Origin of the sequence: Wolbachia endosymbiont (group B) of Pammene fasciana, assembly GCF_947251495.1 — a bacterium.
Lineage (GTDB): Bacteria > Pseudomonadota > Alphaproteobacteria > Rickettsiales > Anaplasmataceae > Wolbachia.
The window spans coordinates 922743-980413 of the sequence record NZ_OX366360.1; the positions used below are offsets into that span (position 1 = coordinate 922743).

Sequence of the window (57671 nt, forward strand, 5' to 3'; positions counted from 1 at the left end):
CCAAGAAAAAGAGAGCAAAAGGCATTGATGAATACTCGACGTTATACCCAGAGACGAGCTCTGCTTCAGCTTCTGGTAAGTCAAATGGGTGACGATTAGTTTCGGCAAGCAAAGAAATAAAAAATATTATTCCTATAGGCATTAGTAATAAATCAATCCAAAATGGCATATGATGTTTCGCTACCACCATCTCTCCAAGATTTAATGTGCCAGTTGTAATAACAACTGTAGCAACTATTAGACCTATTGAAACTTCATATGAAATCATTTGAGCAGCTGACCTTATAGCGCCAAGAAATGCATAATTAGAATTACTAGACCAGCCTGCAATAATAATGCCATATATTCCCAAAGAGGATATAGCTAGCACATAAAGCACTCCAACATTAATATTTGCTATTACCTTAGGGATTATTACCTGCTGTCCATTTTCTGTAATTATTTCAGCTCCAAATGGTATAACTGCCCAGGAAATTAATGCTAAAATAAAGGTGAGCATTGGAGCCATAATAAACAGTATGGTGTTTGCTCTAAATGGTATTATCGGCTCTTTAATTATCAATTTGATAGCATCTGCAAATGGCTGTAGTAGACCAAATGGCCCTACTACACTTGGACCATGCCTTAGTTGAATTGCACCAATAACTTTACGCTCAAAGTACACTAAATATGCTACTGAAAGCAAAAGTGGAATAAGAAGAAAAAGAATATCAAATATCAAGTACATGCAACCCTAAATCAAAAAAATAGTTCATAATTGTGGCAATAAAAAATACAGCAAATGCTCTAGACACAAAAGACAATGTCCCTATTGAAATCAATAGGACAACACTTTTCTGTACAGCATTTAGCTTAATAGAATAGTAAAATGATATGCATATGAATGACACTAGTGACATCATAATTAAGATCATTGTAAGAGGCAAATAATTCCCTCTTCCCTCGGTAACTATAATAAATGTTATTGCCATCCATACATATCCTTCCGTAAATAGTGCAATAATATCATTGATAAAATCAACTAGCTTATAAACGAACTGTTTTTCTAATGTATTTTGTTCTTTACACAAAAATATAGAGTTTAATTTTCGTTGAAAATATACCAGAGTTATTAGTAATAATGGTGTTAGAATAAATAAAATATTAAGTAGAGTGTTCATAAAAATCCTTAGTACAATCTGCCATTATTTTTGAAGCGCGACCTATTGAGTCTGTCATATAAAAATTACACTCCTTTAAAGTAAAAGGCGTATTACTTAAATTTATTTTACCATTGCTGATTGGTACCCATGTATTTTTTACCACTTGATCAACACTTCTAAACTGTGGACCGATAGTATCTAATTTTTTTCTCACATCAAATAAACTATCATATAACAAGGAAAGGCTCAAATATTGGGATAAATTTTTAATAATCAACCAATCTTCCTTTGCTTCACCAGGAGGAAAAACAGCTAAATTTGTTCTCTGTACTCGCCCTTCAGTATTTACATAAGTTGCATATTTTTCTGTGTATGCAGCTCCAGGTAGAATGACATCTGCTATATGCGCTCCCCTATCACCATGGTGGCCTTGATAAATTACAAATGTATTTTCTAATTTTGATGTATCAATTTCATCTGCACCAAGAAGATAAACAACTTCCACCTCGCCACTTTCTGCCTGTTTTAGCATCTGATTAATGTCTTTTCCACCTTTGCTAGGAACAAATCCAATATCGAGTCCACCAACCCTTGCTGCAGCCTTATGCAGTACGTTAAAGCCATTCCAGTTATCTCTGATCATGTTAAACTTTTCTGCAATTTTGCCAGTTAGCGCTAAAATTGATTCAGAATCATCTCTTACTAATGCATCTTGACCGATGATGAGCATCGGATTTGAGGCAACACTCAGCAGCTTGCAAAATTTATGATTTCCTTTTGCTATTTCGTCTAAGATATTTGGGTTATTGCCTAACCTCTCAACATGGTATAAATACTCAACGTTAGGGCCAATGCTTGCAATAGGAAAATTGCCTTGTAAATATCTCTTTCTCAATCTTGCATTAATGATTGGTGCTTCTATCCTTGGATTCGTATTGATTAGCAAGCATAAATCTGCACTTTCTATACCCTGAATAGTGGTATTGAACACATAAGATCCACGATTACTTGATATAAGATTTGCACCATCTTGCCTGCAGTCTATATTCCCCGAACCAAGCTTCTGCATCACTTCTTTGAGTAGAAGCATAGACTCACAATCTGCTAAATCACCTGCAATTGCAGCTATTTTGTTTGATTTCGTACTCTTTAATTTCTTTGCAGCAACAGTTAGTGCTTCATTCCAATCAACTGGGGCTAATTTACCATCTTTTTTTACATAAGGTTGATCAAGACGCTGAACTTTTAGTCCATCATAGGCAAAACGGGTTTTATCTGATATCCATTCTTCGTTCACTTCTTCATTGAGTCTTGGCAATATTCGCATAACTTCAGGACCACGACAATCAACTCTAATATTACTTCCCACAGCATCTAGCACATCTATAGTCTCACAATGTGATAGCTCCCATGGACGCGCTGTAAAGGAGTAAGGCTTTGAAGTTAAAGCCCCTACCGGGCAGAGATCTATGATATTTCCAGATAATTCAGAACTAATATGCCTTTTTATGTAAGTGCTAATCTCTACATTTTCTCCCCTTCCGATTCCTCCAAGTTCATTTGTACCTGCAACATCAGACAAAAATCTAACACATCGAGTACAATGAATGCATCTATTCATTGCAGTTCCAATCAGTGGACCAAAATGTTTTTTTGGCGCAGCTCTTTTATGCTCATCAAGTCTGCTGGTTCCTTTCCCATAAGCCATCGTGATATCTTGCAAATCGCATTCACCACCTTGATCGCAAATTGGGCAATCAAGCGGGTGGTTAATTAGCAAAAACTCAAGCACACCTTCACGTGCTTTTTTAACCTTAGGGGTATCAGTGTGAATAACCATCCCTTCTGCAACTGGCATTGCACAAGAGGCTACTGGTTTTGGAGGTCCACCCTCCACTTCAACCAAACACATTCTACAGTTACCAGCAATTGCTAAACGCTCATGATAACAAAAACGTGGAATTTCAACGCCCACAACTTCACAAGCTTGAATTATAGTGAGCCCATGCTCTACTTCACATTCCTTAGAATTAATAGTAACTTTAACCACAACCATTATACAGCTTCCCACTTTATAGGATTGCCGCTCACCTCATCTTCAACCAGATTGCCGTTGTCATATTGAGCAGACATATAATTCATGCGCGAATCACGATCTATATATCTAACAGGTTTTACCGGTTTATCTTTATACATTTTTTGCTCGGCTTTCTTACGCTGAGTAGGGTTATTTTTACTAGCTGTCTTTGCTTTCCCACCTGCTGCCATATAAACTCCTAAAAACTTCTTATTTTATTTTAACACTTAAGTATACACCGTCAATGCTAAATAGCTTTAAAGTTTTAATAGTCCATCATTACAATCATCATTTGAACAAAATACTTTCTCTTGATGCTGCTCAAGTGTGTAACTTTAGAATCCCCAAAAAAGAAAATGTAAGTTACTTTGATGATATCATTTTCTACGTCTTATAAATAGACATTCATGTAGCCGTAAATTAAGCTATAAACTCAATACAAAGATCCTTAATTATTAATCTCATAGTACTTCTCAACCAACTTATTTAGCAACCTTACACCGAAACCTACTGCCCCTCTTGGAGAAATATCAGTGCCTTTTTCGTGCCAAGCAGTGCCTGCAATGTCTAAATGTGCCCAACAAGTGTCGTTTACAAAACGCTGTAGAAACTGTGCAGCCATTATACTATCTCCACCAGAACCTGCAGGAGCTATATTTTGCACATCAGCAATCGGCGAATCAATAATTTTGTTATAAGTTTCATTCATAGGAAAGCGCCATAATTTTTCATTTACTTCATTTCCTGCATCAATCAGATGATTTGCTAATTCATCGTTATTTGAAAAAAGACCAGCATATTCATTATTTCCAAGCGCAACCACTATAGCACCAGTTAAAGTTGCAAGATCAACCATAAATTTAGGTGAGAATCTGTCTTGCGTATACCACAAAGCATCTGCAAGTATGAGCCTTCCTTCTGCATCAGTGTTCAACACTTCTATCGTCTGTCCAGACATCGAAGTTACTACATCACTTGGTCTTTGAGCATTACCGTCCACTGCATTTTCTGCAAGTGCAACTACACCAACTGCATTTACCTTTGCTTTTCGTCCAGCTAGAGTACGCATCACCCCAACCACAGTAGCAGAACCCGCCATGTCATATTTCATTGACTCCATGCCACGCGAAGGCTTGAGTGACACTCCACCAGTATCAAACGTTATGCCTTTACCCACAAAAGCTACAGGCTTTTGTTCCTTGGAAGCTCCATTCCATTTGATCACTACTAATTTTGGCTCTTTACTACTTCCCTGTGCTACCCCAAGCAATGCTCCCATTTTTTTCTCTTCCATCTGTTTCTTACCAAGCACTTCGATTTCAAGGCCAAGCTTAGTAAGCTCGGTTTTTATATAATCAGCATAGGATTCTGGATATAAAACATTAGGTGGTTCAATGGTAAGAGTACGTGCAAGAAATATGCCTTCACCTTCTTGTCTTAAACGCTCAAATGATTTTTCAGCACTACTGAATTGCTCATCTTTCGTTAGCACTGTGATCTCCTCTACTTCTGTAACTTTTTCATCCTTTTTGGTTTTATACTTATCAAATTTAAAACTGCGCAAAAATGCACCGTATGCAACATTTGCTGCATTGCCTTCGATTGAGATTGCCGCTCGCTTGATTCTTAATCTGCTTAGCTCACAATATATTTTACCACCAATATTTAATCCTTTGCTTTCATCCCATTCATCTCTCATTCCAAGACCAGCAACTATAATATTTTTTCCCTCTGATGAAGTAATGGAGGAAAATTCACCAAAACCTCCATTAAAACCACTAAATTTCTTGATGTTATCTATAGCTTGCTTATCTTGTAGAACATTAGTTATAAACTTATCACCCTCAAACAAACCTACCACTAGCGTCTCAAAATCGGGTAAAGCTTTAGAAATTGTTATCTTCATCGTTGACATCTCCGTTGCAAATAATTGTAAGCTGCACATAAAACATAGTAAAAACATTAGTAAGATATTTTTCATATACATTTTAAGTACAATAGCGCTTAAGACTACTATGAACTCCCCTGATATGCAAGGGCTTTATCTTTTATCAGAAAATTTGTTATGCCCACCTAGGGTTATATTAAATGTGTAGGTCTTCATGGCCTGATTGTTATAAGTAAATGGTGCTATCAGAAGGCTTGCAAGTCCACTCTCAATAAGATTACCAAGAAGAAGATCATCACAGTTATCGCAATTATGATTAGCAAAAAACATTTGTGTTGTGAATTCTGGAAAATCTGGATGTTGGACCAAAAAGTTGATGTGTGGAGCCCTATCACCAATTTTACCTGGTACTATTGTAATAAAATTATAATAGCCAAGGTTATTTACTACAAATCTTCCTGATCCAGCAAAATTTGGATCAAGCTCCACATTTTCATCATAATAGCTCATGCCAAGTGAGTCTGCGTGCCATATAGAAACCACAGCATTTTGTATCGGTAAGCAATTTACATCAGTAACTCTACCCACTACATTTATTAATTCTCCTGATGCATTATTTGGAGAGCCAGGTTTTCTTCTTAAATTATTTGAAGAGTTAAAGCTTTTTGGCCTTGTTTCAAGATCATAAATCCCTGGAGTTTCAATACAATTAAGCAAAATAGGATCAGCCGCAAATAATGACAAATCGAATATAAATTGTACTAAAAACGCTAATAAGATATTTTTTACATTCATTTTGTTTATAGTGCTTTTATCAGAATTATAGCAACCTTTTTCTTTTATTAAAGACAAGACTTTCTTTGAAACCTCCTTAGAATCACAACTATCCTTTCAGTGTATGAGTTTTAGGTTTTAGTACTGCATACACAACTGCACGGACTTCCAATTTAGAAATTGCAAATCAATCCAAACACGCAAGTGTAATGTTACCGCCACATGCTGTAGTGTTGACACTTACAACCTTTTCTATAGAAAAACGTTGCAGATAATTAGGACCACCAGCTTTTGGTCCGGTACCTGACAGTCCTCTACCGCCAAATGGTTGCATTCCAACTGCTGCACCTATTTGATTGCGATTGATGTATACATTTCCAACTGATATTTTCTTGCTTATTAAATCGATCTTACTTTGTACACGGCTTTGCAAAGAAAACGTAAGTCCATATCCTGTATTGTTTATATCACTTATAACTTCATTTAACTGCGACTTATTAAAACGTATGATATGTAAAATAGGCCCAAACACTTCTTGCTTTAATTGCGAAATTTTTTGTATCTCATAAATGTACGGAGGAAAGAAATAACCATTATAAGAATTTGTATCCATGGGTACCTTGGACAAAAGGTTTGAATCTTCATCCCTTGATATTTTTTCCGTATGTTTAGTGAGTATATCAATAGATGCTTTGTCAATTATTGGACCAATATCTGTGCTCAGTTGTATTGGGTCACCTATCTTTAGTTCTTGAGCTGCATTGCATATCATTTTTATCTGTTTTTCTGCTATATCTTCTTGAATAAATAGCACTCTGAGAGCAGAACAACGTTGACCGCCACTGCGAAATGCAGAAATTAAAACATCCTTAGTTACCTGCTCTAAAAGAGGAGAACTATCAACAATCATAGCATTTAATCCACCAGTTTCAGCGATAAGTGGCACAATAGGACCATCTCTGCTGGCAAGCATTCTATTAATTATTTGAGCAGTCTGTGTTGAGCCGGTAAAAGCTACACCGGAAATTCTATTATCTGGCACTAATATTTTACCTAAATATCGACCATCTCCTGGAACAAGATGTAATACATTTTTTGGTATTCCAGCTTCGTGTAGTATCTTAACGGCTTCATAGGCAATAATCGGCGTTTGCTCTGCCGGCTTTGCCAGCACTGCATTACCTGCTACAAGTGCAGCTGAAACCTGCCCAATGAAGATAGCAAGTGGAAAATTCCACGGTGATATGCATAAGAAAACTCCTCTGCCCTCAAAAAAGATGAAGTTATCTTCACCTGTTGGACCTGGCAATTTTTTCCAGTCATTCAGTTCGTTTTTTACTATCATTGCATAATAGCGCAAAAAGTCGATTGCCTCTCTTACTTCTGCTATTGCATCGGATAAAATTTTTCCTGCTTCCAAGATCAGAATGTAAACCAACTCTTTCATCCTTTCTTCAAGCAAATCTGCAGCTTTTTCAAGGCATTTAGCGCGCTCTTCTGCTGAAATATTCTGCCACTTAGTAAAAGCACTATGTGCTATTTCAAGAGCATTTAAAGCCTGAGCGCTTGTTGTACTTGACACTTCTCCAATTACATTTTCCAAATGTGCAGGATTCACTACTTCGATAAATTCAGCACTATCAAGTAGTGCCTTTCCATCAATTATTGGCCCAACTTGCCATTTCTTTTCACTAAATTTTTTTATATCATTTGCAAATTGCGAAACTGTAATTGAATCACTAATATCCATCCCCAAGGAGTTTTTTCTTTCCTCTCCAAAAATATCTTGTGGCAATGGAATGTTTTGATGAGGTTCATATTCTAAACTTTTAGCTTTTTCTAATGGATCCGAGACTAATTCTTCAATTTTAACGTTAGGATCATTTATTTGATTGACGAACGAACTATTAGCTCCATTTTCAAGAAGACGCTTAACAAGATATGGTAATAAATCACTACGTTTACCAACTGGTGCATATATACGACAGCTGATGCTTGTTGCAAGTTCTGACATTGCATAATCATATAAATCCTCACCCATTCCGTGTAAACGCTGAAACTCAAATCCAGGATGATCTTTGTCAGCAAGCTCTATTATAGTAGCAAAAGTATAGGCATTATGAGTTCCAAAGCATGGGTAAAAGTGATTTACTTTGCTTAAAAGCTTCTGTGCACACGCAAGGTAGCATACATCAGTATAGCTTTTTCTTGTAAATATCGAATAACCACTTAACCCTAGCTCTTGTGCACACTTGATTTCTGAGTCCCAATATGCACCTTTCACAAGCCTTACCATAATTTTATGCTTTGATCGGATAGCAACATCCTCAACAAAATCAAGCACAGATAAAGCACGTTTTTGATATGCTTGTACAGCCAAGCCCTCCCCACTGAGAAAGTGACTCATCAAGACGCAGTTGCTCGAATAAAACTAATGACATCTCAAGTCTTTCTGATTCTTCTGCATCTATGCATAGTGAAATGTTGTATTTTTTTGCTTCACGACAGAGCTCTAAAACCCTAGTAAATATCTCATCAGCAATTCGGTCAAATTGACCAAATTCATAACGTGGGTGCAAAGCAGAAAGTTTTATTGAAATTCCATGGGATTTAAAACAATCATTCACTTCAGTAGTTGCACCTATAGCTTTTATTGAGTGCATGTATGAATCAAAACACTCTTCTGCATCTTCAGCTGTGTGAGCAGCTTCGCCAAGCATATCAAAAGAGTATAAAAACTTACTATTGTCATCTAGTTTTGCATATCTTAAAGCTTCTTCTATGGTTTCTCCAACAACAAAATGATTACCAAGCATAGACATTGCTTGTTTTACTGCTTTGCGAATGATCGGTTCTCCTAAATTCTTAAGTAACTTAGAAATTGCGTAATAGAACTTCGAATCGCCTTCATTATCTCTCAATATACTGCTACCTATCATCAAGCTCCATGTGGAAGCATTAACAAACAATGAAGAGGAACGCCCCAAGTGTTTATTCCATTCTTGGTTGGTAATTTTATCTTTGATCAATTCGTCTATTGTGTAATCATCTGGTATTCTAAGTAGCGATTCAGCAAGGCACATCAATGCTATTCCTTCATCATTGGAAAGCGAATATTGCTGCATAAAGGAATCTACAATACTTAATTTATTGTGTTTGATTTTTTCAATAACTTGTTTTGCAATATTGTAAATTCTGTTTTTCGAATCAACCGAAAGTTCTACTTTTTCTACAAGATAACGTACACAGCTTTTTTCATCAGTACGATAAAATCCTTGTAAACGTTTTCTGAGTTCATTAGGTTCTTGTATAGAGCTAATCATAATTATCTATAAAACACCTTTACTATATGTAAGGTAAAATTATATCATAACTTCGCATAGAACAAATCATTATTTAAAAGGACCAGGGCTGGAGCTAAAAGAAGTCTAGTACTTACTTTTACTAAGTCGAAAGAAGTATGTAGCTTAACACCCCACCACTCATTAAGTATTTAATCTCAGTTGCGGTTTGTACACAGCATTTGAGTTGTATTGATTGCTTTGAATTATCCTGTCTTTTAATGATACATTCTAGATTTCCATTTGATACTATTTCACCTTTTATGCTTATTATCTCACTACCATCAAATATCTTTCTGGTTATTCCATTTTGGAATATAAGTGGAAGAACACCCATGCCGACCAAGTTGGACCTATGTATGCGTTCAAAACTTTCTGCAATCACAGCTTTAATTCCCAGTAATGCAGTACCCTTTGCTGCCCAATCCCTACTTGAACCTGTACCATATTCTTTTCCTGCAATGACAACTAATGGAACAGCTTCTCTTTTATATTGCATTGCTGCATCAAAAATTGACATAGTTTCTTGAGAAGGAATATGTTTTGTATAGCCACCCTCAGCGCTCACCATTTTATTTCTTATTCTGATATTAGCAAAGGTTCCACGCATCATTACGTTGTGGTTACCGCGGCGAGATCCATATGAATTGAAATCTTGCGGTTCAACTCCAAGACCTTTTAAATATATGCCTGCAGGACTATTTGAGGCAATATTTCCAGCAGGGGAAATGTGGTCGGTAGTGACGCTATCGCCAAACATCGCTAGTATTTGCGCATTCTTTATATCAACTATGTTGCTTCCATTGTTCTTAGTCGATAAATTATCAAAATAGGGAGGGTTTTGTATATAAGTGCTTTTCGTGTCCCAATCATAGATTTCACCTTTCTCACACTTTATCTTTTGCCAATGCTCATCACCAGAAAAAACATCCTTATACTTTTGTATGAACATTTCACGCGTCACAACACTTTTAACACAGCTCTCAACTTCATTATTTGTTGGCCATATATCTTTGAGATAGACATCATTTCCATTCTTATCTTTGCATATTGAATCTTTTGTCAAATCAATTTGCACAGTGCCTGCAAGTGCATATGCAACAATAAGTGGCGGAGATGCCAAGTAATTAGCTTTGACTAACGGATGAATTCTTCCTTCAAAGTTACGATTGCCAGACAAAACTGCAGCAACAGTTAAGTTTTTGTTTTTTATATCATCCTCTATATCCTTATTAAGTGGACCAGAATTTCCAATGCAAGTTGTGCAGCCATATCCAACTAGATTAAAACCCAAAGCATTTAGATCTACCTGCAATCCAGACTTTTCTAAATATTCTGTCACAACTTGTGACCCTGGAGCAAGAGAAGTTTTAACCCAAGGCTTTGATTTTAATCCAAGTTTAATTGCATTACGAGCTACAAGACCTGCAGCAATCATCACACTTGGATTTGAGGTGTTAGTGCAGCTTGTTATTGCTGCAATCACTACGCTGCCACTCTGGAGCTGATCGCCATAGATAGGTTCCAACGGAGGTCTGTTTGTCTCATTAATAGGAAAAGATGTAGAAAAAGATTCCGCTACTTCTGAAAGGAAAATCTTATCCTGTGGTCTTTTAGGACCAGCCATCACTGGCTTTACGCTTGATAAATCAAGCTTCAGTGTGTCAAAGAACGCCAATTCTTCATTACTACGCCACAGCCCTTGTTCTTTTGCATAGACTTCAGCTAATTTAACCAACTCTTTTGGCCTTCCGGTTAAGTTTAAATAATCTAGTGTCTTCTGATCAATTGGAAAGAATCCACAAGTTGCACCATACTCTGGAGCCATATTAGCTATGGTTGCTCTATCTGCCAAAGATAAACAATCTAAGCCATCACCATAAAATTCCACAAATCTGCCAACAACGCCTTTTGTTCTCAGGATATTAGTAATCGTTAGCACTAGATCAGTTGCTGTTACTCCCTCTGAAAGTCTTCCTATTAATTTAAATCCTACTACTTCTGGAATTACCATACTAATTGGTTGACCAAGCATCACAGACTCAGCTTCTATTCCACCAACACCCCAACCAAGAACCGATAAACCATTTACCATAGTAGTGTGACTATCTGTACCGACTAAGGTATCTGGATATAGAACTCCGCTATCGTTACATACAACTTGCGCTAAATATTCAAGATTCACTTGGTGGCAAATTCCAGTACCTGGTGGCACTACTCTAAAATTTGTGAAGGATGACTCTCCCCATTTTAAGAATTGATACCTCTCCAAATTTCTTTTTACTTCCAGTGCAACGTTTTTACCAAATGCAGAAGTGCTTCCGTAACTATCTACTTGAACAGAGTGATCGATCACAAGATCAACAGGTACAGATGGATTTATTTTGCTGGGGTTACCTCCGTTTTTCTTCACATAATTACGCATTGAAGCTAAGTCAACGACAGCAGGAACTCCTGTGAAATCCTGCATCAAAACCCTTGCTGGCTTGTAGCTAATTTCGTGATTAATGTGTTTCTTGACGCAATTTGCTAATATCTTTATGTCATCTAATTTAACGCTTACTCCATCTTCGTTGCGCAATAAATTTTCAAGCAATACCTTGAGTGAACAAGGCAATTTTGTTAAATTTACTCCTAAAAATTTACCAGCGTTACTTAGGTTAAAGTAGTTATATAACCTTCCATCAATATTTAAAGTCGTCTTTGCATTTAAAGAATTGTTCATCCTGTATTAGTTAAAATTGGAATTACTAGCGCTACTTTTTTGTTGTTGACTTTGCTGCTGATACATAGTTTCAAAATCTATAGGATCTAGCATAAGTGGAGGAAACCCACCACTACTTGTAGTTCTTGCAATTATTTCTCTTGCAAAAGGGAAAAGAAAAGTAGGTCCACCAATAAATAAAGCTTGTCTCACCTCTTCCTCACTTAGCTCTGTAAAATTTTCTATTGAAAAAATACCGCAATACTTTACCTCGCAAATGAAAGCTATATCATCTTTTACATCTTCATCTTTTACCGTTGCTTTGGCTTCTATATGCAAAGTAATTTCATGAAAAGGCTTTTCTTCACTTATTCCTTTTTTATTTTCTGTTCCTTCTAATTTTGCTGAATTAATATTAACCATTACATTAATATCAGGAGCTTTACTAGAAGGAAGGAATGGCGAATTTGGATTCTCAAACGAAAAATCTTTGACATACTGACCATGAATTTTCATTTTGTGTTGTGACATTTCTTACGTCTCCTTTAATTAAGTTGAGATGTTTAATACTTTCTTATATAATATATTCATTTACAAATGAATAGTAAACCTAACTATAGGTTAATATGAAAAACATATTTTTATCAATAATTAATAATATTTAGATACTTTATATATCAAGGAGTTAAGTTACCATGATAGAGCTTGTAATATATGCTTTACTAGCGGCGTTTATTTTTTCACGCTTATATAATTCTTTAGGAAGATCAGCCAGTCTCAACCTAAAAAAGCTAACAGGTGTATTGGATGTAAGTCAAAGTAAAGAAGATGTGGTAGAAAATATCGAAGATTATATTTATAGCAACGACAAAAGTTCAATAGAAACTACTTATGAACAAATATTACAAAAAAACAAAGAGTTTTCTATTTCCAATTTTATAGAAGGTTCAAGCATAGCTTTTGAATTAATAATAAAATATTTTAACCAAGGAAATTTACCTCAATTAAAATCCCTTCTGGACAAAGACTTATATAACAGTTTTGTGGATAAGATTAAACATCGTAAAGAGACACATGAGTCCATAATTGTTTCTATCGTTTCACAAAAGATCTTAGAAATAAAGTTAGTAAAAAACGTAATATTTATTGCAGTATATTTCCTTTCAGAGCAAATTAACTTCGTTAAGAATAACGAAGGAAACATCACATCAGGTAGCATGTCTACTATTAACAAAGTTGAAGATGTATGGCAATTCAAAAAAAATATTAATTCATCAGATCTAACTTGGTTACTTGTTTCTATTAACTATAAGAAGGCAAGTACTGATAAAAATTTAACAACAAATGACAACTGATGAAAAGTAGGCTACGAGAAATAGTACTTGATACTGAAACTACAGGTCTTGATACTAAATCTGGCCATCGAATTATTGAGATAGGATGTGTAGAACTAATTAATCGTATTCCAACAGGTAAAACATTTCATCGATATCTCAATCCAGAAAGAGATATACCTTACCACTCATTTAAGATTCATGGTATTAGTGAGGAATTTTTGGAAGATAAACCACTATTCTCAGATGTTGCACTTGAATTTCTTGACTTCATATCCAATGACATTTTGGTGATTCATAATGCTGAATTCGATGTTAAGTTCCTTAATATGGAGTTAGGCAAGTTAAATGCTGGGTTAATTTCCTCAAATAGAGTGCTAGATACATTACCACTTGCAAGAAAAAAGTTTGTAGGATCACCTGCTTCTTTAAATGCATTATGCAAGCGTTTTGATATATCGCTAGAAGGTAGAGAGTTACACGGAGCATTAGTTGATGCTCAATTGCTTGCAAAGGTCTATGTTGAGCTTACAGGAGGATTGCAAACCTTTTTATTTAATAATGAATGTGCTCAGGACAATAACTCTACGTTTATTCAACATAAAGTGCGTAATTTAGCTCGCAGAGAACATTCACCAAGTATTAAAGAAATTGATGAGCATAAGAAATTGTTAGATAAAATTAACAACCCACTTTGGAAGGAATATATTGAATCAATCAACTAATCAATATATGATTTAACTTTATTGGAAACGCTTTAATGATAAAGTTTATAAGGTTATTGTCTAGTTTGCTAATAACAGTAGCAGCTATCTTCTTAGGTTATTGTTATTTTACTAAGCAAGGCATATTTGTTTCACAAAATACAGAAATTAAAATAGGTGGGGATTTTTCTTTGATTAACCAAAACGGGCAAATAGTACGCAGTAGTGATTTCAAAGATAAGTATATGATGATTTTTTTTGGATTTTCCTCATGTAAAAGAATTTGCCCTATGAACCTTGGAATAATTTCAGAAACACTTGCAAAGTTAGACGAGAAAACTGACAACAAGCTACAAACATTTTTTATCACAGTTGATCCTGAGCGCGATAATACAGAAAGGCTTAAAGAATTTCAGCAGCAATTTGACCATAGAATACAAATGCTCACTGGTGAAAGACAAAAAATAGATGAAGTAGTTGCAAAGTATAAAGTATATGCAAGTAAAGTAGATGGAGAAGAGGAAATTAACCATTCTTCAATGATATACCTTATTAGCCCTGAAGGAAAATATGTCACACACTTTGTAGCTGATTTAAATTCAGATGAAAGTCAATCTGATAAGATTCTGGCTGAGATAAAAAAATATGTAAGCTGAACTAAAGAGCTTAGCTTACTTTAAATTTATGCTAACAGCTATTTTGATTAAACTAAGTCGTTTTTTTAATTTTTTCTAGGATCAACTCAGCAGCTTTTTGTTCAGCAATTTTCTTACTAGGAGCGCATGCAGAAACTTTGTCATAACTCTCTATGCAAACTGATATAGTAAATTCAGGATTGTGTGCTGGTCCAGTTTGTTTTACAAGCTCATACTTCGGTAAAGGTAATTTATTTCTCTGAGTCCATTCTTGCAGTGAAGTTTTAGGATCTTGAGGAGGATCGAGGATGTCCTTAGCTAGCTTTTCCCAATGTCGGATAATAAATTTCTCAACACTCTCAAGTCCGCCGTCAATATAAATTGCACCTATTAGTGCTTCAAGCGAATTTTCTAAATTTTTTAAGTTACATTTTCCTCCGTTACAACGTTCACTATTATTCATGATAATAAAGTTACCTAACTCTATTTCTTTAGCAACATTAGCAATGGTACTGCCACAAACTAAATCCGTTTTTCTTTTTGCCAATGCTCCTTCTTTTTCTTCAGGAAACATTTTAAACAGCATAACAGACACAACCATATTCAAAACACTATCGCCCAAAAACTCTAGCCTTTCGTAGCTTACAACCTGGTCTTCGCTATTTCTCTTATTTACGCTTGGGTGGGTTAATGCCTCTTCTAATATTGCATAATCTGTAAATTTATAATTAATAACTTTAGATATTGTATCGTTCAAAACTCTCATATTAATCATTCAATAGAAAAGCACTCTCTATCATACCTCTACACTAAAAAGTTAGCTCTACTTTACTAAAACAATATCAATAACTTCCAAAATTAATGTATACAACCCACTGCTTCAGTAATGTTACTAAATCCATCTCTTTTTACCAATTCTGCAAGCTCCAGATTGATTTTGTTCACAACTTGATGCCCCTGGTATACAAGAGCAGTGTACAGTTGTACTAAAGAGGCTCCTGCCTTTATTTTTTCATATGCATCAACACCACTTGAAATTCCTCCGCATCCTATCAATAGAATTCTGCTTTTAGTAAGCTTGTACATGTCACTCAATAACTCGGTTGAAAGTTGAAATAATGGCCTGCCGCTCAACCCACCACTCTCATTATAGTAAGAATCTCGACTTATCGTAGTGTTGCTTACTATTAAGCCGTCAATTTTATATTCTAGTGTAAGCTCAGCGATATTTTCTTTTGTTTGCTGATCTATATCTGGAGAAATTTTTAATATTATCGGTATGGATTCAGAGCTATCGATTGATTTCCGGGTTAGAGTGATAGATTTCAACAATTTGGATAATTCTTGTTTATTGTGCAAATCGCGCAAGTTAGGTGTGTTTGGGGATGAGATGTTCAGTACTATATAATTGCTCTTTCCATATACTATCTTTATTAAGTCAACATAATCGCTGATTTGGTCCTTTGATGTACTGTTTCTTCCTATATTTATACCAAAAATACAATTACCAAGTTTAGTTTCACTTATCTGTTTAAGAAAATAGTCTACTCCTTTATTATTAAATCCCAATCTATTAATTATTCCTTCATCTTTAATTAATCGAAAAATTCTCGGTTTTTTGTTTCCATATTGGGGATGTTTAGTTACAGTACCAGCCTCAATAAATCCAAAACCAAATGAGAGCATCGGCTTTACAACTTCCGCATTTTTATCAAAACCTGCAGCAAGACCTACAGGACTCCTAATTTTATTACCAAAAAAGTTTACATTTAAAGACTTAGGTAGTTCTATAGGTTTCCTACAGGGCATCTTTTTTAACGCCGTTATTACCAAGGAGTGAGCGATTTCAGGCGGCAGTAAAAACAATAAATTACGTAATATCATTTTGTAAAACACTTTGCTTATTTTTAGTTTATTTTTTACCATGCAACAAGAATAACTTAGAAAGCTTGAGGTTTATCAAAATAGTAAGTATATAGTTTCTATGGGTAGTAAAAACTAATTTTTCTGAAGGGAAACCAGAACTTGATCAGTATTTTCATCTACTAATTCGAGGTAGCCAAATTTGTTAATTTGAGATTTTATTAGTATAGGAATCTTATTTCGATTTAAATAAAATCCCTGTTTTGATTGTTTATTAATCCGCAACCTTACATCCCCATTTTTCCAAGCAAGCATCTTATTTATTCCAGATTTTTCTTTACAATTATCTTCATTTACAAATCCTAAGTATTCATCTTCTGAAGAAGATATTGCAATCTCGCATATTCTATACCCTACCCAATTCCCTAGATATGGATCAGTATCGTCTTTTTCGTGAAGCTTGAACTCTCCTTTGACATATTCCCATGGAGCTTTTGCATCACCTACCTTTTTTAGAAAGAGTACGTCCTGATCAAAGTTTATAATGGTCCTTGTATGAAATGTTGTTAAGCTTGTGTCCCATAATAGTTTTTCTGTGATGCTAAAATGCTCTTTATCCTTTTGCATATTTTGAAATGATACGATTATCACATCTGCTCCAACTTCTCTTCCATAGTTAACATATTGACTAGCACGCCCATGTTTGGCTGTGAATGATGACTTACCTATTAACAGAAAGTCATTAAATAACGCATTATATATAGTCTGTGCACTGTAAGCTGTACCGACGTAAACCGGCTGTTTGTTGGATGAAGGGTACTTTTCTGGTGCAAGATGAGTATACGAGCTCTTTAATAAATAGTGAAAAGTGCAACTGGTAAGCAAGAAGGGCAAACCAATCAATAATAAAACTTCTGTTAATCTCTTTGGCATTTTACTGCTTATATTTTGAATATAGTATCTTATTTTTTTAAATATTTCATTAAAAGCCACACTTCTTGTTAAAATTTCAGAAGAAAAAACGATCTAATTGGAGTAAGAGGCCGGGACCGGAATTGAACCGGTATAAAAGGATTTGCAGTCCTCCGCATAAGCCATTCTGCCACCCAGCCGTTTTTTATGCGTAGATATTAATTATATCTTTTAGCATAGATAAAGCATCCTCTTTTTTTCTTTGAAAAGTGTTGCGCCCGATAATTGAACCATTACCACCACCTTGCTTAATTTCTTTTGCCTCATTGTATATATCATCCACTGACTTTGACTCACCACCAGAGAAAACTACTATTCTTTTTCCTGCAAAGCAAGACTTTTTAATATATTCAATTCTTTTAGATAATGATTCAATATTTTCTATTTTTTCTCTTTCCAGATGATTGGTTGGAAGTTTTACTTTTATTATGTTGGCACCGAGCAAAGCCGCTATATGCGCAGCATAGGCAATCACATCAACTGCTGTTTCACCTTCTTTGGAAACCCCTTCACCACGTGGATAAGACCATAGCACTACAACAAGGCCACAAGATTTAGCCTCAGCTATAATTTTGCGAGCTTCTTCCATCATATCAAAACACTTAGCAGAACCAGGATATATAGTAAACCCAACAGCCATGCAGCCCAAACGCAGCGCATCTTTTACAGAGGCAGTTATTGCTTGATCTGAAGTTAAGCTTTTTGAGTGCAAAGAGTTAGCGCTATTAAGCTTCAAAATAAGTGGTAGCATTCCAGCATAAGTTGAAGCACCAGCTTCGATCATACCAAGCGGAGCAGCGTATGCACTTACTCCTGAATCAACTGCAAGCTGAAAATGATAATGTGGATCGTAAGCATTAGGGTTAACTTCAAAACTTTTTATTGGTCCGTGCTCAAATCCCTGGTCTACAGGGAGAATTACTAACTTGCCAGTTCCACCAAGTTTCCCATGCATAAGAATGCGAGTAAGATTCGCTTTTACTCCAGGGTTTTCACTTTCGTAGTAACTTAGGATTTGTTTTACTTCTTCACTCATTAATATCTTCAAATTTACTCAAAGTGTAGCAAAAACTATAGTTGAAGCAAAGACCTTTTTATGCTCTTGTTCCTACGCCTATATTTAAAGGTGTAACTTTAGGATCAGTAGTATGCTGTTGTGGTTTTTCTTGAACTAAATCTTCAAAATACATTTTAACAATAGGAAGAACGAGCGGCATAAGTACTAATTTGTAGTCATACCATGCAAATTTTTCTTTATAACTAAATTCCGCATCTTCTTCATATAAACACTGGATACAGTATTCACCATATAGTTCAAAAGCTTTCACAAAAGTCCTAAGTAAAGCAATAAGTAATAAATCTAATGCTAAATTAGCTATTAGCATCGTTCCATATTGAACAGGCCAGCCATTTTGTGCAACTTCCGACATTAAACTGCATACAGCAAACGCTGCTGATATACATATTACATAATTATCAGCAGCAATAAGTAGATTGTATCTTCTATTTAACCTATCTAGATTTCCTTCTTGTGAGCCTCTTTGTTTACTTGCTGCATAGATAATACTACAAAAGGATATAATAAATAACCATGGCCAAACTCCAATGCTGAATGCATAAAATTTATAAGCAATATTTTGCACTTTGCCACTGTTAGCAAGTTGTGATAAGCAATATTTGACTTGAGGCGACGGACCAAGTACCACATTTGCTAATATAAAAAATAAACATGCTCTATTCACAGCTTTCTCTCTACGCAATAGAATCTCATTGATTCTCCTTTGTTTTTCCTGCACTTCTCGCTGTAATGTTATAGATATGCCAGCTGCTTTTAAGTCGTTAAGATATTTCTCTAGCTTATCTTTATCTGCACTAAGTTTTTTAAACTTTTCTTCAGCTATTTTTTTCTCTTTCTCTCCTACTACTTTATCAGGGTGACATTTTAATGAAGCTCTTCTAAAGCGCCGCTCAACTAACTTAAGTACATCATCAAACTCCTGGCTTATTACTTCTTCCGCTTTTATTCCCAGCCTTGAAAATAAATTCCGTAAATCTTGATTACTGTAATATTGATTTCTGGTTAAACTTGCCACTATAGCCTCATTAAAAAATAGTGACTATACTACAAATTTAATACTCAAGCAAGAATTTAAACTATATCAAAAGCAATTCCGTGTTTACCAATATAAATCCTTAATTTCTTTCCTTTAATTAATCGACGATTCAGTATTTCTTCAGCCAAATGACTTTTTATCTCTTTTTCAATCAGCCTCTCTATTGGGCGTGCTCCCATTTCTTTGCTATAACCTGTTTGCGCAAGATAAGACTTTACTTCTTCTTCCACTGAGCAGCTTATACCCTTTTGCACAAGTTGTTTTTTTAATTCCTGAATAAATTTATCCACAATGTGCAAAATGACATCCGCATCCAAATCAGAAAAGGAAATGACTGCATCAAGACGATTACGAAATTCGGGGCTAAAAACCCGTTCCATTGCTTTTTCGCTGTCACTGATGTTAAAGTTTTTATACCCAAAGCCAATAGAACTTTTGTTACGTTCAAATGCCCCTGCATTGGTTGTCATAATTAAAATCGTATTGGAAAAATTAACCTTACGTCCGTAAGTGTCTGTAACACAACCATAATCCATGATTTGTAGTAATATATTATAAATATCACTATGAGCTTTCTCAATTTCATCAAGAAGTACTACGCTATATTGATTATTAGATACAGATTCTGTAAGCAATCCACCTTGGTCGTAACCCACATATCCAGGAGGGGAACCAATCATTCTAGATATTGTGTGAGGTTCCATATACTCAGACATATCAAACCGAATAAGGTTCATACCCATATTTTGTGCTAGCTGCTTCGCAAGCTCAGTCTTACCTACACCAGTTGGCCCTGCAAAAAGATACTTTGCCAAGGGTTTATTGTAACTTCTCAGACCAGATTTAGCAATTTTAATAGAATTAACGAGAAACTCTATCGCTTGCTCTTGACCAAAAATGGCCCTATTGAGATTTTCTTTCAAAGATTTTACTCTTTGCATATCATCAAACCCGCAAGGTACGTTTGTAATCCTAGCGATAGTACTCTTAATGTCTCTACTGTTTATAATTTTTCGCCTGCTTTTTTGTAACTTACAATATGCCCCTGCTTCATCTATAACATCAACTGCTTTATCAGGTAATATTCGCCCAGTAATATACTTGTGTGAAAGTTCAGCTGCAGATTTAATGGCATGTTTCGTGTAATATACTCCATGATACCTTTCATAGTAATGCTTTATACCATCTAGTATCTTTACTGTATCATTAATAGAAGACTCTTTTACATTAATTTTTTGAAACCTCCTTGCTAATGCTTTATCCTTTTCAAAGCTATTGCTATATTCTCTATATGTAGTTGCACCTATACAACGCAACGCACCTCTTGCAAGTGCAGGTTTGAGCAGATTGCCAGCATCAAGAAAGCTGCCACTTGTTGAACCTGCTCCAATAATAGTGTGTATTTCATCAATGAAAAGAATAGCGCCAGGTTTTGCCTCAATTACTTTTATTATAGATTTTATTCTCTCTTCGAAGTCACCTCTATAGCGTGTTCCTGCAAGAAGTGATCCTAAATCCAAAGCATAAATTATGCTGGATCTCAGTGCACTCGGAACACTACCTTCAATAATTTTCAATACCAAGCCTTCAACTATTGTTGTTTTACCAACACCTGGTTCTCCGACATATAAAGGGTTATTTTTTCTGCGTCTTAGCAAGATTTCTATAGTGCGATTTAATTCATAATCACGACCAATGACATAATCTATTTTTTTGCTTCTTGCATAATCATTTAAATTTCTACAATAATTTTGTAGAACTTCTTCATCTTTTAATAATTCACCTTTATTTGCTACAGTAGAGATATCGTTATTCTTATCAAGTTTTATCTTGCGATTAGTTACATATTCTTCTATATCACCTGAATATTTTATATTGGATATGTTATAAATCAAATTAGAATCCTTTGCATTCTGTTTGCATAATAGCTCTTCAATGTATAAATCTTGCTCAGACAGAATCTCTAATAGAATACTTGCTCCATTTATTTCTTTTCTTCCCAGACGATGAGCTCGTATCATGGCTTTATGTATTATGCGTTGAAATAGCACATCAGGCTCAACTTTATTGACAGTTAATTCGGAGTTGTCTTGTAAAAAACCTTTTGCATTATTACCACGATCATTCCTTAATATAATATTATCTATATTTATGATTTCACCAGCTCTGATGTTACATCTTGATAAAACATAATTTACATCCACATCTTTGGTTAATGCTAGCAACAAATGTTCCACTTTTGCATATTTAAGCTTACAATCAGAAGCAATCTGTAACGCTCTATTTAAACTTGCCTCTAAATTTTTAGAAATCATCTATTCTCTTTAAAAGTGTAAATTTATATATAATTAGTAGCACACAATTATTAAAAAAACTGAAATCTAGCAGCTCGTTGTAGCCAAATTGAATTAAGCTACAGATTATAGTCCACACAGCCTAACATTATACCGTTGTGATAATCTCAAAACGTTATAAGCAGCAGAATTAAGATTATCAAATTGTAGGTAAATCTAATTTGGGCTAGCTATATATTCTTTCTACCATCCTCCAATCACTTCACTTTGCAGCAAGTTTACTGGAGCTTTTAAAGAATAGAAGAATAGTTAAGTACATTAATACGCTTTTTCTAGTACTCTGCTTTTCTTCTTAAATACATTGATCTTTTTTCTACCGTATTTAGCCTTTAACGTACTTGGCCTTTTAAAGATCTTTTTGCTGTTACGTTTTTGAGATTGCATACTACAATCAAAATTTGGCTCTCCTTCTTTATCTGCTAGTGCAGGCAGTCTTCTCTTATCTTGAGGTGTAACAAAAGATAATGCAAATCCTTCAGCTCCCGCACGTGCAGTTCTACCTATACGATGAACATAATCAGCTTGCGATTGTGGTACATCATAATTGATAACATGTTGAATGTGCGGAATATCAAGACCGCGAGAAGCAACATCTGTTGCAACCATGATTTGATTGCGGCCACGACGAAAAGAATCAATGACTCTTTCACGCTTGTGCTGCCTTAAATCACCATGAATTGCCAAAGCGCTATAGTCATCTTTGTGCAATTTGTCAGCTAGCTGATCCGCTCCTCGCTTTGTTTTGACAAAAATAATGATTGATCCTTTGCGCTGACATAATTGTGTAACAAGCTTGCCATATTTTTCTGATTCTGATGCATAAACAACTTCTTGTTTAATTTTTACAGAAGTTGTAGCCTGGCAATCGACAGAAACACGCTCTGGTTGATTAAGATATTTTTCAGTAAGTTTTACTATTTCTCCAGGAAGAGTTGCAGAAAACATAAGAGTTTGCCTTATTTTAGGCAAATGCTTCATAATTTCTTCAATCTGAATTCCAAAGCCCATATCAAACATACGATCCGTCTCATCAAGCACAAGAATACCAACATTCCGAGTAACTAAAGTTTTACGCTCAATATGGTCTATAATACGACCAGGAGTACCTATTATAATTTGTGGTTTTTTCTGAAGCTGATTTAGCTGCCTAAAAATAGGCTCGCCTCCGATCAACAAAGCAACTCTTAGTAAAGAACTTTGAGATAAGAGTTTTCTTATCTCACTTGTTACCTGATGAGCAAGCTCTCTGGTTGGCACGATGACTAAAGCTGAACCAATGCTTGGCTCATTCATCAATTTAGCAACCAGTGGAATAGCAAACGCTAAGGTTTTTCCAGTTCCCGTTTGAGCAGACCCAAGAATATCTTTGCCCTGAAGAGCTAGAGGAATCGCTTGCACCTGAATCGGGGTTGGAACACAAAGATTATTTTTACTTAGAGCTTGCCTAAGCAAAGTTGGAAGCCCCATTTCATGAAAATTACTCACAATACATTACCCTATTAAAAAGCTTCACGATAGACTAATCTTCCAATCTTAAATTTATTGCAGACTTTTTATCTTCTCCGTTCCTACCACGCTCTTCTTTAAGCTCATAACTTACTCTTTCCCCTTTCATTCCTCTCTTTTTATCCTCTCCTCGAAGTTCATCAGGTCTTATTCCTGAACGTTCTAATGTACTAACATGTACAAAAACGTCCTCACCTTTACCTTCTGGCTTGATGAAACCATAGCCTTTTTCAACATTAAACCATTTTATATTACCAAATTCCATATGGATAACTCCTAAACTACTAACTAACATTATTAATGTGATGAAAAACTTTGAAATTACGATTTAGAATGCTTTAAGCTTAGTTACTGCAACTAAACTTCTATACTCCATAGTCTATTCTTAACATTACATAGTAATAGTACACAATTATTGTACTTAATGCAACTAAAATTTTTAATCACTAAGTGAACCTGCTACTGTCATTTCGCTAACTTTAATCGTTGGTGAATTAAACTGCCCACAGAAAGTTAGGTCATTTGCAACAACTAAATTGCTAAACATATTTTTCAAATTGTCGGCAACAGTAATCTCGTGTATTGGATACGTTATTTTACCATTTTCTATAAAAAATCCGCATGCACCTTGACTATAATCGCCATTGATTAAATTAACACCAAAACCAAATAAATCAGTTACATATATTCCTTCTTTTACTTCCTCAATTAATTCCTTAAACGATCTATTACCATTTTTGAAATAGAAATTACTAGCTGAAGGAATAATTGCAGCATTACTTGCACGAGTTGCATTTGCGGTCGTTTCCAAGTTTAATTTCCTAGCCGAATATAGATCTAAAATCCAGTTTTGCAGTACTCCATTTTTTACAAATTCATTTCTTCTGCTCATTATTCCTTCCCCGTCAAACGGTCTTGATGTTATACCCCTTGGTAACAATGGGTCATCAATAATGCTAATCTCAGTATTAAAAATTTGATTATTTAAACTATTTCTCAAAAAAGAGCTATTATTTACAATATTGCTACCATTTATGGCAGAAGCAAAGCTCTTTACTAGCTCTTTTGCTGCTCTTTTTTCAAAAACAACCGGAAATTTGCCTGTCCTGATTGTACATGAACCCAATTGATCTATTGCTCTTTTTGCTGCTTCTTTCCCTATTGACTCCGGTGTTTTTAAATCACTGAAGTTGCATGCTACATCGTAATCGTAGCCTATTTTCATTTCATTCTTTTCTCCAGCAACAACAGAAACCTGATTAACAAAAGTTGACTTACTAAATGAACCAACAAAACCAGAAACGGTTGATAATACTGTATTTACTGAAGTATGTGAAGATGAAGCTCCTTCGGAATTAATAATATTTTTATGTGCAAGAGCTGAATTTTCTGTAGCTTCAGTAATTTCTTTTAAGTTATCAATTGTTACAACATTATTATCTGAGATATTTAAATCTGCAGAAGAGATATAATTACTGCCATCTACAGCAAAACTAATATAAGGATCTTCCTGGGCATTCTTTGCCATTTCCACCACTTGGCTCACTGCACTACTAAGATTATTCAAATCGTTTGTGGAAATATACGCAGCTTTGTTCTTACCTGCTATAGCTCTAATTCCGACAGTACAGTTTTTAAATTGTGATATTTGTTCAATTTTTGATAGACGCTGAGAAACCGAGGTCTTATTAGTTTCATATATTGTAACTTCTGCGTCTTGATTCTGCTTTTTTATTAGTTTAGTGATATCTGCTGCAATATTTAATATATTCATTTTTCATTCCTTGAGTTTCTATAAAGATTCTGCACCACCTATAACTTCAATCAAATCAGTTGTAATTGCTGCTTGACGAGAACGATTATAAAGTAATGCTAGTTTATTTAGCACTTCTTTTGTATTTCTGTTTGCTGATTCCATAGCAACCATCCTAGCACTATTTTCACTTGCTGCACTTTCAAGTAAAGCAGAATAAAGAGAAGCTGTAACATAATCTTGAGTCAAAGATTTTAAAATAAACTCAATATTTTGTGGTTCATACTCATAGCTGTAATCTGTTAGAGGACTAACTACAGAATTATCAATTAATAATGAGTCTTTACTCCATGGTTTTATTGTTTCTAATATTGGCTTTTGCATGAAGGTATTATAGAATTTACTGTAAAAAACCTTAACTTTATTGTATTTACTTAGATCTATATCACTAACCAAGGCTTCCACACGCTTTAGTGTGATTCCCTTACTATTTTCAACCTTCAAGATATTTTTAGAATTAAATCTATTTTTGCCTGTCTCAAAAGCTTTCTTACCAAAAAAAACAATGTCTACTTTCTTATCATTTGCAATTAATTTGTTTATATGCTCCTGACTAAATTTAACAACAGAGGAGTTGAAGCTGCCACATAAACCACGATCAGATGCAATAATAAATACTAGGAAAGAATCTTCATTATTGATATTTAGAATTCTTGCTAGTAACTCTTGATCCGCTGATAGCGCTAGTGAAGAAATAATGCTATGCAGCTTAGATATATGCAATTTTGAATTTGATAATTTCTTTTGGCTTTGTAATAATTTTGCTGCAGAAACCATTTGCATTATTTTCGTGATTTTCTGCACAGACTTAATATTTTTAATTCTTAAGGATAATTCCTTTAAGCTCTTCATTTTATATATAATTCTAATTTATTAAAATATATAACTGGTAATGTCTAAAAACAAGTTTTTTTGACATTGGAATCAAACCTAACTAAGAAACTCACAGATTTACTGTTTTGAGATAAAGATTATATTAAAGCAATCTCGATGTAAAAGTATCACACCTTATGGAGTCTTATAATATAAGGTAAATACAATTAAGACTATTGCAACTTGAGCACTTATAATCCCATTGCTTTAGCTCTTTATTACAATCAACACATTTCCAACCTGGATCAGGCACAGCTTCTGAGTTCATCTTATTTAGCCAGTAAATTGCTTGATCATACTCTTGTAGCATAATCTTGAGCTGTACCATAACAAGGTAGATTGATATGTAATTAGCTTTTTTCATAGCAATATCTAAATGCTGACTTGCAAGATCATATTTCCCTAAGCTAATTGAAGACAAAGCAAGCAAGCAATAACTAAAATAATAATCAGGGCGTAAGTTATATAGTCTTTCAGCGCCTTTATTATTTAACTTGATATACATTCTAGCTGATTGAGGAGTAGGATTTACTCTATACTCTTCCTCTAATACTGTGGAAGCTTTTCTGATTTTTTCAAGCTTGATATATAATTCTGCCTTTAAATAATTAATGGGCTGAAAAGTTGCATAATAACTTTGTGCTTTAGCTAAATAATCTATAGCTTTGCAAAAACTTCCTTTACTTTCGTATTGCTTTGCTAAAGCGCAATAAAAAACCGCTAACATCTTTTTACGATCAAAGGGAAGAAAAATATTGAATTTGATAGCTTCCTTTAACTTTGAAATTGCATTTATCCAATCTTCTTGCAATATACAATGCTCTATTTGAAAGGGAATAGACAAAATTTTATCATTAATTGAACTAGAGCAATATTCTATAAATTTTTGAAAGACTAACCTTTCTTGCTTTAGGTGAATAATCAGTTTATTGATCAGAAGTAGAGCTAAGTTGCGATTTTTACTTGCAATACTCGTTAAATTATGGCTGAAAAAGCTGTAATTTCCCGTTTTACCTGAATTAAAGAGCTTTACTAAAGATAATTTATCACTTTCTTCATTTAGATTTTTAATTAGCTTATTGGTGTTCTCTATATTACCTAAATCTAAGCTAAAGAAAGCTTCAAAGAGAAGCAATTCTTCCCTACTTCTTCTTCTATTTTTTATGTTAGCAAATGTTGATGAAATAGAAGAACAAAAACGTGCAACTGCAATCAATAAAAATAATAAGACTACGCAAGCAAGAATAACGAAATATAGATCAATACTTATAGTGTAATTGCCTAATTCCAATTTTATTACTTCACCACTTACCTTGATCCATATGCCAAATAAAAACGAAAAAGCAAAAATTATAAAATAAATCATGAGATGTATTGTAATAAGTGACGATATATTATTGAAGTATTCTTGAAAGCTACAATAAAATCATTCAATTTATTAAGCCATGGTTTGAATTCTGGGTATGTTAAGTCACTTATTGCGGTGGCTATGCTCTGCCAATCATTATCGCTTATTAATTCTTCAATTTCCGCAAGCTTTAACCTGAGTGGATCACTACGATCATCTATCTTTATCCAATTTGAAATGATTTTTTTAAACAAGTTACTTTTATTGTAGTTAATAACAGTCATGTTCTTCTCAAAAGACAATTTCAACCCGCATAAAGTATCTACCTCTTTCAAATTTTCCAATTCATTGACTGCATTTTCTATTTCTGGATCGTCAAGCTCTGATATCAAAGGCTTTATTGAATTTATATGATTATCAAACTTGGCTTCTTGCAATAACGAATTCTTCATCTTAATCACAAGTAGCAGCAACTTTGCGAGGTTCTTATGTCTTGAACTACCGTCACCTTGCTCACATTGAGTGTGCAGATTTCTCTTTAAATCAAATATCTTTTTCTCTACCTTAATTTGATTAACTTCAAGCAACATTTTAAGTTCATCTATCTTTTCCGTTACAATACTTATACTATTTTCACTCTCTTGCTGATTTATTTTAAAAAATATTATGTTATTTATTGTAATATAGCTAACAAACAACAATATAATTAAGAACCAACCTATGCATTTTCTCCAAGTATCATTCATAACGTAATATCTCCACAGGATCTTGAGCAGCTGCTTGTAATGCAGGAGGAATTGTCGCTAAAAATGATAAGAACAATGCAAGTGCAGAAATGTTAATCACATCTTGAGAGACTAATATCACTGGCAAACTTGAAAAAAAGTATATCATAGGATCAAACAGTTTGATGTTGGTAATGTTTTCTAAAAACACTCTAATACTTTCAATATTGAGAGAAAAAACAACCCCTATAATAGAGCCAAGACAAGTTCCTGTAAAACCAATCAGCAATCCACAAGCACAAAATATGCGCATAATGCTTCCGCTTGTTGCACCAAACGTACGCATAATTGCAATTGCAGATTTCTTTTCTTGCACTATCATCATCAAATTTGAAACAATATTAAATGCTGCTACAACTATAATTAAAGTGAGAATTAAAAACATCACATTTCTTTCAGTCTTTAAAGCATTAACATAATGGCTTTGCTGAGACTGCCAACTTTCAGCTCTCATTCCTGTTTCTTTTGCTATAGCGTTTGCTAGCTTATTAGCCATAGCAATATCATCTACAAACACTTCTATATTTCTCACATTATCTTTATAATTAAAAAAAGCTTTAGCTGACTTTATGGGCATATACATTAAGGTATTGTCGTACTCAAACATACCCATATCAAATATTGCTACAACTTTATATTCTTTCATTTTTGGTATTTCACCAGACAGTGCATCAAATCCTTCAGGTGATATAAGCATAATGTTATCACCATAATCAATATTCAAAGCTTCTGCTAATCTTGCCCCTATTATGATACCTTCATCGAATTTTTCCACGTTACCCATAATTACATTATTCTTAACGATAGTATTATTAAGTAAGTCTTTAGTTGACACACCACGGACTACGCTACCCACAATTCCACTATTTGCTGCAACGATCACTTGATCATTGGTCATAGAAGTAGCTTTTAATACACCTGGGATTTTCTCAATAGATTTTAACACTGCGTGGTAATCTGAATTTATGCTTCTATCAAAGTAAACATTAATATGACCATTAATGCCAAGTACAGAGTCGAGCAGCTTTGCTCTGAACCCATTCATTACAGACATTACTACTATTAGCGTTGCAACTCCAAGAGCAATACCAATAATAGAAAACAAGGCCATTATAGAGCAAAATCTAGAATTCTTTGCTCGCAAATAGCGAATAGCCATAGTAAATTCAAAGGCAATAGACATTATACTAAGATTTAAATATCATACTTTTTATGCTTCATATAACTGTAATTTTTCCTTTACCTCAAATGAGGTTGTCTAAATTTAGCAAGCTTATAGAATATATTCAATGTTCTATATTAAGACCTTCCATATATATCGTCCAATCTTACTATATCATTATCAGATAAAAACTTTCCTACCTGAAACTCAACTATCTCAAGAGGAAATCTTGTACTTTTATTCTCAATTTTATGAAACACCTTCCTTGGAATCTCTACTACATGATTTTTTGTTATAGCATATGTTTTGTCATCTAAACTCACGCATCCAACCCCTGATAGTATTATATGGTACTCATCTCTATAGTGGTGAAATTGCTTAGAAGTGCAGCTCAGTGGATTTATAAAAAGGTATTTTATAAGAAAATCCTTGCCCATTAAAACTACACTATAAAATCCCCATGGCTTAATCTCTTTCCTTATTGGCTTTACTTCCTTAACTTTATTAATGAACAACATTAGGCTCTTACTTGGCCGTTTATAAACTCTACCTAGTAAATTTTTTGCATCATTTTCTGTCATCAAAACTGGCTCTCTTCCTTTGATTACAGCTTGAAACGACTCAAAATTCTTATTAAATCTCTTACTTAACTCTAAAACTGAACCCCAAGTGCCAACATCCATCCAATCGAAATTGGCTTCTATCATTACAATATTTTCTGCTTTTTCTATCACTAGGTGATCAATAGATGTATCACCCATTCCTGCACAATTTTGCTGTTCTAAATACAGAAATCTCTCTCGTGATACAAAATGCTTCATACTTTCACAACATAAATTATAGAGAGTCGGAGCAATTTTTTTTATCTCATCTATATAGCGTTTTGCTCTAAACACAAATATTCCAGAGTTCCAATAATGATCGTTACTTACCTTACGCTCGGGTTTTTCTGTAAAATCTTTTACTATATGACATTTTTCTTTCTGACCATACACTGCATTTATATAGCCGTATTCAGAATTGAATTCATGAGGCTTTACCCCAAAAGTGACTATAGAGTCAGTTTCAGAGGCTAGCTTAGACGCTTTCTCAATAGAAACATAAAAACTATTCAAATCACCTATAAAATGGTCTGAAGGCAGAACTAAGATTGTCTCGTTCCTATCGCAGAGAAGCACAGCAATTAGTATTGCTGCCGCTGTCCCAATTTTAACTGGTTCAAAAACTACTTTACATTCTTGTAATGCATGTAATTCCTGCATCAATAATGACTCATATTGTATATTTGTAGTAATGATGGGTGGCATATAATCGCCTTTTAGCCTCAACAAAGTGTTGTGAAACATAGTATTCTGACTAAATATTTTCTGAAATTGCTTTGGCTTAGATAGAGGCCAAAGTCTGCTGCCACTACCACCACACAGTATTACAGGGCGCATTTAATTAAGATATTAATTATTTGATTAATATCTTATACTAACGGCAAAATGCATGCAAGTTTTTATTGTGAGATGATTAAAGTAAAAAGTAATTTAAAGTGATGGTTGACTACGAGCATTATGGAATCCCTACATTTCGTGATGAGTCTTGTCTTCTTTCTATCTCTCTATCAATATGAGGAGTGCTGCTTTTTTGATTAACGGCTGCAGCTATTTTTTTATCAGTTTTGTTTTGCGGCTTCTCCTTTAAGCTTTCTCCAACACCTGATTCTCTGGATTTATCTATACTTTCACTACTTTTATTCAGCGCCTTTTCCAATTCTCTTTCAATACCTGGACTTCTAGCGTCAAGCTCATCCCATGTGCCCACTATACTGAGTGGCTTATGATCCTTCTTCTTCGGCTTTGGCCTTTCCCCATTTGTAACAACATTAAAGTCGCTTTTTATTTCTTTCCAACATTCTTTCAATTGGTGTTTCCACATAGTAAGATAAGCATCACCATACTTTTTCTCATTTGCTACAAATAATAAAATTGGAACCTTAAGTATTGTAGCTCCCATATTTACTAAATTTTTTACTACCACTGCAGAAGTGAAAAAAAGATAACCAAAAGATTTTGCAACTCGATTTTTTCTAGCTATCAAATTCTCTCCTAATTTTATAGGAATGAAAGTCAGGAGTCTAGCACAAATCTTAGCTAAACCCGCAGCAAAAACAATAGGAACAGATATCAGACTTTTATCTAGCTCTAGACTACCATTTTGATCTCTAATTTCTGAAAAATTAGTGCTTAATTTTTTATAATTACTAGTGTATAGTAATTCTTCATTTCTTCCCTTTTCATCAACAACTCCCTGAACTTTACCCTCTCCATTTTTTACCTTTTTCATTAGCACAGAAGAGTGAGTTAATTCAAACGGATATTTAGGATCATTAGTTTTTTTAGCTTCAAAAATTTGAATATGTTTTTCAAGATCGATTTTTGAAAACTCAAATGGTTTATAGTAGCCATCATAATGCTTAACATCCTTGTTTTTTTCCCGATTACGATTAACTAAAAAGTCAATGGTAAAATAGGACCTATCATCCATTTTCTCGACAAAAGCTAATTCAAAAATTTTCTTGCCATACAAAAGTTTATATATAGTCTCATCATTACTATTCTTACTTTCTACAACTTTCCCAGATTTTACAATCTGATCGTAATTCTTTGGATATTTGCATTTTCTTCCATCTGTATATGTCATTACCTTTCTAAGATCCTTGACATAAATTTGAGATTCAGATGAAGCAAATAAACCTTTTGCTTTAAGCGTAAAGTCTGCTACTCCTTTTTTTAACACTCCAAACATGTTGTCAAACCAAAATCACTATAGCTCAATAATAAAATTAGTAAACTAATAATATACTAACACAGAACTAACAATTTTACAAGAAAATATGCCTATAAAAGAAAAAAGTCGTAAAAGCAAGGACTATATAAGTAATGCTTGATAAGTATTTTATGCATGTAATTGTAAAAATCCTTAGAAGTACGCTGTCTATATAATCTTCACACACTACCTGCATTCCAAGAACTGCATGCCAAAAAATGCAAAACACCAGTATAACAAAAAACAAAAGCTCTAGTGGATGATTAATAGCCTGAAATAATTTTTCATTAAAAGATAAAGGGCTATCAACATAAAATGTGCAAGAAAATGAGTAAATAAACCAAGGAAATAAAAATAACAAAATCACCGCAGAAACACGCTGGATCCACCAATGATGTACTGAATTTACAGATTGACTCATATAAATATAAAAGCCATAGTAGAAAGAAATAGCATTATTGTTAGTAATATAGCACTTTTTAAAACACTAGCAATTTCTAAATTAAGCCCAGCATCCCACAATAAATGACGAATACCATTGAGAAAATGATACATAAAGCTTACAAAGCATAAGATATAAGCTAATTTAGCAACAGGAGTGAACAATAATGCATTTAAGCACCTTACTATAATTAACTTAGGGGAGTAAACATATAATATAAAATACCAAGAAAGTATGATTAATAAAAGAAATAGCAAGATACCAGTCAATCTATGCATAATAGAAAAAAAACTAGTAACTTGTACTTTATATATTTGTAAATGTGGGGAAAGAGGCCTGTTACTCATAAAATTTCGTTATCGAGAAATTAAAAAATAAAGTAGAAGTAAAGACAGCAGTATAGTACATAATGACACTATTATTTGAAATGGTGAATTACGTACAAAGCCTAAGGAGGTAATCCAGCTGCAGATTCCCCTACTGCTACCTTGTTACGACTTCACCCCAGTCACTGATCCCACTTTAAATAACTCCTTCCTTGCGGTTAGGCCATTAGCTTCGAGTGAAACCAATTCCCATGGCGTGACGGGCAGTGTGTACAAGACCCGAGAACGTATTCACCGTGGCATGCTGATCCACGATTACTAGCGATTCCAACTTCATGTACTCGAGTTGCAGAGTACAATCCGAACTGAGATGTCTTTTAGGGATTAGCTTAGGCTTGCGCACCTTGCAGCCCATTGTAGACACCATTGTAGCACGTGTGTAGCCCACTCCATAAAGGCCATGATGACTTGACATCATCCCCACCTTCCTCCAGCTTATCACTGGCAGTTTCCTTAAAGTACTCAGCATTACCTGATGGCAACTAAGGATGAGGGTTGCGCTCGTTGCGGGACTTAACCCAACATCTCACGACACGAGCTGACGACAGCCATGCAACACTTGTGTAAAATCCGGCCGAACCGACCCTATCCCTTCGAATAGGTATGATTTTCATGTCAAGAAGTGGTAAGGTTTTTCGCGTTGCATCGAATTAAACCACATGCTCCACCGCTTGTGCGGGTCCCCGTCAATTCCTTTGAGTTTTAATCTTGCGACCGTAGTCCCCAGGCGGAATGTTTAACGCGTTAGCTGTAATACAGAAAGTAAACTCCCCATATTTAACATTCATCGTTTACAGCGTGGACTACCAGGGTATCTAATCCTGTTTGCTCCCCACGCCTTCGCGCTTCAGCGTCAGATTTGAACCAGATAGACGCCTTCGCCACTGGTGTTCCTCCTAATATTTACGAATTTTACCTCTACATCAGGAATTCCTCTATCCTCTTTCAATCTCTAGATTAATAGTTTTAAAAGCAATTCCAAGGTTAAGCCTCGGGATTTCACTTTTAACTTATTAACCAGCCTACGCGCCCTTTACGCCCAATAATTCCGAATAACGCTAGCCCTCTCCGTATTACCGCGGCTGCTGGCACGGAGTTAGCCAGGACTTCTTCTGTGAGTACCGTCATTATCTTCCTCACTAAAAGAGCTTTACAACCCAAAGGCCTTCTTCACTCATGCGGCATGGCTGGATCAGGCTTTCGCCCATTGTCCAATATTCCCCACTGCTGCCTCCCGTAGGAGTCTGGACCGTATCTCAGTTCCAGTGTGGCTGATCATCCTCTCAGATCAGCTATAGATCATTACCTTGGTAGGCTATTACCCCACCAACTAGCTAATCTAATATAGGCTCATCTAATAGCAATAAATTTTTCCCCCGTAGGGCGTATACGGTATTAGTTGTCGTTTCCAACAATTATTCCGTACTACTAGGTAGATTCCTATACATTACTCACCCGTCTGCCACTAAGTTATACCATAGCAAGCTACAATATAACTCCGTTCGACTTGCATGTGTTAGGCCTGCCGCCAGCGTTCATTCTGAGCCAGGATCAAACTCTCAAATTTAGACTTCAACCTATAAAAGGTTGAGGGTACATCGGATAAATCCGACAAAAAATAATTTAGCTTAATACTGCTGTCTTTATTTCTACTTTAGAAATATTTTAATCTCCAACTATTCAAACAACTTTAAGGATATTATTATGTGATATAATCACTATGTCAATATGTTTTTGCAAATCAAAAGCATTAATGTATAAATATATAACTATTTGGAATATTAACATGAAAAAATACATCTTTCTGCTTACACTTGCGCCAATGTTAGTTGGCATCACATTATACTTATTGCGCAACATTGATAACACAAAACAATCTATAACTGCAGGTGACAAGTTTTACGAAGTATTATTCTTAAAAAAAGATAATAAGTCGCTGCTAGAAGAAATAGATTCACATTGGGAGTATTTAGCAAATTTTGAACGCGCATTCAATCATATCTCAGATTCAATGCCAACAGACACAGCATCTATTATTTATAATGATTTGGCAGACGATAAAGATGCTCCTGATGTTTTACGTGAGTTAGCACAATACTTAGAAGTAATGAGCTTACTTCACTCCAGCGGTGAAAAAACAAATAAAGATAAAATTAGTAATTTAGAATCAAATGCAGTGTACCCTTATTCAAGCCAAGAAGCTATCGCTATAGTAAAGATACACAGTAACGACATTAAAGGTGCAATTGAAATATTGCATTCATTATTAAATGATAGAGAATGTCCGACTCTAATCAAGGCCAATGCACAAGAATTACTTCGGATATACGAAAACTAAAAAACTTGCTTGCATAACAATTTGGCAGCGCATCTAATGAAATAAAGAACTTTACTTGACAAACCTCCCTATTTTATTATGGCACTAAAAGTATTTATGACTCAAAATTTGTTTTTGACTGTAGGATCAATCACAAAATCCAGTAAAAACTTAGGTGTTTATTGGTAGATTACATAAAATTATAGCGGTTTTTTAAATTTTTTCTATATTCAGCCAAGTCGCGCTTGTTAGAACATTATTACAGCACCACTTACAGCAATATAGAGTCAAAATTTCACTACTCAGAGGTTCCTTTTACCTTTTTATTTAGTAAGACTTCTCTATATTTATAGTTAATATATCAAAGAATAAACTTCACTAGCAGAATGTCATTCTAGCACTAAAATGACAAAAAGAGGATAAAATCGCAATAGTATGTATCAAGCACCGTTGTATTTTCTCTATATTTTAGATTATTTTGTTTACCCCCCTCCCTTTACCATTCAGCTACGCAGATAGTTACTACAAACCGTAAAGATGTTTAAAAGAAATCTAATTTTTTATCAACTCATACATTTCATTACCAACTTCACAACAAGGTTCTGCAGTTGGATAAAAATAATCAAAAAAGAAATAATCCTTTAGTATTTCTGTGCTGCATCCAGAATTATAGTAAGTATCAAGCCTTCCTTTAAATATCAACAAGAGTATCTTTATACTTTTTCCAAATCACCCTACCCTAAACTGGTCTACGATGTTTGATAGGTATGCATCTCGATCATTTAACCCTTTGCTCTTATATTTACCAAGCATACTTTTCATTTTAGAGTTAAGATCGAATGCTTTTATTTCAAGATCTGCACCTTTCTTCATATAATCTAAATTATTAGCTAATTTTGTATTAAAACTCTGTGTAAGCTGTTGCAGCCAGCTCTCTTGCTTTTCGTCTTTATTAAAGCTAGTATCAAACCAACCTCAGTCACATTTGCAACAATCACATGCTTTACACCATATTCATTTAGAACCAAATGCATTACATATTTCACTAACCGCTTTATTTCAATACTTTTTCTGCTTTAACATTGTTATAAGCAGTGGCACCCATAATATTATTTCCTCGATTATAATGAAAAATAAAATCTCCTTTACCTACGTCTGGATGATTTTTAATTACTGCGTTTAGCTGATTAACTAAACGAAATTTATTGAGGAAATAAGAAAAAATAGGGTTAAGAATTTCAGATGCTGTTGCATATAAAATCGCATAGTTATGACCTTGCTGTTCATAGTATCGATCAAAAAATGAGCATCTCCATGATGACTTAAATTCTTCTAAACCTAAATACTTTGATACATATTCAACAACAGTAAGGCCATTGCTAAAAATCCTCCTTAATAAAAAGGGGCATTAAGTTTCACGTTTCTTACAAAGGATAAGTTATTAAAATTTCAATAATTACACCATTATCAGATAAACTATCACCCAGAACACAAAAATTTTTACACTTTGAATTAGAGTTATTATTTTTATTTGCCATAACATTCAATATCTAATCATACTGCTCTATAAAGCCTATAAAAAAAGAAAAATAGGGTGAAATTATAGAACTTTGGCTGAATTTTACCTATTTTTTGAGCAGCCCTTCTGCCTTAAAAGAAACCTCTAAGTTTTTTAGCACGGCTTGGATGTTTCAACTTACGTAGTGCTTTTGCCTCTATTTGCCTAATTCTTTCACGTGTAACATTAAAAATTTTTCCTACTTCTTCTAAGGTATGCTCCTTTCCATCTTTACCAAGGCCAAAGCGCATCCTTAGAATTCTTTCTTCTTTTGGTGTTAAAGTTGCAAGAACATTGGTCGTAATACCACGCAAGTCGGCAAGTATTGCAGCATCCTCTGGTTTAGAAACTCGCTTATCTTCTATACAATCACCGAAGGTACTACTATCATCCTTTCCTGTTGGAGCTTCAAGACTTACCGGATCTCTTGCTATCTTCATAACTTTGCGTATTCTTTCTAGCGGCATCGCCAATTCTATACTCAATTCCTCTAATGTAGGCTCTCTACCCATTTCATGAGTCATCTTTCTTAATGCTTTGTTGATTTTACTGATAATTTCCACCATATGTACTGGTATTCTAACTACTTTAGACTGTTCAGGTATTGCCCTAGTGATTGATTGTTTTACCCACCAAGTACCATAAGTCGAAAATTTATACCCACGTTTGTAATCAAACTTATCCACAGCCTTCATAAGACCAATATTACCTTCTTGTATCAAATCAAGCAGATCAAGGCCTCTTTTTGAATACTTTTTAGCAATCGAAACCACCAGCCTTAAATTAGCCTTAATCATTTCTTGCTTTGCTTGAGAGACTTCTTGTTCATGTTTCTGTATTCTCTTGATTACCTTCTTAAACTCCTGAACTCTATCTCCTTGTACATAACTCTTAATATTGCTTAAGGCACTAGCTATATACTCATAGCTATCGTTTATAAACCTTAAGAATTTATTTTTTAATTCACCTGTAAAAAGAGATTGATTTTCATTAATCTTGAGAAAACTTATTTCACTAAACTCGTGCTCTAAAAGCACATCATCATAAACATTATAAAAACTTTCTCTATCAATATCGTACTTTCTAGCTTCAGTAATAAGATTAGCTTCTTCAAACGTGATTAGTCTATTTATTTCGTAAAGTTTTTGTGTAATTCTGGTAATAGCAGCATCACTAAACTGAATTTGTAATGCTACAGACCATATTTGATTATATAAATTTTCTAGCTCATTAGAGAAATCTTTAGAATTTTTTTTCAATACCAATGCTTCATTTGTTAAAGCAATGATCTCATCCAATGCCGTGATAACCTTTGGCAATAAATCACTTTCCATTTCAAGAACAGAAATATTTAAGTTAGCTGAACTTATGTCTTCACTCTCATTTCCCTTTTCATCATTACCTTTTTCCTCATCATTAACACAATCTCTAACATCTTCAGCTTCACTTTCTTCTTTGTCTACCATATTGAAATCAGAGTTATAAATTGCATCCAGATTTATAATTTCTCTCAGTAAAAAAGTTCCACCACTTAAATCATCACGCCATGTTTTGATTATTTTGAATGCCACTGATGTTTCAATTATTGCACGTAACATGTTATGCTTTTCAGATTCAATTTTTTTTGCTATCTTAATTTCATCTGCTCGTGACAAAAGCTTTACAGAGCTCATATCCTGTAAATAAATCCTTACTGGATCATCGTTTTGCACTAAAGTTGTAGTAGTATTCAACGATGTCTCATCATCATCAAGCTTATTACCATCATTATTAGAAGGAGCTTCTTCCTCATCTTCACTACTTTCGAGTATGTTAATTCCAGAGTCTTGCAATAAAGCTATAGTATCATCTATAAAATCAGTTGAAAAATTTTCATCTGACAACTTATCATTTATATCATCAAAAGTGATAAAACCGCCCTTTCTTATACTTTTGGTTACAAGATCTTTGATGATCTTTTTCCTATCTTCCGTACCATTAATAGTTGACATCATTACCTTTACAGTTTATAATTTTATTTCTTATTTATCAAATAAACTTACAATTAGCAAGCTTATAGTTTTATTCTTAATTTATAGTTACTTGCTACTTCATATAGTTTAAGATACTATCAATTTATTCACATTCTTCTTAATCAACTAATCTCTCTATTCTTACTAATATGGACAATCCAACTGAAAATGTTGCAATTCCAACCACTATAGCAGTAAGCATTAAGACGTGAGGTATAGGATTGGTATATAAGTGAAAATTTGAAGTCAATATAGGAGGTAAAGAATTTTTTACATACCCTAAAGATATGTAAAACAACAAAACAGATGATTGTAAGACACTTAATCCCATCATTTTTTTGATTAAGTTTTTATCATTTACAATGATATAGAAACCTAGCACCATTAATATAGTAATGCCTACATAATTATATAGAGTCATTGTTTTTTCTTGCGAGCAAAATTTATATATATGATTAACATGGAAGAAGAGACGGTAAGCAATACACCCAGCTCCACTAAGAAAATACCCAATTTTTGACCTGTTCTACTATCAGCTGACAATATACTATAGGATAAAAAATTTTGGCCAAATAAAACTGTTATAATACCAGCTCCTCCATAGGTTAAAATACCTAGTACGTTAGTAAATTTGATAATAGAGTAAGGTATTGCTTTTAAAGTTGTAGGTATATCAAATAACATAGAATATAATATTATCCCAGAAGCAATAATTATTCCCGCCTGAAAACCTCCACCTGGAGTATAGTCACCATGAAACTGTATGTATAAACCAAAAAAAATGATAAAAGGTATCATCAAAAATGTTACTGCACTTAATACCGGATCTTTAATCACTTTCTTTCTCTTCTAATATTAACATTATACAAAGTGCAGCAGTAAAAACTACTATAGTTTCTCCAAATGTGTCATAGCCACGAAAGCTTGCTAAAACAGCTGTCACTATATTAGGAATACCAATAGCTTTTTCAGTATTTTCTACATAATAAGGAGCAACGTGCAAGTGAACTGGAGCATTATGACTGCCAAAATCTGGTAATTGAATCATAAAGTATGATAAACATGCAGTCAAAAATAACATAAAAAAAAGTGTTGTGGGGCTATGAGATAAATTTGCTTTGTAATTCTTTACCAAAGAGAGTGCTGCAAACGTAAAGACTGTGCTCAATCCTGCACCAACAGAAGCTTCAGTAATTGCAACATCTGGCGCATTCATAATCAAGTACATAAGTGCAATAAGTGAACTAAATACACACATTAGAACAGCACTTACAACCAAATGTTTCGAAAGAACTATAAAAACTGTAACCGTGAGTAACAGCAAAAGTAATATTAGATTCAGTATTTCTAGCATCTTAACCTTCTTTAATAGTCTTTACTTTTATAATAAGTACGCGCTAAAATATAACTGTTAGTTGAATTGGCTATCCATATTATAAAAATCAATAATATAACTTTAATAGTATTGATTGAAAATTCATTTTGCCAAGAAAAACCAATCAACAACAACATTGCGCCACTAGAATCTGCAATACCTGCAGCATGTAGTCTAGTATAGAAATCAGGAAATACTACTACTCCTACGCTTGAAATGACTATTAAACAAACACCTAAAAATATGAGAATGGATGCTACCATAAATTATCAAAACAACATTAATCTCATTAGCGCTATAGTTGATATAAAGCTGATGCTAGCATATAGTAATGCTATATCAATTAAAAAAAAATCATTCAGAACAATCGATATTGCTGTTATGAGTAAAACTAATTGTGTTGATAAATTATTGAATGCTAAAATCTTATTGTAAACGTCACTTGACCTAAATACTATACAACATAACATTACACTCATACAGAACAAAAGCACATAGATAGCAATACTAATCATTTATAAACTATTATAACCTCTGTAGATTTCTAAATCGGTACTTCTTCACCACTATCTTGATCATCTATTTCATCATCGTGGCTTTCTTGACTTACATCCAGACTTGTGTTAAGTTGATGATCAGAAAAATTTAACAAATTTGCTAGCTTACTTGGACTATTAATATAAGTATTATCTGTGTTTCCTTTCATGTGCTCCTTGCACCTTTTCACCAAAAGGTTAAACAACTCATGAGTATTCACCTTCTTTTCTGCTATTTCATATAAAGAAACTATCGTATCCTTATGATCTTTAAACTTAACCATTTCAACGGGATCGCTTGCCCCTGTACTCAAATCATGCGTTCTTTGACTTGCTAGCAGAACCAATTTAAAACGGTTGTGTACCTGTTCTACACACTTTTCTACAATAGACTCAACCATAAAATACCACCTTGATAAGCTTTATACTATATCACAAAAAATAAGATGTCAACTTCAGATCTATTGAGATCCAATTCTACATTCTACTTTTTCTTCTTTAGCTTTTACTGATTGATTTTCTGTTATTGTAATTGTTATTTCATGATCAAGCTTTTTCAAAAAACCTAACAGTCTCTCTAAAGAAAAACCACTTATCTTACCACTTTTAATTTGTGACACCTTTGGTTGATCAATACCAAGTTTCTCAGCCGCACAAGCTTGAGTCCAAGTATTTTTTCCTATAATTTTACTTATTATGCTCAGCAATTTTTTTTTTATTGCTTCACTATCCAGATTGTTTAATGATATTGTTTCCATAATTTTTACTCTCACATACCAACTAGCTTTATTAAATATTATATCATAATATTTAATATACCAATATATTAATAGTATATAACTTGTCAATAACTATCTGATACTCAAAATTTTAAATTGACTATAATTTTTATCAAAATACTAGTAATTTCAAACTATTATTTTGTAAAAAACTTACTATTAAAGAGAATAAGTTGAAATTGCAAAGTTTAAAATACAGAAATAATCATTTTACAAACTCGTTTTAGAGACTGTACATGATCTCAAGAAAGGAATAAACCGGAGATAGAGTATGTAAATTATGAAAACAGAGCAAGATGAGTAGGAGAAAAACTGAGTAGAGTTCTGTAGAAAGAAACAAAATCAAGAAGATTTAGGATATATTTTACATAGTGTTACAGGTCCTAAAAAGTGGCTTCAGTGAATCAACAATGTTTTCAAAATGGCAAGATTATTTTAATAAATGAAGTAAAAAACATAGCGGAAGTAAAGAAAGTGTTTTGAAATATATATAAAAAAGTAATTGCAAAGAAACAAATAAAAGGATGTAACTGTAGAAATCTTTGCCGTATTGTCAAAAGGTAAGTCTCTAATACTCTTATAGAAAAGTGTAGACAATTGTGATAAGCAAAATTCAATACTAGCTTACAAATCGTCTTCTTGCTTCCACCGCTTTGCTTCTAAAAAGATTATGAATAGACCCTTATATCCGAAATTTATACCTCTATATTTTAATATAGGGATTCATTTCAATTTTTAAAGTTTCTATTTAATAAGAATGCTATATCATATTCGTAATTTAATTTAAATATCTGTTGCTTCTGAAATACTATTTGGTTAGTAAATAAAATCATGTCTAATACAGAAAAAATGAAAAAGGATGTTGCTGTAATTATGGGAAGCGAGTCGGATTATGGCACTATGGTGCATGCTATTAACCTATTAAAAGAATTGGGAATTTCACATGATGTATTTATAATATCCGCACACAGAACACCAGAGAGACTCTTTAATTTTACTAAGTCTGCTCAAGAAAAAGGCTTTAAGGTTATTATAGCTGGTGCGGGAGGAGCGGCTCATTTACCTGGTATGACTGCATCGCTTACTTATTTACCTGTTATCGGTATTCCTGTGCATAGCAAGCAATTAAATGGGCTAGATAGTCTATTATCTATAGTGCAGATGCCAAAAGGTGTTCCAGTTGCAACAATGTCTATAGGAGAGAGTGGAGCATGCAATGCCGCTATTACCGCTGCATCTATATTGTCGATTTCTAATAGTGAAATTGCAGATAGATTAAAAAAATGGAGAGAGGGGCAAACTAAAGCAGTAAAAGAAAAACCAACATTATAATGGCAATAGTTCTTTTAGATACAAAAACCATAAATCGTATAGCAGCAGGAGAGGTAATAGAAAGGCCTGCAAGTGTGGTAAAGGAATTAGTGGAAAATGCAATAGATGCCAGAAGCTCAGAGATAGAAATTAAGATAGAAAGTGGTGGGCGTAACCTCATTACTGTAATCGATGATGGTAGCGGAGTAAAAAAGGATGATTTAGAACTTGCGTTTATGCGCCATGCTACTTCAAAATTGAGTGACAGTGAATTGATAGAGATCAAGCATCTTGGCTTTAGAGGAGAAGCTTTGCCTTCAATTGCAGCAGTAAGCAGAATAAAATTATCATCTAAGGCAAGCAAAGCAGATCAAGCATGGTCTATAAGGTATGAGGGGGGAGAAAAAATAGGAGAGCTTATTCCTTATCCTTTATCGATAGGAACATATATTGAAGTACGAGATTTATTTTTTGCCACACCAAATAGACTAAAATTTCTCAAAACCGAAAGGGCAGAAACACAAAGCATTGTTGATATTGTAAACAACTTAGCAATGATCAATTATGGAATTGAGTTTACTCTTATCTCCGATAATAAGAAGCTTCTTAAGTATGCTAAGCAGAACTCATTATTTAGCAGGCTATGCGAAGTAGAAGAAGAATTTCATGAAAACTCTCTTGAAATTCTTGAAGAAGAAGACAGTATTAGGCTTACAGGATATATCTGCAAACCTACTGTCAATCGTAGCAATTCAACTCAGATCTATACATTTGTTAATGGTAGACCAATTAAAGATAATCTACTTATTGGTGCAATTCGTTATGCGTATCACGACCTTATTCCAAGCAATAGATATCCCTTTGCAGCGTTGCACTTAGAGATACCGTATGATCAAGTAGATGTAAATGTGCATCCAAATAAATCAGAGGTAAGGTTTCAGAACAAGAGGCTAATATATGAAATAGTGAGAAGAGGGCTAATAAAAGTATTATCAAAGAGAATAGATCTTGCAGAAACTGTGGTGAGCCAGACTGAGATAACAAGGAATCATCTATCATCAGATCCTTTTAGTAGGTCTAGTCTTAAAAATGAATTTTATGGAAGAAGGTCTGATCCTTTTGAAAACCAGTTAATGAGAGAATTTACTTCTCCAAATATAGAGACAAAAAGCTTATCAGAACATTCAAAATCGTTTGATTATACTGGTATGCAAAAATCTCCTCCGCGAGCGGAAACTACAATTTTGGAAAAGAAACAAACCGATCTAATAAGGGACTATCCACTTGGGTTTGCACACTGTCAAATCTACAATACTTATATTATTGCCGAGGTAAGAGACAAACTAATTATAGTAGATCAGCATGCAGCCCATGAAAGACTAGTATACGAGTGCTTAAAGGAGAAATCAAGTATAAAAAGACAAAAACTTCTTTTGCCTGAAATGGTTGAAATCAAAAATCAAGCTGGAATGGAGATGATTAAAACTTATAAAGATAAACTTTTTGAGATGGGTTTTGAGATTGAAATTAAATCAGAAAATAAGATCATAGTAAAAGAAGTGCCTGCAATCTTAGGAACAGTAGACACAAAGAGAATGCTCATTGATATAGTGGATAGACTAACAGAAATAGAAGATATATTACCTATAGAGGATAAGGTGAATAAAATACTAGCCACAATTGCTTGTTATGGATCAATAAGAGCAGGCAGAAAGATGAAATTGGAGGAGATGAATGAATTATTGAGGCAAATGGAAAAGACACCTTATTCTGGACAATGTAATCACGGAAGGCCAACCTATATAGAAATGAAATTAAGCGATATTGAAAAGTTATTTGAGCGAAGGTGAGAAGTTATCACAAATATGTATAGATTATACAACCCTAGTTTCGTCATCTCAAAACTCAGATACACAATTGTTTGAACATTGCAATTTGCAGGTAATTTGCATAGTAGATAATGTCATTCCATCACTTGACAATGATTTATTACGCAGCTACTTGATTAAAATTAAGTTTCCTAAATCCCAGGCATTGTCTTTTATGTTAATAATTAATATACAACTAAAAATACTTATCAAAAACGACAATAAAGAATTCAAAAAAAGCCAGAAATTCTGTAGAATTGACCATATCATATAGAGAAAAAGGAAGTGTATGATCACATCCTTCACTCCGATCATTAATCTGCAAACAAAATAGTTTTGCATTTTTTGATAAGATTAAGTAATATCAGCGTATTAGTTATACAATTAATAATTTTTATGGATGAGCGTAATCCTTGGAATCTTGGAAAGAAACCGTCAGGTTCAAGTAATGAAGATATTTTAAGTAAAGCTGTGTCTGATATAAGATGCTTTTTTAATGGCTTAACCAGAAATAGAGGGAAAAAACCTTATTTCATCATTTTTATTGTTTTGTTGTTTTATTTTTGTACTGGTTTCTATATTGTCCATCCGAGTGAGGAAGGTATAGAACTTACTTTTGGCAAATATTCCAATACAGAAACATCTGGTTTGCGTTATCACTTTCCCTACCCTATTGGTAAGGTTTTTAAAGTGAATGTTAAAGAAGTAAATCGTGAAGAAATTGGGATAAGCAGCTCTTATGGGCGAGATACAGATCGTGGTGAAGGAGTGATGCTTACCGGAGATGAGAATATAGTCAACGTTAACTTTGAGGTCCAGTGGCGAGTTAGAGATGCCAAAGATTATTTATTCAAAGTGCGGGATTATAAACCTGGTTTCAGCGTTAAAAATGCTGCTGAAAGTGCTATGAGAGAAATAATAGGTAAAAATACGATCTCTTTTGCACTCGAAGGTCAAGGTAGGGCTGAAATCTCCAGAGATACTAGAATTTTATTGCAACAGATTCTTGATGGATATCAAATGGGTATAGAAATTTTATCTGTTCAAATGAAAAAAATTGACCCACCAGAAAAAGTGATTAGCTCATTTAGGGATGTACAAAGTGCTCGTGCAGATAAGGAGCGTACTATAAACGAAGCATATGCTTACAGTAATGATATTATACCTCGTGCAAAAGGTGAAGCAATAAAGATAAAATTAGATGCAGAAGCATATGAGAACGAAGTAATAAATGAAGCGAAAGGTAATGCAAATCGCTTTTTATCTCTTTATGAAGAATATAGACAAAATCCTTCTCTTGTTAAGAATCGTATTTATCTTGAAACTATGGAAAATATTTTTAGCAAGGTAGATAAATTTGTTATAACAGACGATCTGAAAGGTATGTTCTCTTATTTACCTCTTACAAATCTAGGAAAATAGTCATGAGTAGTAATATTAAAATTGTTTTTGCTTTTGTATTTGTTGCATTATTGATTGCATTATCTAATTCAATCTTTGTTGTTCAAGAAACAAAACAAGCAATAGTTATACAACTCGGTAAAGTCGTAAAAGATGTTAGGGACAGTGGTTTATATTTTAAATTGCCATTTATAAATAACGTAGAATTTCTTGATAAGAGAATTTTAGATCTAAGTCCTGATAAAACTCCAAGGGAAGTGATAACTGCAGATCAAAAGCGTATTATAGTAGATGCTTATGCAAAATATAAAATAATAGATCCTATCACTTTTTATCAGACTGTGAAAAATGAATCAGGGCTAGTTAGAAGATTATATCCTGTCATAGAAGCTCACATAAGGGAGAATATAGGAAGATTTTCATTAATTAGTTTATTGAATGAAAAGAGATCAGAAGTTATGCAATTAATTCAACGTGGAGTTTATTCTGAAGCTGGAAAATTTGGCATAGAGATAATAGATGTAAGAATTAAGAGAGCAGATCTACCAGAAGAAAATAGTTCTGCAATATTCCGCCGCATGCAAACTGAAAGAGAAAAGGAAGCAAAAGAAATTAGAGCAGAAGGAGAACAAGCTGGACAAGAAATTAGATCAAAAGCTGATAAATTAAAAAGGGGAATTGTCTCTAGTGCAGTAAAAGAATCACATGAAATAAGAGGCCGTGGTTATGCTGAAGCAACTAGAATCTATAATGAGGCATTCAAGGTTGATGAAGAGTTTTTTAACTTTTATCGCTCTATGAAAGCTTACAGTAAATCATTTGCTGAGGGTAATACTAAATTTGTGCTTTCACCAAATAATAATTTCTTAGATATTTTGAACAAGGGATGGAAATAGTTTATGAAAAGTAAAGCATTTATTTTATCTATATTTGCATATTTTTTAATTTCATTTGCTTCATATGCTAATCTGTTTGCAAAAACAGTTGCAGATCCTGTATGTAGTTGTAATAAAGGGCTTGCTGATATAGTGGAAGAACTTATTCCCGCAGTTGTAAATATTTCAAGTGAGCAAATAGTTAAGCAAGAAAATAACAGTAGAACTAAAATTCCCTTTACGCCAAGAAATAATTTCTTTGATGACTTTAGAGAATTTTTCGAGCATTTTGATCAATTTTTCGATAGAGCTCCTAGCATTAATAGAGAAGTGACGTTACTTGGGTCTGGATTTATTATAGATAAAAGTGGAACCATAGTAACCAACTATCACGTTATTAAAAATGCCCAAGATATTACAGTTACTATGAACGATAATACTTATTTCAAAGCAGAAGTTTTAGGCTATGATGCAAAAACTGATCTTGCTGTGCTTAAGATTAATTCTGATAAAGATCTTCCTTTTGTTGAATTTGGTAATTCTGATAAAGCAAGAGTTGGTGATACAGTTATTGCAATAGGCAACCCTTTTGGTTTGGGTGGCTCTGTAAGTACAGGAATTGTGTCTGCAAGATCTAGAGACATTAGTATTGGTACTATGAATGAATTTATTCAAACTGATGCTGCAATTAATAGAGGTAACTCAGGGGGACCACTATTTCATCTAAATGGAAAAGTTATAGGTATTAATACTGCTATTTATTCCCCATCTGAGTCTGGCGGTAACGTGGGTATAGGCTTTGCTATACCATCTAATCTAGCTATTTCAATTATTGACACATTAAAAAGTGGTAAAAAAATAAAACATGGTTGGCTTGGCGTGCAAGTTCAGCCTATAACAAAAGAATTTGCTGAATCCTTGAGTTTAAAAGATATCAAAGGTGCATTAGTTGCAAGCGTAGTAAAGGGCAGTCCTGCAGAGAAAGGAGGAATCAAAGTAGGTGATATACTATTAGAGTTTGACGGCAAAAAAATTGATAGAATGACGCAATTACCTCATATGGTTTCACGAACTGAGCCCGGAAAGAAAGTACAGGTTAAGTTACTTAGAAAAGGTAAAGAAGTCAATATCAAGGTTGCAATCGAGGAATCTACAAATGATGATTCAGGTAATAATCAAGAAGAAAATAAATCAACATCTAGTTATATAAGTGGTTTAACCGTTTCAAATTTGCCAAAAGAACTAAAAAAAAATGCACCCACAAAGGGTGTAGTAGTTACTAGTGTAGATAGTAGTAGTAATTCTACACTACGTGTTATTAAGAAAGGTGATATAATTATTCAACTAGATGGAATCGATATTGAAAATACTAATGATTTTCAAAAACAAATTGATTCAGCAGTAAAGAAAGACGGCAAAGATTCAGTAATGTTGCTTATTTACCGCAATGGAAACCAGTTTTTTACTTCAATCAAATTGAAGAAGTAGCTATTTATCTAGCTGGTCATGAAAAAATTGCTTGACAAATTTAACTAGCTTCTTTACCCTAAGGGTGAGGGCTTTTCTGTAGATTAATAAAATTTATCCCTATACTGAAAACGTTTCCAACGAGATTATGGAAGAACTAGATTTCAGTATCAAGCACTGGAACAACATCATCTATAAGATGAAAGAGCTGGAGTGGTAAGAAATTCGATAATATAAAGCATTTTTATGCTCAGTTGTAAAAAAATAACTTTCTTTCACAAGTTAATTTATAATTAAATTAGTGTAAAATATAATTATATTTACTGATCATCATTATTAATCAATAATTAATACCCATAAATTAATTATATCTAATCGCAAAGGGAGGTGGAGATGCGTTTTAAACTAGAAAAGGAAGGTATCCTACAAAAAGATTGTAATAATAGAACTGGTCGTAGGATACCTGCACAAATAAGATTAAATAACAAAACAACATTTAGCCTGCCTAGTGTATCTTACATTATTCAGGATGACGCTACTGGTCAGCGTTTTCAAATTTGGGATTTGAAGCATGACGTGGCAAGTATACTAAACGACTTATCTCAAGAGCTACAACTAAAGCTAGAAAGCGTAAGAAATGATTACAAATTCGCTTTAGTTACTACCTCTGATCAACCTTATTATTATTACTATGATGGCAACGATACTATGATAGATACTATTGATCGTATACCTCATGGTTACACAGATGGTTTCTATGTTAACGCATATAATCGTGAAAGCTGTAGTATTTATTATGAATTGCTAGAAAACAGGAAGGTTTTAATAGATCCAAAAGACATAATTAGTAGCGAAAATGTCAGTCTTATTTTGGAAGATCTTAAAAGTTCACCTGATAAAAGACTCAAAATAAAAATAGGAGACTATTTGTTTAAAGAATCAAGAAATATATACAAATTATATAGGAGCGCTCAGGTATATAATTTAACTGGTGGAAAAGTTGGCATATTGAATGATATCCTTTCAGCATTTACTCGTATAAGCAATACATTCCAGTTATTCCCTTTTCATGAAATGGAGAGCTTGAAAGCACAAGATACCTATTTCGCAGTAAAAAAGTTAGGCAATAGTTATGTTGGTTGCATATCGTATGAAAATAGCACATGCAAAAATTTTTATAATTTTAACCCTAATTCTTTTGGGTATGAGCACGACAATAGACCAGGTCCATATCCTTATTATTATAACTTAGAAAATTTTGATAACTTTTTGGAGGTTGATGTGAATATTCAAGAACATATAAATTTAGAAACAGAAATTGAACTTTTAAAACGCAGAATAGACAGATTAGAACGTACTGGTGTACAAGGTCCTAAAGGTGAGCCAGGTGAAAGGGGACAAAAAGGTGATAGAGGCTTCGATGGAGCGCCTGGTCCTCAAGGTAACAAGGGGGATACTGGATCGTCAGGTGCGCATGGATCAAAAGGTGATCAAGGACCTAAAGGAGAAAAAGGGAATCAAGGCACTAATGGAATAACTCCAAGTATTAGTCAAGTTGTTACCGAATTTTCTTCTAACAGAGCCCATCTATATCCTTTAGCAGCAGCTATAATGGAAGAAGATCAGAGTAATTCCATGGGATTTTCAGAAAGAATAGCACATCTTTTTGGTGAGCGTGTAAAGCGAGAAGATTCTTTAAAAGCGTTAGTTAAAGGCGTACAAGGTCCTCCAGGCCAAAAGGGCGAACCAGGTCGTAACGGTCAACGGGGTTAAAGGGCGAACAAGGTCCCAAAGGTAATAAGGGTGACCGAGGTTTTCCTGGTCCAGAAGGTTCTAAAGGAAATACTGGCTCAAAAGGTGAGAAGGGAGATGCCTCAAGTGCTATAGAAATTGCAACTGAATTAGTTACCAGTAAAAAAGCTGAGCTAGGAGAAGCAGTTCTTAACGCAAATGGTATCAAAGGTGAAAATCTTGCAACTCAGATTGCCGGTAAAATTAATCTTAATTCGCAGGAACTTGTGAATAAAATTGATGTAGCAAAACTTACTGAAGGAGTAGTAAGTAAACTTTCTTTAGAGGAAGCAAAAAACATTATAAAAGATACTGTGAGTAAGATAACAAGCGATGCCACAAAGAAAAATAATCCCGATCCTATAGCCTTCCAAAAATATGAAAAATTTGCAGAAAAGCTTGCTAAACTACTTGTTGATAGAAGCAGTATGAGCGAGATAGAAGCTCACAATCTTATAAAAGGTAAGGTGAGCGATTGGGCACTTGCTAAGTATCTTCTGCTTCATAGTGATTTAAATAATCAGCCAAAGGCTCTAGAAATCGTGAAGCAAGAAATAGACAAGGAAAAATTAGTTGAGTATTTGCTTGAGTATGCCAAATTAAAAGGCGATGTGAATGCAGCAAAAACAATAGTTGAAAATATTGTTCATCAGTTCTTTGACACTCAAAAAGTAGGTGAATTAGGAAGAGCAGTACTAGAAGCAAAAGATGATCAAGATAAAAAAGTGCTGGTAAATGATCCAGTCTTACGTGAAGGAATAGCAGAAGAATTGAGACAAAATCCAGGAAAGATAAAAGGTCCCAAAGGAGATACTGGTTCTAAAGGTGATAAAGGAGATACCGGAACAGATGGATTGCCAGGTGCACAAGGTCCTAAGGGAGAGCCAGGCATAAAAGGTGAGCCAGGCATAAAAGGTGAGCCAGGCATAAAAGGTGAGCCAGGTATAAATGGAACAAAGGGAGATATTGGTCCTAAAGGATTAGACGGAGCCATGGGAATAAAAGGTGATATGGGTGAGAAAGGAAAGATAGGTTCTAAAGGTGACAAAGGAGATACTGGGTCTAAAGGTGATAAAGGTAGAGATGCAAGTCCTGAAGAAGTTGCACAAAAATTAATTAATAATGGCACTATTGCTAATCAGGTGCTTGAATATCGTGACCAAGGCGGAGATTTAGTATTAGAGAAGCAAGTTGCAGGAAGAATTATTAGTAATCAAGATATTCAAACAGGAATAGCCATTGCATTAGCTGATAACAGAATGGAAGAGCTAGCAGATGTGTTACTAAGTGATTCTAATCATACATTAGTAGAAAACCTTGCAAATAATACCGAGCTAACACAAAGCATTGCAGAAGAACTAAGGAAAAATCCAGGAGAAGTCCAAGGTCCAAAGGGAGAAAAAGGAGATATAGGTCCTAAAGGATTAGACGGAGCCATGGGAATAAAAGGTGATATGGGTGAGAAAGGAGAGATAGGTTCCAAAGGTGACAAAGGAAAACCAGGCACGAATGGGTTGCAAGGTCCAGAAGGTCCTAAGGGAGAGCCAGGTATGAGGGGCTTCAATGGTACACAAGGTCTTACAGGCAACAAGGGTGAGCCCGGTATAGAAGGATTAAAAGGAGATATAGGACCTCAAGGTATAAAAGGTGAGCCAGGTATAAATGGAACAAAGGGAGATATTGGTCCTAAAGGATTAGACGGAGCCATGGGAATAAAAGGTGATATGGGTGAGAAAGGAGAACCAGGTGCAAATGGATTGCAAGGTCCAGAAGGTCCTAAGGGAGAGCCAGGTCTGAGGGGCTTCAATGGTACACAAGGTCTTACAGGTAACAAGGGTGAGCCGGGTATAGAAGGATTAAAAGGAGATATAGGACCTCAAGGTATAAAAGGTGAGCCAGGTATAAATGGAACAAAGGGAGATATTGGTCCTAAAGGATTAGACGGAGCCATGGGAATAAAAGGTGATATGGGTGAGAAAGGAGAGATAGGTTCTAAAGGTGACAAAGGAGAACCAGGTGCGAATGGGTTGCAAGGACCTAAGGGAGAGATAGGTTTGCAAGGACCTAAAGGTCAAGTTGGTAGATCTGGTCTTAAGGGTATGCCAGGTCCACAAGGTCCAAAAGGAGATACCGGAGCTCCAGGTGCGAATGGATTGCCAGGTTCCAAGGGAGAAGATGGAATAGGTGCTACATTAGCTGATCAGTTTTTACGTGAGATAAGAAAAGCAAAAAATGAAACTCTGGATGCTAAAAAAGCAGCAGAGGCAGCTAAAAATGCTTCAGAAGGTTTTGCCAAACAAGCTAAAGATACGGAAGATAAGGTTAAAATACTACACAATCAAACAGTGAATCTTACAGGAGAAGCTGAAGATTCTGCTGATCAAGCACTTCAATCCGCAGAAAATGCGGAAGCATTGCATAGTAGCGTAAGAGATATGTTTTGTACAACAAATCCTGCAGATCAAGTTTGTAGTGCACGCAGAAGAAGGAGGGAAACTAAAAAATCATCAGTGACAAGCGGAGCAAGCAGACCAACTTCATTTATATCTCAAGTAATAAATTTCTTTTACCCTGCGGTAGGACAGGACAAATATAAAGTAAAAAATGAAATAGAGGAGCTTAATCGAGTGACAAAAATAATAGATGCAGTAGATATTGTAAAAAAATTTGAAGAAGTATTAGGAGAAACAGCTGTGAAATGCGGCATTTCAAAGAAAAGTCTAAATTTTAATCCAGTAGAACTGCAGTCAACCATTATCAATAAGTCATTATCTAATGATGAAAATCATAATGAGTTGTTGAAGCTCTTATGTGTAGCTGCGAAAAAATCATTACCTGATTACAAACAAACTAGTAAATGTTTGGCTACTTTCAAAGATCATATGGAAAAAAGATTAAATGAGCAGCAAAGAGCTTTCGTTAATACTGAAAAAATAGTGGCAGATAATGAGCAGCCAAGGAGTTTTATGAGTTATGTCTCTCCTCCTAGTAGCCTAAGTGCCATTAATCAGCAAGTTGTTGGTTATTTAAGGTAATATCATGGAAAAACATATATTTAAAATAGAGGATAAAAATCCGCTCTATAAAAAATTGATTAAACTTCCTGCTGAATATTATATATTAAACAAAAATAGTAAGGTTATCAATTCACATATTGGTACAATTAAAGTAGAGAATATTAATGGTTTGAAGTTAAAGAAGCAGGGAGATAAAATATCTTTATATGAAGGAAACTTACCCCTGCAGGCAGAAAGATCTGATGAAAGTGGAAACTCTATTAAAGAGGATCTTATTGTAGAACAAGAAGCTATAATAAGTACAAATAGAAACAATATTATAGAAAAGCTTGAATCAAAACCTATCTTGATTTCGCTTTACAACATAAAAGATAGTCCTAACTTTGGCCTCAAATTGTCTGGTAGAGATATAACTGGAGTACTCAATTTTATCAATTTTAACGATGAAAATGACCCAGTACTACAAAAAATTCAAGAAGAAAAAGGTGGACTTTATTTTACAATAGAAGGTGATTATATCTATATATCAGATGAAGAAGGAAAATGTCTTCCAGTATGTGAAGATGGTAGTTGCTATAAGTATCAATACACAAAAAATGAGCATGATATATTAGAAATTAGTGAGATATCAACAATAATAAAAAACTTAACTAAAACTGAGCAATGCAGTGCACCAGCTAAGGCAGGGCAGAATTTTACTTTGCAAAAGGGAAAAGAATTATCGGATAATATCTATCAAGCAGATATCATGTTAAACGGTAAGCTTGTAGCTACTTTACCAAAAATAGGTTACTGCATGCTTGATGACCAATTGGTCATACATAATCACGTTACAGAAGAAGAGATAAAAATTCCTAGAGACTTTCATTATCTTAAAGTAGTCAAGTCCAGTAGTAATGATGATTATCAATTAACGTTTTGTAATTTCTTAGGTAATGAGTTTTTTGAACATAAAAAATACGATTCTCAATACTCAAATATTCCAGATAAATATCAATATATAAGTTTAAACTGTATGAAAAAGGAATATAAGCCAAATTTCTGCAAGTTACTTAACGATAAACCATCTTTTTTTATTGCAAAAGGAACTACTAATCAAGATTCTTCAGGCCACTGCCCAGCTGATGTATTTGAATTAGCAAAACGTGAGAAAATGGCTACATTAATTGATCAATTTGGCTTTTTCAATAAAGAGGGTAAGTTTCAATATTGTGATTACCATACAAAAGCAGATTACGATGTTTATGATTCTTATAAAATTAATAAAGAGTACACAGCAACAGATGAGTTTCTCTTCAATGATGACATAGTTCTTTATACTATTCCAGCGCTATCTTAACCACGCACAAAGTATATTATAATTGTTTCAATAATTGTTTTTAAAATTGAATCGAGTAGACTTTCAAGCAGTGTAAAAATGTATTCTTTTTAGTTTAGATTCGCTACCATTTTGCCGCTCGTTAGTACCGCAGTGGTTTTGTAATAGAACACAAGCTGCAAAAACTTAAGGAAAAAATGGTCAGTGCTTGACACTGGCATCTAGTTCTTTCTATCAAAAATGCTGTAAAGTGTTCACCAATTTAGTTGGATCCCAGTACTGGGATGATATTATGAAGACCTAGCAGTTTATAACGGTGTCATTCCAGCGCGTGGCGCTGGAATCTAGTTCTTATTACCTGAGTCTTCTGGGTCCCAGTACTCGTATGACAAAAAAAGGGAGTATTGGTTTCAGCATTAGCCGTGCATCTGGATCCCAGTAGGCTTTGTTGCACCACTCAAGGAAAGAACAGGCAGTTACTGATGGAATTTGTTATAAAATAGATATTTAGCCGACAAAGGAAAAATATGCCAATAAGAATGAAAGTCAGTAACTGCAATGAATATAACAAATTTCTTCAAGAAAGGGGAAATGTTTTTCATTATATCAACGATGCCATTGAAAATTGGTACGAAAATAGTCCAAAAGTAGCAGGTGGCAACAATGTCTACAGCGACAAAGTAGTGATTCTAATTCACATAATAACCTATCTATTCAGGATTGGTCTTAGGCAAACAGTGGGATTTATAGAGAAATATCTTGAGCAAATAGGGAAAATTTTGCAAATTATCAGCTATTCGCAGGCTTCAAGAAGGTTTAAAAAGCTTAATATCAAAATCAACGACTGCAGAGTTGATAAGAACGATATGGAAGATATTGAAATTGCTATAGATAGTACAGGTATCAGCATCTACAATAATATTCCAGGCCATAGTAAGGCAAATGGTACAGATAGAAAGTATCGCCGCTATGAGCAAACAAGAAAGCTACATGTAATGCTAGAGATAGGTAGTAAAAAAGTTATAGCTGCAAAATACAGTAGTGGAGTTTATTCCGACCACTATGGAGCCTGTGATCTTATTGAAAGAGTGGATACCAAGTATAACATAAGCACGATATATGCAGATAGGGCATATAATCGAAAGAAGTTATACAAACTGTGCGATGAGCTTGACATAAAGACAAGGATTCCTCCGCAAAATAATGCAGTAGAGCATCCAAAGTTGGATTATATGAATGAGAGAAATTCTACAATCAAGCTCATAAAGTCATATGATGAAGATGGTATGAAGAGGTGGAAAAAAGAGATAAATTATTGGAAGAGATCTTATATAGAAAGTTTTTTCTCGCGACTGAAGCAAATATTTGGATTTAGTTTTAGGAATAAATCTGAGATTAATCGTGAGAAGGAACTGCTACTCAAGTGTTATTTGCTTAACAAATTTACTGAAATAGGCATGGCTAAGTTTGATATAGCTTCATGAATTTATTATACATTACCCACTATCCGAAGAGCTGTGCAACAAAGCCCTACCGTATCCAGTAATTCTTGATCCTCAATTTTTTCGCATTTACCTATAAACCCAAAAACTGGCTCATTTTCATATTCTGTTAGTCCAAGAGCTTTAATGTTAACTGATAATGTCTTTGCTATCTTATATAATATTTCAATTGGAATATCTGTATATCCTCGTTCATAGTCGTGTATTTCTTTAGGTGTTGAACCGATTTTATTTGCCAAGTCCTCCTGAGTGTATTCCCGTATTAATCTCTCCTCTTTTATCCTTTTCCCCACTTTGTAGAGTATAGAATCAGTACAAATTTCTTTCTCTATATCATCATACTCATAAGTAGATAAGCGAGTCACTTGGGAAATAATATCAACTGAAACTCCTTCTTTCACTAGATTCTTTGCTACTTCTATTTTCGCTTCTTCTTGGCTAATTTTCTCGCTAATATATACAAACCTTACTAATGGATACAGCTTCTTGCGTAATTCCTGATCCTTAATTTCTCTATGTATTTTTGTTAGATAGACTATTTCTTTATCCTCATCTTCATACCAACTGTTTTCTCTTAGTACTGTTGGTTCTGGAAGTAGATCTATAACATTAACTGACAATGCTCCTGCTATTATATACGATTCTTTGATTGTAATAGCCTTGCACCCTAGTTCAAAGTTATGTATTTCCTTATATGTTAAACCAATTTTGCTTGCTAATTTTGCCTGAGTATACCCTTGTACTATCCTACAACCTTCTATTTTTTTCCCTAGCTCGTAGCTCAATATGCTCTGAATTATCATAGATAAATCCTCTAAAAGCTGTTTTTCCTACAGAAGCAAACATATATTCTATCACAAAAAAATCCACTATTGGCTAAGTTTTTATGAAATCACAAAAATTTCTCAATCATATAATTTGATAAGCCTGTCGTTTGCAAGATAATATCAACAGAAATTCCTTCTTTCACTAAATTCCTTGCAACTTCAATCTTCTTTTCCTTTCTGACCTTTTCTCTATAAACATGTATACCTTCAAATAAAGACTTGATTAGCATATCGCGTAATTCCCGACTCTCAATCTTTTTGTATTCTTCTATCAACTTTGATAGCTTTTCTTCCGCTTCACTATCCTCATCTGATTCGGGAAGTAGATCTATGATACTGATTGATAATACCTTTGCTATTTCATCTAACATTTCAAGTGAGACAGCAGCTCTCCCTTGTTCATACTCGTATATTCCTTGATTTGTTATGCCAACTTTATTCGCTAAATCTTTTTGTGTATATCCTCGTATCAATCTCCACTCTTTTATCCTTTGCCCTACTTTGTATGGAATGGGAATTTTGTTCTCCTCACACTCACCAATAGATAAGTTAGTTGTTCGAGAGATAACATGAGCAGAAACTCCTACTTTCATCAAACCCCTTGCTACTTCTATTTTTACCGCTTTTCTGCTTCTTTCCTCACTCAAACGAATAAATTTGGTTAATAAATAAAATACCTCGCTTAA

The 57671-nt window shown here is 34.2% G+C and carries 47 protein-coding genes, 1 tRNA gene, 1 rRNA gene and 2 pseudogenes (2 of these 51 cut by a window edge); 12 read left to right on the forward strand and 39 right to left on the reverse strand.

The annotated features are described in order from the left end of the window. The 9 genes and pseudogenes from nuoH to secB all read right to left on the reverse strand — a co-directional run. Positions 1 to 727, reverse strand: partial view of an NADH-quinone oxidoreductase subunit NuoH gene (gene nuoH, locus OPR29_RS04335; RefSeq protein ID WP_265025125.1) — the 5' portion only. It extends 299 nt beyond the left edge of the window; only the first 727 of its 1026 coding nucleotides appear in the window; the start codon lies at positions 725 to 727; its stop codon lies off the left edge, out of view. Further along, positions 711 to 1160 carry a hypothetical protein gene (locus OPR29_RS04340; protein WP_010404400.1) on the reverse strand — a complete coding sequence of 150 codons (450 nt, stop codon included), beginning with the start codon at positions 1158 to 1160 and terminating at the stop codon, positions 711 to 713. The genes nuoH and OPR29_RS04340 overlap by 17 nt, the downstream gene beginning before the upstream one ends. Then, positions 1144 to 3192 carry an NADH-quinone oxidoreductase subunit NuoG gene (gene nuoG / locus OPR29_RS04345; RefSeq protein ID WP_458694754.1) on the reverse strand — a complete coding sequence of 683 codons (2049 nt, stop codon included), beginning with the start codon at positions 3190 to 3192 and terminating at the stop codon, positions 1144 to 1146. The genes OPR29_RS04340 and nuoG overlap by 17 nt, the downstream gene beginning before the upstream one ends. Before the next feature lie 5 nt (positions 3193 to 3197). Further along, positions 3198 to 3410, reverse strand: coding sequence for a hypothetical protein (locus OPR29_RS04350; protein ID WP_006279675.1), 213 nt, complete (start codon positions 3408 to 3410; stop codon positions 3198 to 3200). A gap of 257 nt (positions 3411 to 3667) precedes the next feature. Then, complete coding sequence (locus OPR29_RS04355; protein WP_265025127.1) at positions 3668 to 5125, reverse strand: leucyl aminopeptidase; 1458 nt, start codon at positions 5123 to 5125, stop codon at positions 3668 to 3670. A gap of 135 nt (positions 5126 to 5260) precedes the next feature. Then, entirely contained in the window at positions 5261 to 5902 is a 642-nt protein-coding gene (locus OPR29_RS04360) for a protocatechuate 3,4-dioxygenase (protein ID WP_319803447.1), read from the reverse strand. A gap of 166 nt (positions 5903 to 6068) precedes the next feature. Further along, positions 6069 to 9204 (reverse strand): annotated as a pseudogene (putA, locus tag OPR29_RS04365) (bifunctional proline dehydrogenase/L-glutamate gamma-semialdehyde dehydrogenase PutA). A gap of 121 nt (positions 9205 to 9325) precedes the next feature. Next, a complete protein-coding gene (gene acnA, locus OPR29_RS04370; protein ID WP_052264762.1) occupies positions 9326 to 11947 on the reverse strand; it encodes an aconitate hydratase AcnA in 2622 nt (873 codons plus the stop codon). Positions 11948 to 11953: 6 nt separating this feature from the next. Continuing rightward, entirely contained in the window at positions 11954 to 12457 is a 504-nt protein-coding gene (gene secB, locus OPR29_RS04375) for a protein-export chaperone SecB (RefSeq protein WP_007302467.1), read from the reverse strand. Positions 12458 to 12621: 164 nt separating this feature from the next. Here secB and OPR29_RS04380 point away from each other — a divergent pair, with 164 nt between their 5' ends. The 3 genes from OPR29_RS04380 to OPR29_RS04390 are packed head-to-tail and all read left to right on the forward strand — an operon-like array spanning position 12622 to position 14620. Continuing rightward, a complete protein-coding gene (locus OPR29_RS04380) occupies positions 12622 to 13281 on the forward strand; it encodes a Tim44/TimA family putative adaptor protein (protein WP_007302466.1) in 660 nt (219 codons plus the stop codon). Next, positions 13281 to 13985 (forward strand): DNA polymerase III subunit epsilon, encoded by a 705-nt coding sequence (dnaQ, locus tag OPR29_RS04385; RefSeq protein WP_265025128.1) that lies wholly within the window; start codon positions 13281 to 13283, stop codon positions 13983 to 13985. The genes OPR29_RS04380 and dnaQ overlap by 1 nt, the downstream gene beginning before the upstream one ends. Positions 13986 to 14020: 35 nt before the next feature. Then, complete coding sequence (locus OPR29_RS04390; protein WP_007302464.1) at positions 14021 to 14620, forward strand: SCO family protein; 600 nt, start codon at positions 14021 to 14023, stop codon at positions 14618 to 14620. A gap of 52 nt (positions 14621 to 14672) precedes the next feature. Here OPR29_RS04390 and rnc read toward each other — a convergent pair whose 3' ends face one another. From rnc to OPR29_RS04485, 19 genes are all read right to left on the reverse strand, one after another. After that, positions 14673 to 15365, reverse strand: a complete 693-nt coding sequence (gene rnc / locus OPR29_RS04395) for a ribonuclease III (protein WP_012481989.1) — start codon at positions 15363 to 15365, stop codon at positions 14673 to 14675. Between the two features lie 92 nt (positions 15366 to 15457). Continuing rightward, positions 15458 to 16525, reverse strand: coding sequence for a quinone-dependent dihydroorotate dehydrogenase (locus OPR29_RS04400; RefSeq protein WP_007302462.1), 1068 nt, complete (start codon positions 16523 to 16525; stop codon positions 15458 to 15460). Positions 16526 to 16597: 72 nt separating this feature from the next. Continuing rightward, positions 16598 to 17395: a hypothetical protein gene (locus OPR29_RS04405; protein ID WP_052264760.1), complete on the reverse strand. Its 798-nt coding sequence runs from the start codon at positions 17393 to 17395 to the stop codon at positions 16598 to 16600. 107 nt (positions 17396 to 17502) lie between these two features. Beyond that, positions 17503 to 17574 (reverse strand) — tRNA-Cys (locus OPR29_RS04410). A gap of 5 nt (positions 17575 to 17579) precedes the next feature. Next, positions 17580 to 18470, reverse strand: coding sequence for a class I fructose-bisphosphate aldolase (locus tag OPR29_RS04415; RefSeq protein WP_213863897.1), 891 nt, complete (start codon positions 18468 to 18470; stop codon positions 17580 to 17582). 58 nt (positions 18471 to 18528) lie between these two features. Beyond that, a complete protein-coding gene (locus OPR29_RS04420; RefSeq protein WP_264376718.1) occupies positions 18529 to 19527 on the reverse strand; it encodes a molecular chaperone DnaJ in 999 nt (332 codons plus the stop codon). A 56-nt stretch (positions 19528 to 19583) separates the two neighbouring features. After that, on the reverse strand, positions 19584 to 21863 hold the full coding sequence (locus OPR29_RS04425) for an AAA family ATPase (RefSeq protein WP_007302458.1): 2280 nt from the start codon (positions 21861 to 21863) through the stop codon (positions 19584 to 19586). A 297-nt stretch (positions 21864 to 22160) separates the two neighbouring features. After that, complete coding sequence (locus OPR29_RS04430) at positions 22161 to 23387, reverse strand: DEAD/DEAH box helicase (RefSeq protein ID WP_012481988.1); 1227 nt, start codon at positions 23385 to 23387, stop codon at positions 22161 to 22163. A 34-nt stretch (positions 23388 to 23421) separates the two neighbouring features. After that, a complete protein-coding gene (locus tag OPR29_RS04435) occupies positions 23422 to 23673 on the reverse strand; it encodes a cold-shock protein (protein ID WP_007302456.1) in 252 nt (83 codons plus the stop codon). Positions 23674 to 23847: 174 nt separating this feature from the next. Then, positions 23848 to 25182 carry a TldD/PmbA family protein gene (locus OPR29_RS04440; protein ID WP_265025129.1) on the reverse strand — a complete coding sequence of 445 codons (1335 nt, stop codon included), beginning with the start codon at positions 25180 to 25182 and terminating at the stop codon, positions 23848 to 23850. 18 nt (positions 25183 to 25200) lie between these two features. Next, entirely contained in the window at positions 25201 to 26073 is an 873-nt protein-coding gene (atpG, locus tag OPR29_RS04445; RefSeq protein WP_265025130.1) for an ATP synthase F1 subunit gamma, read from the reverse strand. Positions 26074 to 26239: 166 nt separating this feature from the next. Then, positions 26240 to 27460 carry a tetratricopeptide repeat protein gene (locus OPR29_RS04450; RefSeq protein ID WP_019236883.1) on the reverse strand — a complete coding sequence of 407 codons (1221 nt, stop codon included), beginning with the start codon at positions 27458 to 27460 and terminating at the stop codon, positions 26240 to 26242. Next, positions 27457 to 28188 carry a hypothetical protein gene (locus OPR29_RS04455; RefSeq protein ID WP_007302451.1) on the reverse strand — a complete coding sequence of 244 codons (732 nt, stop codon included), beginning with the start codon at positions 28186 to 28188 and terminating at the stop codon, positions 27457 to 27459. Before OPR29_RS04455 ends, OPR29_RS04450 begins: the two co-directional genes overlap by 4 nt. Continuing rightward, on the reverse strand, positions 28181 to 29410 hold the full coding sequence (locus OPR29_RS04460) for a lipoprotein-releasing ABC transporter permease subunit (RefSeq protein WP_007302450.1): 1230 nt from the start codon (positions 29408 to 29410) through the stop codon (positions 28181 to 28183). The genes OPR29_RS04455 and OPR29_RS04460 overlap by 8 nt, the downstream gene beginning before the upstream one ends. A gap of 116 nt (positions 29411 to 29526) precedes the next feature. Further along, positions 29527 to 30828, reverse strand: a complete 1302-nt coding sequence (locus OPR29_RS04465; RefSeq protein ID WP_265025131.1) for a sugar phosphate nucleotidyltransferase — start codon at positions 30826 to 30828, stop codon at positions 29527 to 29529. Between the two features lie 118 nt (positions 30829 to 30946). Continuing rightward, on the reverse strand, positions 30947 to 32182 hold the full coding sequence (locus OPR29_RS04470; RefSeq protein WP_265025132.1) for a hypothetical protein: 1236 nt from the start codon (positions 32180 to 32182) through the stop codon (positions 30947 to 30949). 76 nt (positions 32183 to 32258) lie between these two features. Continuing rightward, on the reverse strand, positions 32259 to 32624 hold the full coding sequence (gene sdhD, locus OPR29_RS04475; RefSeq protein ID WP_012481986.1) for a succinate dehydrogenase, hydrophobic membrane anchor protein: 366 nt from the start codon (positions 32622 to 32624) through the stop codon (positions 32259 to 32261). Continuing rightward, on the reverse strand, positions 32621 to 32992 hold the full coding sequence (sdhC, locus tag OPR29_RS04480; RefSeq protein ID WP_012481985.1) for a succinate dehydrogenase, cytochrome b556 subunit: 372 nt from the start codon (positions 32990 to 32992) through the stop codon (positions 32621 to 32623). The genes sdhD and sdhC overlap by 4 nt, the downstream gene beginning before the upstream one ends. A gap of 102 nt (positions 32993 to 33094) precedes the next feature. Then, positions 33095 to 34598 (reverse strand): 16S ribosomal RNA (locus tag OPR29_RS04485). Positions 34599 to 34751: 153 nt separating this feature from the next. Between OPR29_RS04485 and OPR29_RS04490 the strand changes: the two genes are divergently transcribed. After that, positions 34752 to 35369 carry a hypothetical protein gene (locus OPR29_RS04490; protein WP_213863895.1) on the forward strand — a complete coding sequence of 206 codons (618 nt, stop codon included), beginning with the start codon at positions 34752 to 34754 and terminating at the stop codon, positions 35367 to 35369. A gap of 708 nt (positions 35370 to 36077) precedes the next feature. On the opposite strand, the gene OPR29_RS04495 is transcribed toward OPR29_RS04490, so the two are convergent. The 9 genes from OPR29_RS04495 to OPR29_RS04535 all read right to left on the reverse strand — a co-directional run bounded on the left by OPR29_RS04495 (position 36078) and on the right by OPR29_RS04535 (position 41587). Then, positions 36078 to 36221, reverse strand: a complete 144-nt coding sequence (locus OPR29_RS04495) for a hypothetical protein (RefSeq protein WP_007302443.1) — start codon at positions 36219 to 36221, stop codon at positions 36078 to 36080. Positions 36222 to 36998: 777 nt separating this feature from the next. Then, on the reverse strand, positions 36999 to 38897 hold the full coding sequence (gene rpoD / locus OPR29_RS04500) for an RNA polymerase sigma factor RpoD (protein ID WP_007302441.1): 1899 nt from the start codon (positions 38895 to 38897) through the stop codon (positions 36999 to 37001). 139 nt (positions 38898 to 39036) lie between these two features. Beyond that, positions 39037 to 39339, reverse strand: coding sequence for a cation:proton antiporter subunit C (locus tag OPR29_RS04505; protein ID WP_012481982.1), 303 nt, complete (start codon positions 39337 to 39339; stop codon positions 39037 to 39039). Continuing rightward, the gene (locus tag OPR29_RS04510; RefSeq protein WP_007302439.1) at positions 39336 to 39755 is read right to left on the reverse strand and encodes a Na(+)/H(+) antiporter subunit B; all 420 of its coding nucleotides are present in this window, start codon (positions 39753 to 39755) and stop codon (positions 39336 to 39338) included. Before OPR29_RS04510 ends, OPR29_RS04505 begins: the two co-directional genes overlap by 4 nt. Next, positions 39748 to 40272: a DUF4040 domain-containing protein gene (locus tag OPR29_RS04515; protein ID WP_010404272.1), complete on the reverse strand. Its 525-nt coding sequence runs from the start codon at positions 40270 to 40272 to the stop codon at positions 39748 to 39750. The genes OPR29_RS04510 and OPR29_RS04515 overlap by 8 nt, the downstream gene beginning before the upstream one ends. 11 nt (positions 40273 to 40283) lie before the next feature. Then, positions 40284 to 40556 carry a monovalent cation/H(+) antiporter subunit G gene (gene mnhG / locus OPR29_RS04520; RefSeq protein WP_254229897.1) on the reverse strand — a complete coding sequence of 91 codons (273 nt, stop codon included), beginning with the start codon at positions 40554 to 40556 and terminating at the stop codon, positions 40284 to 40286. Between the two features lie 6 nt (positions 40557 to 40562). Next, positions 40563 to 40808 (reverse strand): monovalent cation/H+ antiporter complex subunit F, encoded by a 246-nt coding sequence (locus OPR29_RS04525; RefSeq protein WP_012481980.1) that lies wholly within the window; start codon positions 40806 to 40808, stop codon positions 40563 to 40565. A gap of 29 nt (positions 40809 to 40837) precedes the next feature. Beyond that, positions 40838 to 41230 carry a DNA-directed RNA polymerase subunit omega gene (gene rpoZ / locus OPR29_RS04530; RefSeq protein WP_007302435.1) on the reverse strand — a complete coding sequence of 131 codons (393 nt, stop codon included), beginning with the start codon at positions 41228 to 41230 and terminating at the stop codon, positions 40838 to 40840. Positions 41231 to 41290: 60 nt separating this feature from the next. Then, the gene (locus tag OPR29_RS04535; protein ID WP_007302434.1) at positions 41291 to 41587 is read right to left on the reverse strand and encodes a helix-turn-helix domain-containing protein; all 297 of its coding nucleotides are present in this window, start codon (positions 41585 to 41587) and stop codon (positions 41291 to 41293) included. Between the two features lie 852 nt (positions 41588 to 42439). Between OPR29_RS04535 and purE the strand changes: the two genes are divergently transcribed. The 8 genes and pseudogenes from purE (at position 42440) to OPR29_RS04580 (ending at position 56140) form a co-directional block, all read left to right on the forward strand. Then, positions 42440 to 42940, forward strand: a complete 501-nt coding sequence (gene purE, locus OPR29_RS04540; protein WP_213863892.1) for a 5-(carboxyamino)imidazole ribonucleotide mutase — start codon at positions 42440 to 42442, stop codon at positions 42938 to 42940. Then, the gene (mutL, locus tag OPR29_RS04545) at positions 42940 to 44769 is read left to right on the forward strand and encodes a DNA mismatch repair endonuclease MutL (protein WP_265025133.1); all 1830 of its coding nucleotides are present in this window, start codon (positions 42940 to 42942) and stop codon (positions 44767 to 44769) included. Before purE ends, mutL begins: the two co-directional genes overlap by 1 nt. A gap of 414 nt (positions 44770 to 45183) precedes the next feature. Then, positions 45184 to 46209, forward strand: coding sequence for an FtsH protease activity modulator HflK (gene hflK / locus OPR29_RS04550; RefSeq protein ID WP_265025134.1), 1026 nt, complete (start codon positions 45184 to 45186; stop codon positions 46207 to 46209). Between the two features lie 2 nt (positions 46210 to 46211). Further along, positions 46212 to 47084, forward strand: coding sequence for a protease modulator HflC (gene hflC, locus OPR29_RS04555; protein ID WP_007302430.1), 873 nt, complete (start codon positions 46212 to 46214; stop codon positions 47082 to 47084). A 3-nt stretch (positions 47085 to 47087) separates the two neighbouring features. Next, positions 47088 to 48551 (forward strand): DegQ family serine endoprotease, encoded by a 1464-nt coding sequence (locus tag OPR29_RS04560; protein WP_265025135.1) that lies wholly within the window; start codon positions 47088 to 47090, stop codon positions 48549 to 48551. A 372-nt stretch (positions 48552 to 48923) separates the two neighbouring features. After that, a pseudogene (locus tag OPR29_RS06025) lies at positions 48924 to 53356 on the forward strand (collagen-like protein). Positions 53357 to 53360: 4 nt separating this feature from the next. Beyond that, positions 53361 to 54677 (forward strand): hypothetical protein, encoded by a 1317-nt coding sequence (locus tag OPR29_RS04575; RefSeq protein ID WP_265025138.1) that lies wholly within the window; start codon positions 53361 to 53363, stop codon positions 54675 to 54677. A gap of 506 nt (positions 54678 to 55183) precedes the next feature. Next, positions 55184 to 56140, forward strand: coding sequence for an IS5 family transposase (locus OPR29_RS04580; RefSeq protein WP_213863789.1), 957 nt, complete (start codon positions 55184 to 55186; stop codon positions 56138 to 56140). Between the two features lie 5 nt (positions 56141 to 56145). Here OPR29_RS04580 and wmk (OPR29_RS04585) read toward each other — a convergent pair whose 3' ends face one another. Both wmk (OPR29_RS04585) and wmk (OPR29_RS04590) read right to left on the reverse strand, forming a co-directional pair. Further along, positions 56146 to 56961, reverse strand: coding sequence for a WO male-killing family protein Wmk (gene wmk, locus OPR29_RS04585; protein WP_265025139.1), 816 nt, complete (start codon positions 56959 to 56961; stop codon positions 56146 to 56148). Positions 56962 to 57050: 89 nt separating this feature from the next. Further along, positions 57051 to 57671, reverse strand: the 3' portion of a protein-coding gene (gene wmk, locus OPR29_RS04590; protein ID WP_265025140.1) for a WO male-killing family protein Wmk. It continues 288 nt past the right edge of the window; 621 of the gene's 909 nt are visible here — the last part of the coding sequence; its start codon lies beyond the right edge, outside the window — the gene reads right to left on this strand; its stop codon occupies positions 57051 to 57053.

Excerpts from the sequence above, each read along its gene's own strand:
- OPR29_RS04435 (WP_007302456.1), bottom strand. The coding sequence starts at position 23,673 with ATGGAATTTGGTAATATAAAATGGTTTAATGTTGAAAAAGGCTATGGT.
- OPR29_RS04465 (WP_265025131.1), bottom strand. The coding sequence starts at position 30,828 with ATGCGCCCTGTAATACTGTGTGGTGGTAGTGGCAGCAGACTTTGGCCT.
- sdhD (WP_012481986.1), bottom strand. The coding sequence starts at position 32,624 with ATGAGTCAATCTGTAAATTCAGTACATCATTGGTGGATCCAGCGTGTT.
- OPR29_RS04495 (WP_007302443.1), bottom strand. The coding sequence starts at position 36,221 with ATGAAGAAAGGTGCAGATCTTGAAATAAAAGCATTCGATCTTAACTCT.
- hflC (WP_007302430.1), top strand. The coding sequence starts at position 46,212 with ATGAGTAGTAATATTAAAATTGTTTTTGCTTTTGTATTTGTTGCATTA.
- OPR29_RS04455 (WP_007302451.1), bottom strand. The coding sequence starts at position 28,188 with ATGAATGATACTTGGAGAAAATGCATAGGTTGGTTCTTAATTATATTG.
- rpoD (WP_007302441.1), bottom strand. The coding sequence starts at position 38,897 with ATGTCAACTATTAATGGTACGGAAGATAGGAAAAAGATCATCAAAGAT.
- purE (WP_213863892.1), top strand. The coding sequence starts at position 42,440 with ATGTCTAATACAGAAAAAATGAAAAAGGATGTTGCTGTAATTATGGGA.
- OPR29_RS04535 (WP_007302434.1), bottom strand. The coding sequence starts at position 41,587 with ATGGAAACAATATCATTAAACAATCTGGATAGTGAAGCAATAAAAAAA.
- sdhC (WP_012481985.1), bottom strand. The coding sequence starts at position 32,992 with ATGAGTAACAGGCCTCTTTCCCCACATTTACAAATATATAAAGTACAA.
- OPR29_RS04440 (WP_265025129.1), bottom strand. The coding sequence starts at position 25,182 with ATGAATATATTAAATATTGCAGCAGATATCACTAAACTAATAAAAAAG.
- OPR29_RS04380 (WP_007302466.1), top strand. The coding sequence starts at position 12,622 with ATGATAGAGCTTGTAATATATGCTTTACTAGCGGCGTTTATTTTTTCA.
- OPR29_RS04560 (WP_265025135.1), top strand. The coding sequence starts at position 47,088 with ATGAAAAGTAAAGCATTTATTTTATCTATATTTGCATATTTTTTAATT.
- hflK (WP_265025134.1), top strand. The coding sequence starts at position 45,184 with ATGGATGAGCGTAATCCTTGGAATCTTGGAAAGAAACCGTCAGGTTCA.
- OPR29_RS04450 (WP_019236883.1), bottom strand. The coding sequence starts at position 27,460 with ATGATTTATTTTATAATTTTTGCTTTTTCGTTTTTATTTGGCATATGG.
- atpG (WP_265025130.1), bottom strand. The coding sequence starts at position 26,073 with ATGAAGAGCTTAAAGGAATTATCCTTAAGAATTAAAAATATTAAGTCT.
- dnaQ (WP_265025128.1), top strand. The coding sequence starts at position 13,281 with ATGAAAAGTAGGCTACGAGAAATAGTACTTGATACTGAAACTACAGGT.
- rnc (WP_012481989.1), bottom strand. The coding sequence starts at position 15,365 with ATGAGAGTTTTGAACGATACAATATCTAAAGTTATTAATTATAAATTT.
- OPR29_RS04360 (WP_319803447.1), bottom strand. The coding sequence starts at position 5,902 with ATGAATGTAAAAAATATCTTATTAGCGTTTTTAGTACAATTTATATTC.
- OPR29_RS04415 (WP_213863897.1), bottom strand. The coding sequence starts at position 18,470 with ATGAGTGAAGAAGTAAAACAAATCCTAAGTTACTACGAAAGTGAAAAC.
- OPR29_RS04425 (WP_007302458.1), bottom strand. The coding sequence starts at position 21,863 with ATGATTTCTAAAAATTTAGAGGCAAGTTTAAATAGAGCGTTACAGATT.
- OPR29_RS04515 (WP_010404272.1), bottom strand. The coding sequence starts at position 40,272 with ATGCTAGAAATACTGAATCTAATATTACTTTTGCTGTTACTCACGGTT.
- rpoZ (WP_007302435.1), bottom strand. The coding sequence starts at position 41,230 with ATGGTTGAGTCTATTGTAGAAAAGTGTGTAGAACAGGTACACAACCGT.
- OPR29_RS04575 (WP_265025138.1), top strand. The coding sequence starts at position 53,361 with ATGGAAAAACATATATTTAAAATAGAGGATAAAAATCCGCTCTATAAA.
- OPR29_RS04355 (WP_265025127.1), bottom strand. The coding sequence starts at position 5,125 with ATGAAGATAACAATTTCTAAAGCTTTACCCGATTTTGAGACGCTAGTG.
- OPR29_RS04405 (WP_052264760.1), bottom strand. The coding sequence starts at position 17,395 with ATGCCAAAGAGATTAACAGAAGTTTTATTATTGATTGGTTTGCCCTTC.
- OPR29_RS04525 (WP_012481980.1), bottom strand. The coding sequence starts at position 40,808 with ATGATTAGTATTGCTATCTATGTGCTTTTGTTCTGTATGAGTGTAATG.
- acnA (WP_052264762.1), bottom strand. The coding sequence starts at position 11,947 with ATGAACAATTCTTTAAATGCAAAGACGACTTTAAATATTGATGGAAGG.
- secB (WP_007302467.1), bottom strand. The coding sequence starts at position 12,457 with ATGTCACAACACAAAATGAAAATTCATGGTCAGTATGTCAAAGATTTT.
- wmk (WP_265025139.1), bottom strand. The coding sequence starts at position 56,961 with ATGATAATTCAGAGCATATTGAGCTACGAGCTAGGGAAAAAAATAGAA.
- OPR29_RS04580 (WP_213863789.1), top strand. The coding sequence starts at position 55,184 with ATGCCAATAAGAATGAAAGTCAGTAACTGCAATGAATATAACAAATTT.
- OPR29_RS04505 (WP_012481982.1), bottom strand. The coding sequence starts at position 39,339 with ATGACTCTATATAATTATGTAGGCATTACTATATTAATGGTGCTAGGT.
- OPR29_RS04460 (WP_007302450.1), bottom strand. The coding sequence starts at position 29,410 with ATGTCTATTGCCTTTGAATTTACTATGGCTATTCGCTATTTGCGAGCA.
- OPR29_RS04490 (WP_213863895.1), top strand. The coding sequence starts at position 34,752 with ATGTCAATATGTTTTTGCAAATCAAAAGCATTAATGTATAAATATATA.
- OPR29_RS04400 (WP_007302462.1), bottom strand. The coding sequence starts at position 16,525 with ATGGTAAAAAATAAACTAAAAATAAGCAAAGTGTTTTACAAAATGATA.
- OPR29_RS04390 (WP_007302464.1), top strand. The coding sequence starts at position 14,021 with ATGATAAAGTTTATAAGGTTATTGTCTAGTTTGCTAATAACAGTAGCA.
- mutL (WP_265025133.1), top strand. The coding sequence starts at position 42,940 with ATGGCAATAGTTCTTTTAGATACAAAAACCATAAATCGTATAGCAGCA.
- OPR29_RS04350 (WP_006279675.1), bottom strand. The coding sequence starts at position 3,410 with ATGGCAGCAGGTGGGAAAGCAAAGACAGCTAGTAAAAATAACCCTACT.
- mnhG (WP_254229897.1), bottom strand. The coding sequence starts at position 40,556 with ATGGTAGCATCCATTCTCATATTTTTAGGTGTTTGTTTAATAGTCATT.
- OPR29_RS04340 (WP_010404400.1), bottom strand. The coding sequence starts at position 1,160 with ATGAACACTCTACTTAATATTTTATTTATTCTAACACCATTATTACTA.
- OPR29_RS04470 (WP_265025132.1), bottom strand. The coding sequence starts at position 32,182 with ATGTTTGGAGTGTTAAAAAAAGGAGTAGCAGACTTTACGCTTAAAGCA.